General features: G+C 70.1%; 46 protein-coding genes and 2 tRNA genes (1 of these 48 running past the window's edge). 20 read left to right on the top strand and 28 right to left on the bottom strand.

Going from position 1 to position 57,671, the window contains the following annotated elements:
• Positions 1-661, top strand: partial view of a glycosyltransferase family 2 protein gene (locus tag ACTJJP_RS16050; protein WP_440775985.1) — the 3' portion only. Its footprint begins 152 nt before the window's first position; only the last 661 of its 813 coding nucleotides appear in the window; the start codon falls outside the window, past its left edge; the stop codon is at positions 659-661.
• A gap of 137 nt (positions 662-798) precedes the next feature.
• Here the strand turns inward: ACTJJP_RS16050 and ACTJJP_RS16045 are convergent, their stop codons facing one another.
• The 4 genes from ACTJJP_RS16045 to ACTJJP_RS16030 all read right to left on the bottom strand — a co-directional run bounded on the left by ACTJJP_RS16045 (position 799) and on the right by ACTJJP_RS16030 (position 5,656).
• Positions 799-2,481, bottom strand: coding sequence for a glycoside hydrolase family 13 protein (locus ACTJJP_RS16045; protein WP_440775984.1), 1,683 nt, complete (start codon positions 2,479-2,481; stop codon positions 799-801).
• Positions 2,482-2,508: 27 nt separating this feature from the next.
• Complete coding sequence (locus tag ACTJJP_RS16040; protein ID WP_440775992.1) at positions 2,509-3,330, bottom strand: carbohydrate ABC transporter permease; 822 nt, start codon at positions 3,328-3,330, stop codon at positions 2,509-2,511.
• 101 nt (positions 3,331-3,431) lie between these two features.
• Positions 3,432-4,346, bottom strand: a complete 915-nt coding sequence (locus ACTJJP_RS16035) for a carbohydrate ABC transporter permease (RefSeq protein ID WP_440775983.1) — start codon at positions 4,344-4,346, stop codon at positions 3,432-3,434.
• Positions 4,343-5,656: an ABC transporter substrate-binding protein gene (locus tag ACTJJP_RS16030; RefSeq protein ID WP_440775982.1), complete on the bottom strand. Its 1,314-nt coding sequence runs from the start codon at positions 5,654-5,656 to the stop codon at positions 4,343-4,345. The genes ACTJJP_RS16035 and ACTJJP_RS16030 overlap by 4 nt, the downstream gene beginning before the upstream one ends.
• A gap of 114 nt (positions 5,657-5,770) precedes the next feature.
• On the opposite strand from ACTJJP_RS16030, the gene ACTJJP_RS16025 reads away from it, so the two are divergent.
• Positions 5,771-6,997: an ROK family protein gene (locus tag ACTJJP_RS16025; protein ID WP_440775981.1), complete on the top strand. Its 1,227-nt coding sequence runs from the start codon at positions 5,771-5,773 to the stop codon at positions 6,995-6,997.
• A 139-nt stretch (positions 6,998-7,136) separates the two neighbouring features.
• Complete coding sequence (locus ACTJJP_RS16020; protein WP_440775980.1) at positions 7,137-8,420, top strand: alpha-amylase family glycosyl hydrolase; 1,284 nt, start codon at positions 7,137-7,139, stop codon at positions 8,418-8,420.
• A gap of 116 nt (positions 8,421-8,536) precedes the next feature.
• Here the strand turns inward: ACTJJP_RS16020 and ACTJJP_RS16015 are convergent, their stop codons facing one another.
• Both ACTJJP_RS16015 and ACTJJP_RS16010 read right to left on the bottom strand, forming a co-directional pair.
• Positions 8,537-9,187 carry a response regulator gene (locus tag ACTJJP_RS16015; RefSeq protein ID WP_440775979.1) on the bottom strand — a complete coding sequence of 217 codons (651 nt, stop codon included), beginning with the start codon at positions 9,185-9,187 and terminating at the stop codon, positions 8,537-8,539.
• Positions 9,184-10,827 carry an ATP-binding protein gene (locus ACTJJP_RS16010; protein WP_440775978.1) on the bottom strand — a complete coding sequence of 548 codons (1,644 nt, stop codon included), beginning with the start codon at positions 10,825-10,827 and terminating at the stop codon, positions 9,184-9,186. Before ACTJJP_RS16010 ends, ACTJJP_RS16015 begins: the two co-directional genes overlap by 4 nt.
• Before the next feature lie 157 nt (positions 10,828-10,984).
• Between ACTJJP_RS16010 and ACTJJP_RS16005 the strand changes: the two genes are divergently transcribed.
• The 3 genes from ACTJJP_RS16005 to ACTJJP_RS15995 all read left to right on the top strand — a co-directional run bounded on the left by ACTJJP_RS16005 (position 10,985) and on the right by ACTJJP_RS15995 (position 14,566).
• On the top strand, positions 10,985-12,511 hold the full coding sequence (locus ACTJJP_RS16005) for a CitMHS family transporter (protein WP_440775977.1): 1,527 nt from the start codon (positions 10,985-10,987) through the stop codon (positions 12,509-12,511).
• A gap of 149 nt (positions 12,512-12,660) precedes the next feature.
• On the top strand, positions 12,661-13,887 hold the full coding sequence (locus ACTJJP_RS16000; protein WP_440775976.1) for an acyltransferase family protein: 1,227 nt from the start codon (positions 12,661-12,663) through the stop codon (positions 13,885-13,887).
• A gap of 118 nt (positions 13,888-14,005) precedes the next feature.
• Positions 14,006-14,566, top strand: coding sequence for a flavin reductase family protein (locus ACTJJP_RS15995; RefSeq protein ID WP_440775975.1), 561 nt, complete (start codon positions 14,006-14,008; stop codon positions 14,564-14,566).
• Between the two features lie 121 nt (positions 14,567-14,687).
• Here ACTJJP_RS15995 and ACTJJP_RS15990 read toward each other — a convergent pair whose 3' ends face one another.
• Positions 14,688-15,575, bottom strand: coding sequence for a DUF808 domain-containing protein (locus ACTJJP_RS15990; RefSeq protein ID WP_440775974.1), 888 nt, complete (start codon positions 15,573-15,575; stop codon positions 14,688-14,690).
• Between the two features lie 221 nt (positions 15,576-15,796).
• Between ACTJJP_RS15990 and ACTJJP_RS15985 the strand changes: the two genes are divergently transcribed.
• From ACTJJP_RS15985 to ACTJJP_RS15960, 6 genes are all read left to right on the top strand, one after another.
• Positions 15,797-16,870 (top strand): hypothetical protein, encoded by a 1,074-nt coding sequence (locus tag ACTJJP_RS15985; RefSeq protein WP_440775973.1) that lies wholly within the window; start codon positions 15,797-15,799, stop codon positions 16,868-16,870.
• Positions 16,871-17,032: 162 nt separating this feature from the next.
• Positions 17,033-17,623 (top strand): molybdopterin-dependent oxidoreductase, encoded by a 591-nt coding sequence (locus tag ACTJJP_RS15980; RefSeq protein WP_440775972.1) that lies wholly within the window; start codon positions 17,033-17,035, stop codon positions 17,621-17,623.
• Complete coding sequence (locus tag ACTJJP_RS15975; RefSeq protein WP_440775971.1) at positions 17,620-18,351, top strand: FAD-binding oxidoreductase; 732 nt, start codon at positions 17,620-17,622, stop codon at positions 18,349-18,351. The genes ACTJJP_RS15980 and ACTJJP_RS15975 overlap by 4 nt, the downstream gene beginning before the upstream one ends.
• On the top strand, positions 18,351-18,611 hold the full coding sequence (locus ACTJJP_RS15970; protein ID WP_440775970.1) for a DUF6510 family protein: 261 nt from the start codon (positions 18,351-18,353) through the stop codon (positions 18,609-18,611). The genes ACTJJP_RS15975 and ACTJJP_RS15970 overlap by 1 nt, the downstream gene beginning before the upstream one ends.
• 32 nt (positions 18,612-18,643) lie before the next feature.
• Positions 18,644-19,372, top strand: coding sequence for a hypothetical protein (locus tag ACTJJP_RS15965; protein WP_440775969.1), 729 nt, complete (start codon positions 18,644-18,646; stop codon positions 19,370-19,372).
• On the top strand, positions 19,369-19,914 hold the full coding sequence (locus ACTJJP_RS15960) for a hypothetical protein (protein ID WP_440775968.1): 546 nt from the start codon (positions 19,369-19,371) through the stop codon (positions 19,912-19,914). The genes ACTJJP_RS15965 and ACTJJP_RS15960 overlap by 4 nt, the downstream gene beginning before the upstream one ends.
• A gap of 386 nt (positions 19,915-20,300) precedes the next feature.
• Here ACTJJP_RS15960 and ACTJJP_RS15955 read toward each other — a convergent pair whose 3' ends face one another.
• The 3 genes from ACTJJP_RS15955 to ACTJJP_RS15945 form a co-directional block, all read right to left on the bottom strand.
• Complete coding sequence (locus tag ACTJJP_RS15955) at positions 20,301-21,683, bottom strand: hypothetical protein (RefSeq protein ID WP_440775967.1); 1,383 nt, start codon at positions 21,681-21,683, stop codon at positions 20,301-20,303.
• Between the two features lie 78 nt (positions 21,684-21,761).
• Positions 21,762-21,850, bottom strand: a tRNA-Ser gene (locus ACTJJP_RS15950).
• A gap of 101 nt (positions 21,851-21,951) precedes the next feature.
• On the bottom strand, positions 21,952-23,241 hold the full coding sequence (locus ACTJJP_RS15945) for an LCP family glycopolymer transferase (protein WP_440775966.1): 1,290 nt from the start codon (positions 23,239-23,241) through the stop codon (positions 21,952-21,954).
• 285 nt (positions 23,242-23,526) lie between these two features.
• On the opposite strand from ACTJJP_RS15945, the gene ACTJJP_RS15940 reads away from it, so the two are divergent.
• Together ACTJJP_RS15940 and ACTJJP_RS15935 are read left to right on the top strand one after the other, a co-directional pair.
• Complete coding sequence (locus ACTJJP_RS15940) at positions 23,527-28,374, top strand: family 16 glycoside hydrolase (protein ID WP_440775965.1); 4,848 nt, start codon at positions 23,527-23,529, stop codon at positions 28,372-28,374.
• A 132-nt stretch (positions 28,375-28,506) separates the two neighbouring features.
• Positions 28,507-29,649 carry a substrate-binding domain-containing protein gene (locus tag ACTJJP_RS15935; RefSeq protein WP_440775964.1) on the top strand — a complete coding sequence of 381 codons (1,143 nt, stop codon included), beginning with the start codon at positions 28,507-28,509 and terminating at the stop codon, positions 29,647-29,649.
• Positions 29,650-29,658: 9 nt separating this feature from the next.
• On the opposite strand, the gene ACTJJP_RS15930 is transcribed toward ACTJJP_RS15935, so the two are convergent.
• The 12 genes from ACTJJP_RS15930 to ACTJJP_RS15875 form a co-directional block, all read right to left on the bottom strand.
• Positions 29,659-31,335: an acyltransferase gene (locus ACTJJP_RS15930; RefSeq protein ID WP_440775963.1), complete on the bottom strand. Its 1,677-nt coding sequence runs from the start codon at positions 31,333-31,335 to the stop codon at positions 29,659-29,661.
• A gap of 29 nt (positions 31,336-31,364) precedes the next feature.
• Complete coding sequence (locus ACTJJP_RS15925) at positions 31,365-31,994, bottom strand: bifunctional 4-hydroxy-2-oxoglutarate aldolase/2-dehydro-3-deoxy-phosphogluconate aldolase (RefSeq protein WP_440775962.1); 630 nt, start codon at positions 31,992-31,994, stop codon at positions 31,365-31,367.
• Positions 31,991-32,890, bottom strand: a complete 900-nt coding sequence (locus tag ACTJJP_RS15920) for a sugar kinase (RefSeq protein WP_440775961.1) — start codon at positions 32,888-32,890, stop codon at positions 31,991-31,993. Before ACTJJP_RS15920 ends, ACTJJP_RS15925 begins: the two co-directional genes overlap by 4 nt.
• Complete coding sequence (gene kduI, locus ACTJJP_RS15915) at positions 32,887-33,726, bottom strand: 5-dehydro-4-deoxy-D-glucuronate isomerase (protein WP_440775960.1); 840 nt, start codon at positions 33,724-33,726, stop codon at positions 32,887-32,889. Before kduI ends, ACTJJP_RS15920 begins: the two co-directional genes overlap by 4 nt.
• Positions 33,727-33,758: 32 nt before the next feature.
• Positions 33,759-34,523 (bottom strand): 2-dehydro-3-deoxy-D-gluconate 5-dehydrogenase KduD, encoded by a 765-nt coding sequence (kduD, locus tag ACTJJP_RS15910; RefSeq protein WP_440775959.1) that lies wholly within the window; start codon positions 34,521-34,523, stop codon positions 33,759-33,761.
• Positions 34,520-35,425, bottom strand: a complete 906-nt coding sequence (locus tag ACTJJP_RS15905; protein WP_440775958.1) for a fumarylacetoacetate hydrolase family protein — start codon at positions 35,423-35,425, stop codon at positions 34,520-34,522. Before ACTJJP_RS15905 ends, kduD begins: the two co-directional genes overlap by 4 nt.
• Positions 35,422-36,609 (bottom strand): glycoside hydrolase family 88 protein, encoded by a 1,188-nt coding sequence (locus ACTJJP_RS15900; protein WP_440775957.1) that lies wholly within the window; start codon positions 36,607-36,609, stop codon positions 35,422-35,424. The genes ACTJJP_RS15905 and ACTJJP_RS15900 overlap by 4 nt, the downstream gene beginning before the upstream one ends.
• Before the next feature lie 26 nt (positions 36,610-36,635).
• Entirely contained in the window at positions 36,636-37,310 is a 675-nt protein-coding gene (locus tag ACTJJP_RS15895) for a ferredoxin-NADPH reductase (protein WP_440775956.1), read from the bottom strand.
• Between the two features lie 2 nt (positions 37,311-37,312).
• Positions 37,313-38,266 carry a carbohydrate ABC transporter permease gene (locus ACTJJP_RS15890; RefSeq protein ID WP_440775955.1) on the bottom strand — a complete coding sequence of 318 codons (954 nt, stop codon included), beginning with the start codon at positions 38,264-38,266 and terminating at the stop codon, positions 37,313-37,315.
• Positions 38,266-39,210: a carbohydrate ABC transporter permease gene (locus ACTJJP_RS15885; RefSeq protein WP_440775954.1), complete on the bottom strand. Its 945-nt coding sequence runs from the start codon at positions 39,208-39,210 to the stop codon at positions 38,266-38,268. Before ACTJJP_RS15885 ends, ACTJJP_RS15890 begins: the two co-directional genes overlap by 1 nt.
• A gap of 55 nt (positions 39,211-39,265) precedes the next feature.
• Positions 39,266-40,567, bottom strand: coding sequence for an ABC transporter substrate-binding protein (locus tag ACTJJP_RS15880; protein ID WP_440775953.1), 1,302 nt, complete (start codon positions 40,565-40,567; stop codon positions 39,266-39,268).
• A gap of 53 nt (positions 40,568-40,620) precedes the next feature.
• On the bottom strand, positions 40,621-42,615 hold the full coding sequence (locus tag ACTJJP_RS15875; RefSeq protein WP_440775952.1) for a DUF2264 domain-containing protein: 1,995 nt from the start codon (positions 42,613-42,615) through the stop codon (positions 40,621-40,623).
• A 120-nt stretch (positions 42,616-42,735) separates the two neighbouring features.
• Here ACTJJP_RS15875 and ACTJJP_RS15870 point away from each other — a divergent pair, with 120 nt between their 5' ends.
• On the top strand, positions 42,736-44,697 hold the full coding sequence (locus ACTJJP_RS15870) for a heparinase II/III domain-containing protein (protein WP_440775951.1): 1,962 nt from the start codon (positions 42,736-42,738) through the stop codon (positions 44,695-44,697).
• On the top strand, positions 44,694-45,806 hold the full coding sequence (locus ACTJJP_RS15865; protein WP_440775950.1) for a substrate-binding domain-containing protein: 1,113 nt from the start codon (positions 44,694-44,696) through the stop codon (positions 45,804-45,806). The genes ACTJJP_RS15870 and ACTJJP_RS15865 overlap by 4 nt, the downstream gene beginning before the upstream one ends.
• A 155-nt stretch (positions 45,807-45,961) precedes the next feature.
• Here ACTJJP_RS15865 and ACTJJP_RS15860 read toward each other — a convergent pair.
• From ACTJJP_RS15860 to ACTJJP_RS15850, 3 genes are all read right to left on the bottom strand, one after another.
• Positions 45,962-46,046 (bottom strand) — tRNA-Ser (locus ACTJJP_RS15860).
• A gap of 76 nt (positions 46,047-46,122) precedes the next feature.
• Complete coding sequence (locus ACTJJP_RS15855) at positions 46,123-47,940, bottom strand: amidase family protein (RefSeq protein ID WP_440775949.1); 1,818 nt, start codon at positions 47,938-47,940, stop codon at positions 46,123-46,125.
• A gap of 41 nt (positions 47,941-47,981) precedes the next feature.
• Positions 47,982-48,788 carry a cohesin domain-containing protein gene (locus ACTJJP_RS15850; RefSeq protein WP_440775948.1) on the bottom strand — a complete coding sequence of 269 codons (807 nt, stop codon included), beginning with the start codon at positions 48,786-48,788 and terminating at the stop codon, positions 47,982-47,984.
• Between the two features lie 208 nt (positions 48,789-48,996).
• Between ACTJJP_RS15850 and ACTJJP_RS15845 the strand changes: the two genes are divergently transcribed.
• Positions 48,997-50,247 carry a DUF2254 domain-containing protein gene (locus tag ACTJJP_RS15845; RefSeq protein ID WP_440775947.1) on the top strand — a complete coding sequence of 417 codons (1,251 nt, stop codon included), beginning with the start codon at positions 48,997-48,999 and terminating at the stop codon, positions 50,245-50,247.
• Between the two features lie 105 nt (positions 50,248-50,352).
• Here the strand turns inward: ACTJJP_RS15845 and ACTJJP_RS15840 are convergent, their stop codons facing one another.
• Both ACTJJP_RS15840 and serS read right to left on the bottom strand, forming a co-directional pair.
• Positions 50,353-51,252, bottom strand: coding sequence for an HAD family hydrolase (locus ACTJJP_RS15840; RefSeq protein ID WP_440775946.1), 900 nt, complete (start codon positions 51,250-51,252; stop codon positions 50,353-50,355).
• Positions 51,249-52,517 (bottom strand): serine--tRNA ligase, encoded by a 1,269-nt coding sequence (gene serS / locus ACTJJP_RS15835; protein ID WP_440775945.1) that lies wholly within the window; start codon positions 52,515-52,517, stop codon positions 51,249-51,251. Before serS ends, ACTJJP_RS15840 begins: the two co-directional genes overlap by 4 nt.
• Before the next feature lie 175 nt (positions 52,518-52,692).
• On the opposite strand from serS, the gene ACTJJP_RS15830 reads away from it, so the two are divergent.
• Together ACTJJP_RS15830 and ACTJJP_RS15825 are read left to right on the top strand one after the other, a co-directional pair.
• Entirely contained in the window at positions 52,693-53,979 is a 1,287-nt protein-coding gene (locus tag ACTJJP_RS15830; RefSeq protein WP_440775944.1) for a diacylglycerol/lipid kinase family protein, read from the top strand.
• Positions 53,980-54,230: 251 nt separating this feature from the next.
• A complete protein-coding gene (locus ACTJJP_RS15825; protein ID WP_440775943.1) occupies positions 54,231-55,601 on the top strand; it encodes a cryptochrome/photolyase family protein in 1,371 nt (456 codons plus the stop codon).
• A 141-nt stretch (positions 55,602-55,742) separates the two neighbouring features.
• On the opposite strand, the gene ACTJJP_RS15820 is transcribed toward ACTJJP_RS15825, so the two are convergent.
• Entirely contained in the window at positions 55,743-56,168 is a 426-nt protein-coding gene (locus ACTJJP_RS15820; RefSeq protein ID WP_440775942.1) for an Asp23/Gls24 family envelope stress response protein, read from the bottom strand.
• A 170-nt stretch (positions 56,169-56,338) separates the two neighbouring features.
• Here ACTJJP_RS15820 and ACTJJP_RS15815 point away from each other — a divergent pair, with 170 nt between their 5' ends.
• Complete coding sequence (locus tag ACTJJP_RS15815) at positions 56,339-57,388, top strand: LLM class flavin-dependent oxidoreductase (RefSeq protein WP_440775941.1); 1,050 nt, start codon at positions 56,339-56,341, stop codon at positions 57,386-57,388.
• The last annotated feature ends 283 nt before the right edge of the window (positions 57,389-57,671 follow it).

Raw genomic sequence — 57,671 nt, 5'->3', positions numbered from 1 at the left:
ACGGACGCTGCACGTTCCTCCCGGGCCGCACGGGCTGCGGGTGGGCGGAGGACGCAACCGCGCGGCGGAGGTCGCGATGGAGGCGGGCGCGGACCTGCTGGTGTTCCTCGACGTGGACTGTCTGCCCGGACCCGAGCTGCTCCGCGCCTATCGCGCCGCGGCGACCGTGCACCCGGAAGCGCTGCTGGCGGGCGCGGTGACCTACCTCGCGAGCGTGCAACGCCCCGAGAGCGCCGATGACCTGCCCCCGCTCACCCGCCCGCACCGTGCGCGGCCGGCGCTCCCCGCCGGGGAGACGCGGGCGGCGACGGCTGCGGAGTACGACCTGTTCTGGTCGCTGTCGTTCGCCGTGACGCCCGCCACCTGGCACCGCATCGGGGGATTCCACCCCGGGTACGAGGGGTACGGCGCCGAGGACACCGACCTCGCCTGGACCGCCCGCGCGCGGGACATCGACCTGCGGTGGGTGGGCGGTGCGGACGCGTACCACCAGTGGCATCCGGTGTCTTCTCCCCCGTGGCAGCACCTCGACGACATCCTGCGCAACGGCGCCGCGTTCCACGCGAGGTGGGGCGTATGGCCCATGGGCGGATGGCTCGACGCGTTCGCCGCGGCCGGAGCGATCGAGCGCCGCGGCGAGGGGTGGGCGCGGGTACCCTGAGGCACCGTGCAGTGCCGGGCGAACGCCCCGGGCGCACCAGGACCTCCGCGGACAGCGCGTCTCGGACAGCGCCGAGGACGGGGCGCGCGAAAGCCCCGGCGCGCGCGGCACCGGGGCTGTCGCTGCGGGTCGGCGGGTCAGGCGCGACGGAGCCAGACCGTGGTCTCGCCGGGGAGGGCATCGCCCTCGAGCGGGGTGCTCGACAACAGCACCTCGCCGGCGGGGAGCGCGGCCGACTGGGTGCCGAAGTTCGTCACGACGGTCCACCCGTTCGGACGCGCGAAGGCCACCACGTCGTCGCGGTCGGTGTCGACCCACTGCAACTGCTCGTCGGTCTGCAGCTCGTGCCGCAGGTCGAGCGCGCGGCGATAGAGCGTCAGGGTCGACGACGCATCGCCCTCCTGGCGGTCGACGGCGTAGGCCCCGAACCACTCCGGCTGCGGGAGATGCGCACCGCTCGCGCCGAAGCCGAACGCGGGGCCCTCGGCGCTCCACGGCAGGGGCACGCGGCATCCGTCACGACCGAGGTCGATGCCGGGGCTGCGGAAGAACGTCGGGTCCTGACGCTGGTCGTCGGGGATCTCGGCGACCTCGTGCAGGCCGAGTTCCTCCCCCTGGTACAGGTAGGCCGAACCGGGCAGGCCCAGCACGAACAACGCCGCCGCCCGGGCACGCCGCTCACCCCGCGCGGCGTCGAGAGCCGGCGTCCGACCGCCGGAGAGCAACCACTCGTTGCCGTGCTTGCGCGTGGGACGCCCGTCTTCGCCGCGCTCGGCATCCGGAAGGCCGTACCGCGTCGCGTGACGCACGACGTCGTGGTTGGAGAGCACCCACGTGGTCGACGAGCCGGACTGCTCGGCCAGCACCAGGTTGTCCGCCACGATGCGACGGAACTGGCCCGCGTCGAAATCGGCCTCGAGAAGGTCGAAGTTGAACGCCTGTCCCAGGCTCTCGATGCTCGCGTACAGCGGCACGCGCGACGGATGCACCCACGCCTCGGCGACCGCCGTTCGCGGGGGGTCGTAGGAGTTGAACACCGCGCGCCACTCCGCGTAGACCTCGTGCACGTCGTCGCGGTCGATGAGGGGGTGGTTACCGTCCTGCGGCATCGCGTCGAGCTCCGCCTGCGAGGGCAGCGGCTCGCTCAGATCTTTCGTCAGCATGTGCGCGACGTCGATGCGGAACCCGTCGACGCCCCGGTCGCTCCAGAAACGCAGGGTCTTCACGAAGTCGGCGCGCACCTCGGGGTTGGTCCAGTCGAGATCGGGCTGCGACACGTCGAAGTTGTGGAAGTACCACTGCCCGTCGTCGACACGCTCCCAGCCCGCTCCCCCGAACACCGAGACCCAGTCGGTCGGCGGCTCGGCGCCGTCGGGGCCGGTGCCCTCGCGGAAGATGTAGCGCCCGCGGGCGGCGGAACCGCGACCGGCGGCCAGGGCCTCCTGGAACCAGGCGTGCTTGTCGGAGGTGTGGTTGGGGACGATGTCGACCACGACCCGGATGCCGTGGGCGTGCAGCTGCGCGATGAGCTCGTCCATGTCGGCCAGGGTCCCCAGCCGCGGATCGACGTCGCGGTAGTCGGCGACGTCGTAGCCGCCGTCGGCCAGGTCGGAGGGGTAGAAGGGGCTGAGCCAGACGGCATCCACCCCCAGCTCCGCCAGGTACGGCACGCGCGAGGTGATCCCGCGGATGTCTCCCAGACCGTCGCCGTCGGTGTCGGCGAAGCTGCGGGGATACACCTGGTAGACCACGGCTTGGCGCCACCAGTCGGGGGCTGCGGTGAGGTCGCGGGTCTGCACGGAGGGTGCGGCGGTGGTCACGTGTGTTCCTTTCGAGGGGATGGTTGCTCAGCCCTTGATGGCGCCCTGCGTGACGCCGGCCATCACCCATCGCTGGGTGAACAGGTAGGCGACGATCGCGGGGGCCATGGCCATGAGGTAGGAGGCGAAGGCGACGTTGTAGTTGTTGCTGAACTGCGTCTGGAAGAGGTTCTGGCGTACCGGAAGGGTCTGCAGCGCCGGGTCGCTGATGATGAGCGAGGGCATCATGAAGTCGTTCCACGCGTAGAGGAAGGCGAAGATGCCGACCGTCGCGCTCATCGGAGCCAGCAGCGGGAAGATCAGCTGCCAGAAGGTCTGCCAGGTGGTCGCGCCGTCGATGCGCGCACTCTCTTCGAGCTCGAGCGGGATCGAGCGCAGGAACGCGGTGAACAGCAGCACGCTGAAGCTCAGCTGGAACATCGTGGCCAGGATGATGACGCCCGCCGGGTTGTCGAGGCCCACCCGCCCGGTCAGCTGGATCTGCGGCAGGGCCACCACGGGGAACGGGATGAACATGGCCGCGAGCAGGTAGAAGAACGAGTAGCGGAAGAGCTTGCGCTCCCAGTTGCGGGCGATCGCGTAGGAGGCGAACGCCGCGAGGATGATGGTCGCTGCCACGGTGCCGGCGGTGACCAGCAGCGAGATCGCGAGGCCCACCGGGAACTTCGTCAGCGTCCACGCCTGAACGAAGCCGTCGAAGCTGATCGGCGACGGGAACGAGAAGGCGTTGCCGTCGACGACCTGCGTGCCGCTCTTGAGCGCCATCGAGACGGTGACGTACAGCGGCAGGAGCACCGTCAGGGAGCAGAGCACGAGGATGGTCGTCGTCGACCAGTTGACGCGTTCCATGCCGACGCGACGGAAGCGGCGGCGCGGGGGCTCGGTCCCCTGTCGTTCGGGGACGGCGAGTTCGGCCTGCTCGAACGCGAGCGCGGGCTGGTTGAGAGCGGTCATGACAGGGTGTTCCTTCCCCGGGTCAGGGAGAGCTGCAGGAGTGAGATGACGATGGCGACGATGAAGAACAGGGCCGCGTTCGCCATCTGGTAGGCGTAATCACCGCCGTTGAAGCCGAGGATGATCGACATCGCGACGCTGCGGGTCGCGGTGCCCGGGCCGCCGCCGGTGAGCCCGACGATGATGTCGTAGGCGTTGAGGAAGCCCTTGAAGCCCAGGATGATGTTGATGACCACGTACCCCGCCACGAGCGGCAGGGTGATGCGCAGCAGCTGCTGGGTCTTGCTGGCCCCGTCGAGGCCGGCCGCCTCGTAGACGTCACCGGGGACCGACAGCAGACCCGCGATGTAGATCAGGAGCGTGCCGGGGATCGCCTGCCACGCGGTGACGATGACGATCGCCACCCACGCGAGGTCGGGGTTGGCCAGCAGGCTCGTCTCGAGCCACGGGATGCCGATGGCGGCTCCGGCCTCGGGAACGGAGTTGCTGAAGAGGAAGTTGAAGACGTAGGCGATGATGATGCCCGAGATCACCATCGGGATGACGAAGACCGTGCGCAGCGCCTTCTTGAACCGGATCTGGGAGGTCAGGCCCACCGCGAGCAGGAAGGCCGCGACGTTGACGACGAGGACGGTCGCCACCGAGAAGCCGAACGTGAACAGGTAGGCCTGCAGGATCGCCGGGTCGCTGAAGATGGCGATGTAGTTCGTCAGGCCCGTGAAGTTCCACTCGCCGAGGCCGATGGAGTCGGTGAAGCTGAAGAAGATGCCGATGACGCCGGGCACCGTGATGGCCAGGGTGAACAGCACGAGCGTCGGCAGCAGGAACAGGTAGTAGATCGGCTCCACGCGGCGGGTGCTGCGACGCGCGGCCGCTTTCCCGCCCGTGACGATCGTGGTGGTGGTGCTCATCGCGCGTCCTCCTCGACGGCTGCGTCGGTGGTCGAGGCGGGCGGCTGGCGGAAGGCGAGCCGTGACCAGTCCTCGTCCATGGTGCGCAGCGTGCTCTCCGGCGAGGCGCCGAAGATCATCGCCTGCGCGTAATTGAACGTGGGGATCGTCTTGGGGACCAGCACCGAGGCGCCCTGGTAGATGCGTCCCTCGTCGTAGTAGGGGATCATCCCGGCGACACGGGGGTCGCTCGGCGAGGGCGCGTCCTTGGTCGGGGAGAAGCCGAGCTGCGACTCGTTGTAGGCCTCGATGATCTCGGGTGTGTACAGGTACTCGAGGAAGTCGCGCGCGGCATCCTTGTGCCGGGAGGCCTCGGGGATGATCGCCGCGAGGTCCATGTTCACGCGGACGGCGAGGTCGTCGGGGTCGTCGGTCATGGGCAGCGGGAAGGTCCCCACGGGCAGATCGGGCGCGGTCTTCGCGATCTCACCGAGTGCCCAGGGGCCCTGCAGGTACATCGCAGCCTCACCCTGGGCGAAGGCGAGGTTGCCGTCGCCGTAGGCCCGGCTCTCGGCATCCGCGTTCGTGTAGTTCTGCGCGAGCTGCAGCATCCGGTCCATGGGCTCGGTGAAGTCCTTCGCGAACGACACCGCGGAGTCGGCGCCGACCTGATCGCCTTCGGCGGCGAGCCCGTCGAAGAAGTCGAGCACGTCCAGCGAGCCGCCGACCGAGTAGTCGTACCAGCCCTGCGCCACGGTCCAGTCGTCCTTGAAGGTGCCGTAGAAGGGCGTCACGCCGTTCTGCTTCAGGGTGTCGGCGACCGTGAGCAGCTCGTCGTAGGTCGTCGGGACGGAGAGACCCAGCTGCTCGAAGATCTGCTTGTTGTAGATCACCGACGCGGCCATCACCGAGTACGGCAGCGCGCTCGTACGCCCCTCGCACGAACCGTACTGGTCGAGCAGCGGCTGCAGATCTTCGCGCACGGTGCCCGCCGCCTCGGTGCCGCTGAGGTCGCTCAACGCGCAGCGCTGCACGAAGCGGGCGACCTCGTAGTTGTAGTTCGCGAGCATGATGTCGGGCGGGTTGCCGCGCACGAAGCTCGCCGAGACCACGTCGACCCCCGAGCTGTCCATCTCGACGCGCACGCGATCCTGCGACGCGTTGTACTGCGCGACGACGTCGTTCATGAACGACAGCGCCTCGCGCTTGCTGAAGGTGAAGCGGATGGTCTCGCGTCCATCGGTCGAGCACCCGGCGAGCATCGCCGCCCCCAGCACGCCCACCGTGGTCACGGCGATCCATCGTCGCCCCGCCCTGATCTTCGTCGACACCTGCTGCCTCCTCCGCCGCACTGCGAATATGTTGTATCAGCCAGTAAATCTACTCGCCAAATCAATGTCGTGCAGGCAGTATTGCATCGGAGGCGAAAGGGGTCAAGAGTGACGATGGATGCCACCACGACGATGCCGTCGCTGCGCCGCCACAACCTCGACGCCGTGCTCGGCCACGCGTGGGACGCCGAGGCGTTCACCGCCAGTGACGTCATCGCCGCCGTGGGCCTGACCCGGTCGACGGCGATCGACGTGCTCGACGAGCTGTCCGCCCGCGGACTCCTGGCCGAGATGCCCAACGCCCGCGCGGTCGGCGAGTACTCCAAGGGCCGCCCGGCCCGCCGTTTCGCGTTCCGACCGGAGGCGGGGGTGGTGGTCGGCGTCGACGCCGGGCGCGGCCACCTCACCGCCACCGTCGCCGACTTGCGCGGCGAGACTCTGGCGACCTCGCGGCTCACGGTCGACCCCGAACTCGATTCCCCCGAACGCCGTCGCCGCGCCGCCGAGGCGACGGTCGAGGCCACCCTCAAACGCGCTCGCCGATCCCGCACCCAGCTGGTCGCGGTGTGCGTGGGTGTCCCCGCGCCCGTCGACCGGGCAGGACGCTCGCCCGTGCACCACGACGGCTTCTGGGCACGCATGAACCCCGACTTCGTCGACACGTTCGCCATGTGGGCGCCCCTGGTGCGCATCGAGAACGACGCCACCCTCGCCGCCGTCGCCGAGCGCGTGCACGGTGCCGCGGCGGGCTGTCTCGATTTCGTCGCCCTGCTGGCGGGCGAACGCTTCGGCGCGGGCATCAGCGTCGACGGACACCTGCTGCGCGGCGCGCACGGCGGCGCGGGCGAGACCGTGGCCTTCGACCGGGTCGAGGGTGTCGGCAGTGCCTGGGGACTCGCCCCGCGGTGCGTCGACGCGGCCCGTGCTGCGCTGGCATCCGGTTCGCTTCCGCTCGACAGCGCCCTGCGCGACGTCGATCCCGACACCCTCGAGGCCAAGACGGTGCTCGACCTCGCCGCCGCCGGCGACGCGGGGGCGCTCGGTGTCGCCCATGCGGTGGGGCCGGCGCTGGCCGGGGTGGCGGCGATGTTCGGCAGCCTGTTCGACGTCGAACGCGTGGTGGTGTCGGGCGCGATCGCCGCCGGCGCCGGGCCCATCATCGAGGCGGCGATGGACGCGATCCCCGACTCGCTGCACCTGCCGCCCCCGCAGATCGTCCCCTCGACGCTGGGCGCCGACATCGTCTCCATCGGGGCGGTCGCAGCCGCTGTCGAGTCCGCGCGGACGCACGCTCTCGACCTCGACGCCTTCGCGCTACCGGAGGACCGGGCGCGGGCGTGACGTCGTCCCGACGGCACGTGCCGGGACACCACGACGGCACGGACCGACGCGGCGCCCCCGCAACCCCGGCGGGACGGACGGTCGACACCGATAGCGTCGACCCGACCCGGCGCTCGCACCGCCGCCCGAAGGAGCACGCATGACCGATTGGCCCGCGCACGTCATCTGGTGGCACGTCTACCCGCTGGGATTCGTCGGCGCCCCCATCCGCGACGGCGTGGATCCGGATGCCGAACCCGTGCACCGCCTGGACCGCTTCGAGCCGTGGCTCGACCACGTCATCGAGCTGGGGCTCAACGGTCTGCTCCTCGGCCCGGTCTTCGCGTCCGAGACGCACGGCTACGACACCGTCGACCACTTCCGCATCGACCCGCGGCTGGGCGACGACGCCGACTTCGCGCGGTTGGTGGCCGCGGCGCGGGAGCGCGGCATCCGGATCCTGCTCGACGGGGTGTTCAACCACGTGGGGCGGGGTCACCCGGCCTTCCGCGAGCTGACGGAGGACGGACCGCACCTCTTCCGCGGACGATGGACCGACGGGCGGTTCGAGGCCGAGGTGTTCGAGGGCCACGACGCCCTCGTCGCGCTCGACCACTCCTCCCCCGCCGCGGTCGACCTCGTCGTGGACGTCATGTGCCACTGGCTCGACCGCGGGATCGACGGATGGAGGCTGGATGCCGCCTACGCGGTGCCGTCGTCGTTCTGGGCCGAGGTGCTGCCGCGGGTGCGCGAGCGCTTCCCCGACGCGTGGTTCCTCGGCGAGGTGATCCACGGGGACGCGGTCGGGATCGTGCGCTCGTCGAGCATGGACTCCCTCACGCAGTACGAGCTGTGGCAGGGCATCTGGCACGGTCTCAGCGACCGCAACCTCTTCGAACTGAGCCATGCGATCGAGCGGCATGACGCACTGCTCGCGACGTTCGTACCGCAGACCTTCGTCGGCAACCACGATGTCACCCGCATCGCCTCCGCCGTGGGCACGGACCTCGTACCGCACGCTCTCGCGGTGCTGTTCGCCGTGGCCGGCACGCCCTCGGTGTACGCCGGCGACGAGTTCGGATGGACGGGGGTGAAGGAGGAGCGACTCGGCGGCGACGACGCGGTGCGACCGGCCTTCCCCGCGCACCCCGGCGACGTCGAACCCGACCAGCGCATCCTGCAGGCCCATCAGGCGCTGATCGCGCTGCGACGACGGAAGCCGTGGCTCTGGCGCGCGCACACCGATGTCGTCGAGGTGTCGAACACCGCGGTGGTGCTGCGGACGGCCGTGGGCGACGATGCGGTGGTCGTGGCGCTGAACATCGGCGAGGAGCCGGTGTCACTGCCCGTCGCGGACGGTCGCGTTCTCGCCGCGGGCGGCGGATCGCCGGTCGACGGGCGCGTCGAGCTGGGCCCGCGAGGGTGGGTGGTGCTGGAGGCCTGAGCGCGGCGGCGAGCGAATTCCCACCGCGTCCCACTTCTGGTCGATGCGCGTCCCACATTCGGTCGGCTGAGAGGCCGTCAGACCGCCAGAAGTGGGACGAGGCTCGGGGGCGGCGGTCAGGCGCCGGCGCGGAAGCGGTGCTCGGGGCGGCCGGTCGAGCCGTAGCGCAGACTCACCTGCACCAGACCCCGCTCCGCCAGCGTCGTCAGGTGACGCTGCGCGGTCGCGCGAGAGACGCCGATGCGCTCGGCCACCTCCGACGCCGACGCCTCCTCGTCGCCGAGGGCCGCCAGCACCGTCTGTTCGGTGGCCGAGCGGGCGAGCGACGGCCCCTCGCGCTCCCCGCGCATGACGGATGCCGCACGGTCGATGTCATCCTGCGACAGCGGTCGCGCGCTGGCGAGCAGATTCCGATACCGGGCGTAACGGTCGAGCCGCTCCGCCAGCACGCGCGTGTCGAACGGCTTCACGAGGTAGGCGAGGGCACCGGCGGTGAACGCACGGCGGACGGTCGCGGCATCCGTCGCCGCCGACAGCACGAACGCGTCGATGCCCGCCGAGCGAACGAGCTCCACTCCGTCGCCGTCGGGCAGGTACACATCAGCGAGCAGCAGGTCGGGGCTGTGCGCGGCGAGGGCTGCGCGGGCCTCGCCGACGGTGCGCGCGGGCTCGAGGGCGGCGAAGCCGGGGCGGCTCGCGACGGCGTCCCGGTGCAATCCCGCGACGCGGAAGTCGTCGTCGACGACGAGAACGCGGATGTCGGTCATTCGTCGCCTTCCTCTCTCGCCGCGTCGGTCCCCCCGGCGGGGAGCAGGACGCCGGGCAGTCGCGCGGCGACGACGGCACCGTGTCCGTCGCCGCCCGGATCGACGATCCAGACATCGCCGCCGCGGCGCCGCGCGAACTCGCGCGAGAGCGGCAGGCCGATGCCGAGACCGTGGACCGCGGCGGGGTCGTCGGCGCGGTCGCGTGCGACGAAGACGGCGTCCACGTCGGCGATGCCCGTGCCGGTGTCGGCCACGGTCAACACGACGGCGTCACCGTCGCCGAGCACCGCCACCTCGACCTCGCGCGGCTCGGGAGCGGATGCCGTGGCGGTGACGGCGTTGTCGACCAGGTTGCCGAGCACCGCGACCACGTCTTCGACGTCGTCGACGGTGCCACGGAGGAACGTGTCGTCGGAGATGCGCAGTGCCACTCCCCGCTCGCGGGACGCGAGCGCCTTCGCCCCCAGGAACGATTGGAGCATCGCATCGCCGACGAGCTCGATGCCGGGGACCGCCCAGTCGACCGACCCGCGATCGACGAGGTCGGCGAGGAAGGCCCGGGCCTCGTCGGTGCGGTCGGCGTCGAGAAGGCCCACCGCCGCGTGCAGCCGGTTCGCGTTCTCGTGCCGCTGCACCCGCAGCGCGTCGCCCATCGCCCGCACGCTGTCGAGGCGTCCCGACAGTGCGGCCACGTCGGTGCGGTCGCGCAGCACCGCCACGCGGCCGAGCGTGAGGGAGCCCCGACGCACCGGGCGGACGTCGATGAACACCACGCGGTCGCCCACCGGCAGCCCCGTGCTCGCCCCGGCCCCGGCGAGCGCCGCGGTCACAGCCGGTGCGAGACCGAGGTCGGCGAGGGGGCGGCCGACGGCATCCGTGACCCGGAGCAGACGCTCGGCGGCGGCGGTGCACACGCGGACGACCCCCGCGTCGTCGAGCGCGAGCACGCCCTCGTCGGCGCTCTCGAGCACGGCGGTCTGGGTCTGCACGAGGGCGGCGAGCTCCTCGGGCTGCACCCCCAGGGTGAGGCGCTCGAGTCGGCGACGCATCAGCAGCGCGACGAGCGCGCCGATGGCGACGGCCAGGAGCACCGCGACGGCGATCCCCGCGATCAGAGCGGGTAGGTCGTCGAAGACGCTCGCCCGCTCGAAGCCGACGCTCACCTCGCCCACGGGCGCGCCTCCGTCGGGCGGGTAGACCGGAACCTTCGCCCGGGCCGACTCCCCCAGGGTTCCGACCTCCCACGTCACGACCTCCCGGCCCGCGAGGGCGTCGGCGAAGCTCGTGCTGACGACCTGGCCGAGGCGGTCGGGATCGGGGTGGGCGAGACGGATGCCGTGATCGTCGGTGATGACCACGAACAGACCCTGTGTGCGGTCGGTGACGTCGGCGGCGTAGCGCTGGAGCACGCCGTCGCGCAGGGTCGTGGCATCCGGGGTGCCGGGGTCGGCGGAGTACTCCGCGACGAGGTCGCGCACCTGGGGCGACTCCGCGACCGAGCGCGCGATGTTCAATGCCGACGAATCGGCCTCGGCCTTGAGCTGCTGCACGCCGAGCCCGGCGAAGACGGCGGTGCACACCGCGACGACCGCCACCTGGGTCGCGACCTGGACCACGAGCATCCGGGTGGCGAATCGCATACGCCCCTCCAGGCTCTCGCTGCGCGAAATGCGCAGAACCTACGGTACGCGCATAACCCCACGCAATGCGAGCAAGCGCGCGGCGGGACGGGCGGCATCCGTAATGTCACCGCATCGAGAGCGCGAGAGCCGCGCCCGTCCCGACGAAGGAGTCGCGATGACCCCCCTGATCCTTGCGGCCGAAACGGCCGAGTACCCGGTGGCCTACACGCCCGCCGACGGGGTGCTCGTGGCCCTCGGCTTCCTCATGGTCCTGTCGTTCATGGCCCTCATCATGACGCGGCGCATGACGCCCATGGTCGCCCTCATCGTCGTCCCGACGGTCTTCGGCCTCATCGCCGGCGCGGGCTTCGGCCTGGGCGACATGGTGATCGACGCGATCGGCAAGATGGCGCCGACCGCCGCACTGCTGCTCTTCGCGATCATGTACTTCGGCATCATGATCGACGTCGGCCTCTTCGACCCGCTCATCCGCGTGATCACGCGCTTCCTGGGCGACGACCCGGCCAAGATCGTGCTGGGTACGGCGATCCTCGCGGGCGCCGTGTCGCTCGACGGTGACGGCTCCACCACCTTCATCATCACCACCTCGGCCATGCTGCCGCTCTACTTGCGTCTGGGGATGAGCCCCGTCGTGCTCACCTGCGTCGCGGGCCTGATGAACGGCACGCTCAACATCGTGCCGTGGGGCGGCCCGACCATCCGCGCCGCGACAGCACTGGGCCTGCAGCCCACCGACGTGTTCGTGCCGATGATCCCCTCGCTGCTCGCCGGGCTCGTCGTCTCGCTCGCCTTCGCCTGGTTCCTCGGCCTGTCCGAGCGCAAGCGCCTCGCCGGCTCGATCGACACCTCGAAGCTCGGCACCCCCGGCGTCTTCGGTCGTCTCGGCGGCCCCGCCCTCGTTCGCGGTGCGGAGCCCAAGCCCGGCGCCGTCGCGTCGCTGCGCACCGGCAACGTCGTCACGGTCCGCGGCGGTCGCGATGCCGTCGCCGCCCCGCAGCTGGTCGACGTGGTCGACACCGCGATGGCCGACACCATGCTCGACCCCAACCGCGCGACGCTGCGACCCAAGCTCATCTGGTTCAACCTGGCGCTCACGCTTGCGGTGATGGTGCTGCTGGTGATGGACATCTTCCCGCTGGCGTTCGTGTTCATGGTCGGCGCGGCCCTCGCCCTGATCGTGAACTTCCCGAAGCTGCGCGGCCAGGCCGACGAGATCGTCGCCCATGCCCCCAGCATCGTCGGCGTCGTGTCGATGGTGCTCGCCGCCGGCGTCCTCGTCGGCGTGCTCAACGGCACCGGCATGGTCACCGCGATGGCGGCGTGGATCACCGAGGTCATCCCGTCGTCGATGGGCCCGTTCCTCGCCGTCATCACCGGCGTGCTGTCGATCCCGTTCACGTTCTTCATGTCGAACGACGCGTTCTACTTCGGCATCCTGCCCGTGCTCGCCGAGAGTGCCGCGAACTACGGCATCGCGCCGGTCGAGATGGCCCGCGCCTCGATCACCGGACAGCCCGTGCACCTGCAGAGCCCGCTGGTGCCCGCGATCCTGCTGCTCGTCTCGCTCGCCGGCGTCAACCTCGGCGATCACCACAAGAAGGTGCTCTGGCGGGCGACGGTCGTCTCGCTCGTCATGCTCGCCGTCGGCGTGCTGGTGGGGGCTGTGCCGCTGCTCGGCTGAGCCCGACGGAGAAGGACCCGGATGCCATGGCATCCGGGTCCTTCTCGTTGGACGTGAGCCGTACGACCCGCGCGGCCACCCGCGCGTTACATGTCCGTGATACCGAGTCCCTATGCTGACGCCGGGGCAACAGCCGGGGGGAAGACCAGATGAACAGCGACGCCATGAAGACCGAGCCGCCGTCGGCGGCAGGTTCGCGCAGGATCGAGGGTCTCGACGGACTGCGCGGTGTCGCTGCGATGGTGGTCGTCCTCCTGCATTCGCTGCTGTTGTCGGACTCCTTCGTGACCCCGTTCGCCGACCCGCGTCCCACGACCTCGCCCGGCGAGGCGATGTGGTGGCTGACCCACACTCCCCTCCACCTGCCGTGGGAGGGGTCGGTCGCCGTCTTCGTGTTCTTCGTGCTCAGTGGCTTCGTGCTCTGCCTTCCCGCCCGCCACACGCGGATGAACTGGCGCGCCTACTACCCGAGCCGTCTCGTCCGCCTGTACATCCCCGTCTGGGCCTCGGTGGGCGTGGCGCTGATCTGGATCTACGCACTCCCCGACCTCGTCGAGGGCAGCCGGTTCCTGCAGATCCACATGGATCCGGTGCCGCTCGGCATCCTGCGCGACCTCATCCTCATCGTGCCCGCGCAGCCGGGGATGACGAACACCGTGCTGTGGTCGCTGAAGTGGGAGATCATCTTCTCGCTCCTGCTTCCGCTGTTCATCCTGTTCGCTGCGAAGTGGCGCCGCGGCCTCGCGCTCAAGGTCGTCTTCGTCCTGGCGCTCCTGGTCGTCGGCGCGTACGAGGGGCCGATCGAGCGCCCCTACGCCCTCGGCGTCCTCTTCCAGCTGCCGATCTTCGCGCTCGGCTGCCTCATCGCCTTCGAATGGGACCGTCTGACGGCGCTGCGGGACCGCCTCCGCAACCCCACACCGGTCTTCGCCTGGCTGGGCGTCGTGACCGTGCTGTTCATCTCCAGCTACTGGATGGTGTTCGCGCTCCCGCTCAGCGAGGGCGTCCTCGACCTCGTCGCGCCGGCGACCCGCGTGCTGCAGGTGATCGGGGCCGCACTCCTCGTCATCCTCGTCATCCTCTCGCCGGGCCTGGGCGCCGCCCTCAGCGTCCGCCCGCTGCGCTGGCTGGGCACGCGGTCGTTCAGCCTCTACCTCGTGCACGAGCCGATGATCGTGGCGTTCGGCCGCCTGCTGCCCGAGTCCATCAACCCCCTGTTCCTCTCGCCCATCGTGATCGTGGTCGCGCTCGGGCTGGCGGAGGTCTTCTTCCGTCTCGTCGAACGGCCCAGCCACCATCTCGCACGACGGGTCGCCCGCCGGTTCGCTGCGCGCAAGACGCCCCGGCCGAAGGTCGCCGAGGTCGAGTCGGCCTGATCCAGGCCGTCCCCGCGACCGCGATCGACCCGAACCCCGGGCCGCACGACCCGCAGAGCGTTTCATCGTGTTGCGCCGTTCCGCGCCGTTTCCGCCGGGAGCGCCTACCGTCGTAGGTATGAGCTCGCTTCCGCACGGCATCCCTGAGAGCGCCCCCGCCATCGGCACCTCGGTGTCGGCCGACGATTTCAAGCGCGCGTTCCGCGGTCACCCGGGTGGCATCGCCGTCATCACGGCGTATGGCGAGAACGGCCCCGTGGCCCTCACCGCCTCGTCGGTGTCATCGGTGAGCGCCGACCCGCCGCTGCTGATCTTCTCGGTGTCTGCGCTGTCGTCGGCCACCCCCACGATCATCGCGGCCGACACGATCGTCGTGCACCTGCTCGACGCCGAAGACATCGCGCTCGCCCGCGCGGGGGCGACCAGCGGCCTCGACCGCTTCGCCGACACCTCGGCGTGGTCGCGCCTGGCCACCGGAGAACCGGTCTACCACGGTGTCCGCGCGTGGTTGCGATGCAAGGTCGTCAGCCGCATGGATGCCGGAGGCTCCACGGTCATCGCCGCTCAAGCCCTGCAGGTCGACGTCGAACGCGACCTCGAACCCGGCGAGGCGGGCGCGGCGCTGGTGTACTACAACCGCGCGTGGCACCGCCTCGGCGAGCACTCGCTGCTCGACTGAGCCCGCCGCTCGTGCCGCGAGCCGCCCGCGTGCGCTGCGGCCGTGGCGGTCGCACCGCACGCTTCCCCGGGGCCGACCTCCCGGACGCGCCCCGCGGCGCCCTCGGTGGGCTGCGGCGCCCTCAGTGGGCCGCGGCGCCCCGCCGGGTCAGCCGAGACACGCCCATGACGACCGCGACGATGACGAGGCCGAGGCCGAGGCCGAACACCGCCGAGATCGCCGTGTCGACGATCCACACCAGCACCGGTCCCGCCGCCTCGATCGCGTGCGTGACCACGTGCACCAGGTCGTACGGGCCCGACCACAGGGTCTCGGCGAGGTTCTGCACCACGAGGTGACCGCCCACCCACAGCATGGCCACGGTGCCGACGATGCTGATGACGCGGAAGACCGCGGGCATGGATGCCACGATCCGCACGCCGAAACGGCGGACCCCGCGCGACGGGCTCTTCATCAGCCGCAGACCCATGTCGTCGAGCTTGACCAGCAACGCGACCGCGCCGTAGACGACCACCGTCATCGCGAGGCCGATCACGAGCAGCGCGCCCAGTGTCATCCAGATACCGAATCCGGGGTCCAGGCTCGACAGGGCGATCAGCATGATCTCGGTGCTGAGGATGAGATCGGTGCGCACGGCCCCCAACACGAGCTTCTTCTCGTCGCGCGGTTCGTCGGCGTCGCCCGCACTGTGGTGCACCCCGAACCACTCGAGCACCTTCTCGGCTCCCTCGAAGCAGAGGAAGCCGCCGCCGATGATCAGCAGGTAGGGCAGCACCCAAGGTGCGAAGGCGGTGAGCAGCAACGCGATGGGGATGATGATGACGAACTTGTTGACGATGCTGCCGAGCGCGATCTTCCACACCACCGGCAACTCGCGGGCGGGCGTCAGGCCCTGCACGTACTGCGGGGTGACGGCGGCATCGTCGATGACCACACCCGCCGTCTTGGCGCTGGCCTTCATGGCGGCGCTGAGGATGTCATCGACGACGGCGAGCAATCCGACCGACATGTGCGTATCTCCCGGAGATGCGAAGGGATGCGGCCGGCCGGAGCCCACCGCGGACGAACGTCCTGATGCGAGGCTATCGGTCGATCTCCACGATGAGATCCTGCCGACGCACGCCCGGAGCCTTCCAGGGGCGCATCGGTGCGTGGATCATTCGCGCGGAATCGTCGGCCGGTGAGGAGCGCTGGTCTCATCGACCGGATGCGCCTCACTACGATCGAGCGGTGGAAGACGAGGCAGACCTCCCCAACATGTTCCCTGCGGAGGTGATGGCCGAACTCGAGGCTGAGCGGATGCGGGTGCTCACCTCGCTCGGGTACGAGCCCCCTCCTCATGCCCTCGATGACGAGCGGGCGCGCCGATTGGTCAATCCTCCGGGTTGGCATGATCTCGTCGCCAGAGAGGTCAGTCCATACGAAGCGGCGTCCATCCGCGAGGCGGCCGACGACCTCGTCCGGCAGCTCGCACACCTCGAGCCCGACGACCTTTCCCTCGATCCCTTCCTCGGCGAGCGTGACACGTCGCCGCAGAACCTGGAGAGCATCCGCACCGTCGTCCGGGCGGAGGAGTTCGTGTCGACCGTCTCTGACGAAGCTCGACGGGTGGGGGAGCAGATCCGAGCCCTGAGACCGGATCTCCTCGCGGCGCGCGGCCTGATCGCCGGTCGCCAGGAGGAACTGGCGACCATGCGGGCAGCGGCGGCTGAGAACCTCGAGCACGTGCACGCCCGGCAGGAGAACCTCTCCATGGAGGGCGGCGCGCAACGAGACCTCCTCGAAGCCGCGTATCGTTTCGACGCACTGCAGGCGAGCCAGGTGGTCAGGGTTTCCGACTTCGGGGGGACGGTCCACGATCTCGATGCGGTGGTCGCGGCACTCCTGGAGAACTCCGGGGCCGCCGCCGACGCGGCCCACGACGACTACGCGGCGAGTATCCGGCAGCGGCGACGCACGCGCCGCTTCCGGCGAACGGCGATACGACTATGTTTCGCCGCGGCAATCGCTCTCGCGACTGTCCTCTTGGACCAGGTGCTTCAGAGCATCTGGAACCCCGCCGGCTCGTTCGTCCTCGCCGCGGTGGTCTTCCTCGTGGATCCGAGGGTGCAGCGCGCCCTCGATCGCCGGACTCGACTCGCGCAGGTGGAGGATCTCTCCTCGGCGGTCGCCCGCACCGAACGTCTGCTGAGATCGCTGCTCGAGCGCGAGGTCAGCGTGAATGTCCTGCGCGCGGTGCTCGGTCTCCCACCGATCAAGATCGTCGGAAGACCGGTCGTGTCGTTCTTCCCCCGGGCCGGGTGAATCCCGACCCCACCACGGCGGCTGCCGCGGCGAGAGGAGGAGATTCGGCCGGGGGAGGAAGGATCCGAACCCGTCCGCCCTCCGGCGCACGGATCTCCTCCCCCTGTCGACGTCCCGCCGCGCTGACTAGGGTGATGCTCACGCGATCGGCAGGGGGAGTACATGGCATTCATCACCCGCGGCTTCGGAGGCCGACGCCGCGAACGCGACCCGCGGCTCCCTCCCGGCCAGAGTCTGGTGTCCGACTGGCCCGTGCTCTCCGCCGGTCCGACGCCCACGGTCGCATCCGACTCGTGGGAGTTCGCCATCGGCACCGAGAACGGCGTGCACCGGTGGGATCGCCCGCAGCTGGAGGCCCTCGGAGTGGAGGACGTCACCGTCGACATCCACTGCGTCACGCACTGGACGAAGCTCGACATGTCCTGGCGCGGGGTGTCGCTGGACCGGATCTTCGCGCAGGTCGACACCGCCCACCGCTTCGCGATGGTGCACTCGTTCGGGGGGTACACCACCAATCTGGCCCTCGACGACCTGCTCGGCGGCAAGAGCTGGATCGCGTTCGAAGCTGACGGGGAACCGCTGAGCGCCGAGCACGGCGGCCCCGCCCGCCTGCTCGTGCCGCACCTGTACTTCTGGAAGAGCGCCAAGTGGGTGCAGGGGCTCATCACGATGCCGCACGACAAGCCCGGGTTCTGGGAGCAGAACGGCTACCACCCGCGCGGCGACCCCTGGCGCGAGGAGCGGTACGGGTGAGTCGCCGCGCGGCATCCTGGCACGTCGCGAATGTCGTCCGCGCCCGCGCCGAGACCGCGACCGCTCGGCGCATCGAGCTCGACGTTCCCACCTGGCCGGGTAACGACGCGGGGTCCCACCTCGACGTCCGCCTCACCGCGCCCGACGGCTATCAGGCCAGCCGCTCGTACTCGGTCGCGTCGTCGGGTGCGGGCACCCGCATCGTGCTCGCCGTCGACGAGGTGCCCGACGGCGAGGTCTCGCCGTTCCTCGTGCACGACCTGCGCGAGGGCGATCGTCTCGAGGTGCACGGGCCCCTGGGCGCGTATTTCGTGTGGACGCCGTCGGATGACCCCGCTCCCGTGCAGCTCATCGCGGGCGGGTCCGGAGTCGTCCCGCTGTACGCGATGGCCTCCGCGCATTCCGCGAGCGGCGATCCGACACCGTTCCGGTTGCTGTACTCGGTGCGCTCGCCCGGCGACGTGTTCTTCGGCGACGAGTTGCGGGCACTCGAGGGCGATCGCCTGCGCCTCGACCTCGTCTACACCCGAACCGCTCCCCCCGAATCGACGACCGCCCCCGGCCGACTGACCGCGGAGACCCTGCGCGCCGCCGTCATCCCCGCCGACCTCGAACCCCGGGTGTTCGTGTGCGGGCCGACCCCGTTCGTCGAGGCCGTATCGCGATGGCTGCTCGAGGCGGGTCACGCCGCTGCGCGCGTGCGCACGGAGAGATTCGGAGGCTCCTGATGACCCTTCTCGACGGCAACGCCCTGGCCGGACGACTCGACGACCTCCTCGGGTGGGATGCCACGGCATCCGAGGTCCGCTGCACGCAGTGCGGCCTGCGGGACCTGCTCGCGACGGCCGCGGTCTACGCCTCCGCGATGGGGACGGTCGTTCGCTGCCACGCCTGCGACGCGGTCCTGCTCACCGTGGTCGACAGCCCCGACGGTCGTTCGTGGCTCGGGATGCCGGGGCTCAGCGCGTTGGAGATGCGGCGACCCTGACGCCGGTCCGGTGCTCCCTCTACACTGTGGCCGTGAGCGCCTCTCCCCCGGATGACGCCGCCGGTCGTCGTGATCGGTCTCGGCGCGCGGCACGCACCCGCGTGCTGGCGCTCACCGACCGTGTACCGACGGGGTGGTTCGCCGGCATCCTGACGGTGCTGTTCCTCACCGTCACAGCCGCATTCGGGGGCCTGTCGGCCGTGGCCGTCGCACCCGTGCCCGACATCGCCGCGGGCACGGAGCACCGCAACGACCAGTTCGCCCTCACCGTGGAACGGGCCGTGCTCATCGACGAGCTGCGCGGTTCGGGGACGTCGGTGTCGGACGGACAGCGGGTGCTGGCGCTCGTGGTGAGTGTCGAGAACGTGTGGGACCACCCCATCGCGGCCTCGGCCGATGCCGGCGTGGCCGACGCGGTGAGCGTGGCCGAGCTCGACGGTGCGACGGCGAACGCGGTCGCCCGGCTCGACGATGCCACCGTCGCACCGTACCTGCAGCCCGGCGTCCCCGCCGAGCTCGTGCTCACGTGGGTGGTCGACAGCGCGACCTTCGCCGCGGGCGACGTGCTGCACGTGGACCTTCTGGACTTCACCCTGTACACGGGCCAGCTCATCACGTACGGCGAGTCCTGGATCGACCCGGTGGTCGGCGCCCGCACCACGGTCGAGATCAGCGATGTGGGAGCCGGGGCGGACTCTGCCGCAGGTTCTGACGCCCCGACCGACTCCGACTCCGCGCCGAGCGGAGAGTCGCGCGGATGAGGCAGTGGGCGGTATGGGCGACGGGTGCGACGCTCCTCGCCCTCGCGTGGGGCGTCGTGCAGATCACCCCCGACGAGGACGCGGCCACGGAGCCGTTCATCGTGCCGGCCGCGGTGGGCGAGAGCGCCGTGGCGCGCACGTTCGAGGCCGCGGTGACCGATCCGCGACTCGGCACGCGCGCCACAGCCGGATCGTGGTCCGCCGAGGGGACGTGGCTGGTCGTCGACGTCACCGTCACCGCTCGGGGCGACGAAAAGGGCGCGCTTCTGCTCCACGCGGAGCTGATGGTGGACGGAGTCGTCTACCGGGCGAGCGAGCGCCCCTCCTCGATCTACCGGCAACCATTGGCCGTCGGCATCCCCCGCTCGGGCAGCCTCGCGTTCGAGCTACCCGCTGCCGTCACCGGCCGTACGGGGTCTCTCACGCTGGGCCTCAGTGACGAGACGAGGCTGGACTCGCTGGTGGAGGTCCCGATCGACCTGGGTGCGCTGACACGAGAGCCCGACGTCGAACTGACCCGCACCGGATGGACGAACCCGTGACGGCGCGATGGTGGCGGCGCAACGCCGTGGCCTTAGCTGCGGTGGCAGTCCTGCTGCCAACCACCGCCGTCGTGGTCGGTGGCAACGAGTGGTGGAACGCGAATCAGGCCGAACCGGTCTTCCCCACGACGGTCGACCCCGGCACGACCGTCGAGTTCGGCGGCGCGACCTGGGGTCCCGCGCGCTGGGGCAGCGTTGCGGCGGACACCGCGTCCGACGCCCCCGCGGGTGCCCGCACGGTGGTGATCGAGGTACCCGTCGATCCCCACGGGAGGATCTTGTCGTGCCGCATTCCGATGCTGCGCGAGGCGGGTGGGGAGAACCGACGATGGGGCGACGCCCTGGCCGACGTCGACTGGAGCTACGACACCCAGAGCTCGTGCCCGTCAGACGAGTCCGCGCCCTTCACGATCGAAGTCCCCTACCTCGTCCCCGACGACGCCGCCGGACCGTTCGATCTCGAGCTCGCGCTCACCGACCAGCTCCCGGGCTACCTCATCCTCCGCCTTCCCTGACGGCCCCTGAGCGCCCGACGACGGCAGACCGGATGCCACCACGGGTGCTCCGATCAGCGCTCCTATCGTGGCGTCGTAAGCGCCGGCCACGAGCACGGTGCGAACGGGCTCGACGACCAACGGCACGAGCATCAGCGGAAGCGGGCCGAGAACGAGCCAGAACGTGTGGAAATCGTTCGGGCCCACCATTCGCGTGATCGCGATGCGCAGCCACCCTTCTCCGAGGAGGAGGAGCGCGTACAAGAGCACGTACCCCCCGATGAGGATCGGCCCGCTCCGCCACATCAGGACGATGGCCCGCCAGATCGGCCGGAATCGACTGCCCAGACCCGCTCCGATGTCGTTGAGCCGTCGCCGCAGGCGCTCGGGCACGACCCCGTAGCGCGTGCGGGCGCGCGCCACGACCTGACCGCGCCACTGCACGCCCTGCGGCGACACCGCTTGGCCGTAGATCACGCCGGCGATGGTGAGCCACGCCACGGGCACGAGCATGATCGTCCCCACCTGCCCCGCGAGCCAGAGCACGGCATCCCACACCCAGCCCAGAGGCGCGAACCAGCCGCCGACCCACTCCCGCGCGTCGGCGAGCCAGGCGATCGCCTGCCGGCTGTCGATCCAGCCCGTCACCTGTCCGAGCGCCTCGCCGATGAAATACGCCGCGAGGAACACCCACAGCGCCTCGAGATAGGTCGCGGGAACCGAGGTCCACGACGGGAGCGACGCCTGCCACCGCCTCCACGCCCCACGCCCCGCGAACGCGACGATCACCACCGCGATCGTCCACGGTTCCCACGACAACTGATCGACGGCTCCCGAGGTGTCGACGACTGTGCCCGTGACGATCGCCGTGAAGTCCCGGCCGATCTTCACGCTGAGCGCGGCGTCGAGGTAGGCCGCCACGTCGTCGCGCAGGAACCCGAGAGCTGCGTACACCGCCATGAAGGGCAAGATCGCCGAGAGGAGTGCGTCCCGGAACGCCGCGCGGCGCGCCGGGCGATCCACCGGCGGGGGCGCGATCGCGCCGAGGCGCGGCATCCCGTCTCGGAGCACGAGGAACATCGCCACGACGCTCACGAGCTTCGCGAGGATCGCCAGGGGCAGCAGCAGGATGCCGCCGATCGCCGTGTACCCGCCGACGAAACCCGCCACCTCGATGCCGATGTACCGACCGAGCGTGCCGACGAGGTACCAGGCGATCAGCGCCGGCCAGTGCGCCACGAGGAGCCGACCCGTCATCGAGATCACCGCGCGCACGCACCCACGGTAGTGGCGCATCAGCGGAGCGTCCACGGCGGAGACGCGAAAAGCCCCGGCGAACCGGGGCTTTTTCGGCGGAGACGGAGGGATTTGAACCCTCGGTCCCCGTGAGGGGACTCCACCTTAGCAGGGTGGTGCACTAGGCCGAACTATGCGACGTCTCCAGGCGATCGAAGCCTGACGGCTCGAACACACCGGTCCATACTAACCGGTCGTCGCCCGGCATCCGAACCACGATCCGGATGCCGGGCGATGCGGGTGCGGATCACTCGCGGACGTTGCCGTTGGAGCAGGTCGCCTGCGCCGCGGTCTGCCCGGCGATGCCGTCGGGCAGGACGATCGCGTCGGAACTCGGCGCCGGGGTGGGCGAAGCGCTGTCGGTGGGCTCAGGGCTCGCGGTATCGACCGGGGCGGGTGTCTGAGCGGGCGTCGGAGCGGCGTTCTCGTCGACCACGACGCCGTCGCCGTCGCTCAGGTTGCCCGACAGCTCGAGGGGCTGGTTCGCAGCGAGTGCGGCCCAGAGGGTGTCGGCGTCGTCGTAGTCGGGCACGACGCGATTCGCGTCATAGGGGTCGGTGTAGGTCGGGTACTGGATGAAGACGATGTCGCTGAACGGCACGTCCTTCACCGCCGAGGCGATCTGCACCAGCGTCAGCGGGTTCGTCAGCGACGTCGACGGGTCGACGTTGCGCAGCGCCGTCGAGGCGAGCTTGTACAGCGTCGCCGGGTTCGAGAGCACCTCTTGGCTCTTCAGCTTGTTCGCCAGACGCGACATGTACTGCTGCTGGTTCGAGATGCGCCCCAGGTCGCCGCCGTCTCCGACGCCGTGACGGGTCCTCAGGAACTGCAAGGCGTCGAGGCCCTTCACTTGGCGCATGCCGGCGGGCCAGTCGATCCCGGTGTAGGGGTCTTTGATGCCGTTGGCGATGCACACGTCGACGCCGCCGATGGCATCCGTGATGTTGATGACGCCGCCGAAACTCACCTTCGCGGCGAAGGGGATCTCGACGCCGCTGAGCTCGGAGACGGTCGCGGCGACGCATGACAGACCGCCGTAGAGGTACGCGCTGTTGATCTGCTGCTTGCTCATCGCCGAATTGACGTTGCCGTCCTGATCGGTGCAGGACGGGATCGGCACCATGAGGTCGCGCGGGAACGAGACCACCGTGACGCGGCGAGGGGCGTCGGAGATGTGAACGAGCATGTTGACGTCGTTGAGGTTGCCCTCGGCGTCATCCCCCGTGCAGCGGTCGCCGAACAGCTGGGCGAAGTCGGGTTCGCACTCGTCGGTGCCGACGAGCAGCAGGTTCACCCCGCCCTTCAGCTCGCCGAGGTCGGGGGGCACGGCGGGCTGACCCTTGAGGTCGACGGCGTCGGCGGTGAAGCTGCGGGTCAGGTCGACCGCGGCGTAGGCGAACACGGCGCCGCCCGAGACCAGGAGCACGGCCAGCACGATGGCGAGTCCGCGGAACAGCTGGGCGAAGGGGCCCGGCGACGACAGTCGCCCGTGGCGGGCTGCGGTGCGTTGCCCACGCGGTGTGGTCGTCTTGCTCACTCGGGTCCTTTCGAGACGGATGCCACCGGCCCGGCAGCACGTCGACCTCGACGCGGCAGCCGGAGATCGCAGTAATACTAGGGACGCTCGGCTGTGAACGGCGTGAGGGCCGGTTCCGCATCGCGGCGGTGTCACCGGCCGATGCGGGCCTCGATGAGGTGCGGCGGATTGTTCGACTGGGTTCGATTCTGCTCGGGAGTGTTCGCTTCGCTATCGGATACCGCTCACATGTGGTCTGCTACCGACGACCCCCGAATGGGCTTCCTTCAACGACGAGGATCTCCAATGACGAAAGCGTCATCCGCCCGGTTCGCCTGCGCCCTCACCGCCGCCGCAGCGGTGGTGATGGGACTGCTCGTGGCACCCACCTCCACCGCCGTCGCGGCAGGCGCCGACACTGTCTCCGTCACCATCGACGGCGCCGACGTCGCCGCGGCCGCACAGAATCGCAACGGCCTCACGTTCAAGGGCTTCGGCGTCCTGACCGCCAACTCGACCAGCGCCCTGCTGCTGGACTACAAGGCGCAGCACCCCGACAAGTACTGGGAGATGATCGAGACGCTGTTCGGCGGGGATCACCCCATCATGAACACGGTCAAGATCGAGATGGGCAACGACCGCAACACCTCGACGGGCCCGAACCCCGCGACGATGCGCTCCCGGGACGAGTACCCCAACGTCCTGCGCGAACCCGGGTTCCAGCTCGCGGCAGACGCGAAACTGGTCGCCCACAGCGACGTGCACGTCAGCATCCTCCGCTGGCAACGCCCGACGTGGGTGACCAATCACCAGGAGCAGTACGTCTGGTTCAAGAACACCGTCCTCGCCGCCTACCGCGAGTTCGGCTTCATGGTCGATTCCATCAACCCCGACACCAACGAGACCACCAGCCCGGAGGTCCAGCTGTACAAGGACTTCTCGGGGTGGTTGCGCAACGACACCACCGGGTTCCAGGGCGCGAGCTCCTCCGACCCGAACAACGGCTTCGCGTCCGAGCAGGAGCGCGCGCTCTATACGGCCATCGAGACCGTCGCCGCCGACACCGTCGGCACCCCTCCCGTCTCGTTCGGCAACGCGATGACCGCTCCCTCCGACCCCTCGCTCCGCGACGCCGTGGATGTGGTCGGCTTCCACTACTCCAGCGCCGATGACAGCGCCGGCAACATGAAGAAGGTCGCCGAGCAGCTGGACAAGGAGGTCTGGAACTCGGAGGGGCAGTCGACGTTCTCCAACTCGGCCGACCGCCCGAACAACACCAACAGCGACGAGCAGGGCGGGGTCGGCACGCAGTTCGGAGGAACGAACAGCGCTCTCGAGATGGGCAACTGGGTGACCACCGGGTTCACGGCATCCCGCCGCACGCTGAACATCTTCCAGCCCGTGATCGGGTCGTTCTACGACGGCTTCCAGTACTCCTCCAAGGAGCTGGTCAACGCCCGCGAGCCGTGGTCGGGGTGGATGTACTACGACGGCGGCCTGTCGGTCATCGAGCACTTCACCCAGTTCGCCACGCTCGGATGGGAGAACGAGGACAACACCGCGGGCATCTGGCGTGCCATCCCGAAGGCCTCCGGCAGTGAGTTGGGAACCGGCAACCCGCCGAGCGGCGCCCGAGCAGGCGGGGCGTCGTACACCACGCTCGCCGCACCCGATGCGTCGGACTTCTCCACCGTCATCATCAACGACAGCAAATTCACCAAGACGTACCGCGTCACCGCCAAGGACCTCGCCCTCGGTGCGGACAAGACCGCCGAGGTGTGGGAGACGCGCGCGGCCGACACCGGCGACGCCTACGACGCCAACTACCTGATCCCGGTCGCCGAGCTGCAGCCCGACGGGAACTCGACCTACACCGTGGAGGTGAAGCCCTTCTCCGCCGCGACGGTCACCACCCTGGACCACGCGACGACCACGAGCGCGGGATCCATCGTGGCGAAGGACGGGTACGGCAGCTCGCTCCCGTCCAGCCCGGAGTACACCGACCCCGACGGCGGTCGGGACGTGCTCGACACGGACGCGAGCGGTGCCACCAACGGAGTCGCGAACGATGACGTTCTGTACGCCGACGATTTCGAGTACGCCGAACAGGGCGACATCAAGGGCTACGACCCCGCGACCGGCCGGCTCGTCGACACGGGCGAAAGCTTCCTGGAGAGCCGCGGAGCACGCTCGAAGCCGGAGGGAACACCCGCCACGCAGCCGGAGGACTTGGGCGTGACACCGCGCTACACGAACGACACGAACGGCGCGTTCGAGTCCGTCACGACGACCGACCCGGCGCACCGCCGTGTGCTCCGCCAGCAGGTCGGTCCCGGCATGAACGGCGGCGCGTGGAACGGTGGAGACCCCAAAACGACCATCGGCGACGCGCGATGGGCCAACTACACCGTCTCGACGGATGTGCTGTTCGAGGCCGGCGGTACCCCGTACGCCACGGTGGGCGCACGTCAGCAGGGCGGCACCGCCAACGGCCAGAACGTCTCGGCGGCTGAACTGCGAGTGGACCCGACAGGGGCGTGGACGTTCCTGCGGTTCGGTGCGACCCTCGCCAGCGGCACGGTCGCCAACACACCCGCCGTCGCCTTCAAAACGGGCACCGGCACGTGGAACAACATCTCCGTCACGGTGGCGGGAGCGGTGTACACGGCCAAGGTGAACGGGGTCGAAGTCTCGACCTTCACCGACACCGCGCCGCAGGCGGCCGGGCGGATCCAGCTCGGGTCGAGCTTCACCTTCGTCCAGTTCGACAACCTGAAGGTGGAGACCGTCCCCGGCTACACCCCGTACTACAGCTCGATCATCGACGGCATGCACCAGACCAGCTGGGACGACACCTCGGTTCCCGTGCTCGACTTCGACGCGAACTGGAGCCACGTGAACGGGCAGGGCATGTACGAGTGGCAGCGCACGGCATCCAAGAGCACCGCCAAGGGCGCGACGATGTCGTACGCGTTCCGCGGTACAGGACTGGACATCATCGGCACCAACCCCGGCTCCGCGACGCTGAACGTGACCGTCGACGGCGTTCCCGTCGCCGTCGCCGCACCCACGTGGTCGGCCGGAAGCGAGCGCACGACCTTCCAGCTGCGCGGACTCCGCGACGGTGCGCACACCGTCGCATTGTCCACGGCGAACGACAGCTCCCTCAACGTCGACGCGGTCGGAGTGATCCAGGCGACCGCCGCCTCGGCGAAGGTGGATACGACCGCGCTGGCGAAAGCCGTCGACACCGTCGACGACGCGGTCGAGGCCGAGTACACGCCCGAGTCGTGGAGCGTCTTCTCCACGGCGCTGGCCGACGCCCGCGCCGCCCTGGCCGACCCGGCCGCCTTCGGGCTCGATGCGGAGGGGGCATCGGCCATCTCGGCGCGCCTGATGGTCGCCAGCGATCAGCTCACGCCCAAGGACGTCAGTCCCGAGGTTCTCGATGTGGGCACCCTGAGCATCACCTCGAAGGAGCGCACCCTCCCGAGGACGCTGCCGCTGAACGGCGCCGACGTCCCGGTCACGTGGACGCAGACCTCCCTCGCGGGTGCCGCGGGAACGGCTGAGCTGGGGAGCTTCGTCGCCACCGGGCGTTCCACCCAGAAGGTGTCGACGGGTGTCTACCAGCGGTTCACCGCACGCGTCCTGGTCGTTCCCTCCGACCTGGAGTACTTCATCGACTCCGGATCGAGCGGTAGCGCGACGGGTTCGGCGTACTCCGCGGTGGCGGGTCGCGACGCTCTGCGCAACGACAGCGCCGACCAGAAGTGGGATGGCCGGACCGCCGGCAAGACGTGGGGGTACGCCACGACGGCGACCGCGGCCAGCGCCGGCACCCCACAGGACTGGGGATCGTCATGGGTGGGGGCGGACTTCAACAAGCCCGTCACGTACTACCTGACGCTGCCCGCTGGCTCCTACAACATCGGCGCCGTCCAAGCACCGCGGGCCGGACTGACGACCAACATCTACGCCCAGGTCACCGCCGGGTCGTCCTCGACCACGAAGTCCGCCGTCTCGCAGGGCTCGGCGACGACCGTCTCGCACTCCGTCACCGTCGACACCGACACCGTGGTCGCAGTGGAGTTCGGCACGACGGGCACCTCCGGGTACAACGCCCGTCTGGCGCTGCTCTTCGTGCAGAGCGTGCCGCGTGATGTGGGCATGCAGGGTGCGTTCGGGGTGAACGACGCCCTGCCCACGTCGGTCGAGATCGCCGGCGCCCAGAAGGCGGTGCAGTGGGATGCCGCGTCCGCCGCGCAGCCGCGAAGGGAGTACACGAAGCTCGTCCTGTCCGGACGCCTCTCCGACGGCGACCAGAGCGTCGTCGCCTCCTACGAGATCGTCCCGTCCGGCCTGGTCTACTACATCGACTCGGGTACCGGCGGGGCCGACTCCCCGCAGTACACGGCGGTGAAGAAGGCGGTCCCGGGCGTGATCAACGACAAGGTCGACCAGGTTTCGACCGCGCCCACCCAGTGGGGGTACGTCGCCGACGGGATGAAGGTCAAGGGCAGCACCGACATCAACGACAAGTTCTCGACGGGGCTCTACCAGGACACGACCAGACTGACGTACCGGCTGCCCCTCGCGGCGGGCACCTACGCGCTGACCGGCGGCTTCACCGAGTGGTGGGGCATGAACCGCACGATGAATCACACCGTGTCCGCGCAGGGCGTGGAACTGGCGAAGGGGAACGTCCCCCTGTCGGCGACGAGCACGCCGTTGTCTTCGACGCTCACCTTCACCCTCGACGAGGACGCGACCGTCGAGTACGTCGTGACCAACGAAGGGGCCGGAGGGGAGAAGCCCGTCATCTCGTGGCTCGCCGTGGCCGACGTGACCCCGCCCGAGCCCGAGCTGGACGTCACCGTGGTCATGAGCACGCGGTGCGTCGCGGGGAAGGTCGTCGTCACGGCGACGGTCGCCAACAACGAGTCCGTGCCGGCGGCCGTGACGGTGACCACTCCGTGGGGCAAGAAGGACTTCGGTTCCCTCGACCCCGCCAAGAAGGCATCGGCCGCCTTCAGCACGCGAGCCACGTCCATCCCCGCGCAGGAGGTCACGATGACCGCCGGCGCAGAGATCGACGGACAGAAGGTGCAGATCGCGAAAGAGGTCGATGTGGCCGCGGCGAGCTGCCGCTGAGGACGAGCTCGAGGCCCTGCCGGCGTCGTCGGCAGGGCCTCGACGGGTCCCGACCTCCGGTGCGATCCGCTCCGAACACTCTCGAACGTCCCTGCCTAGAATCGATACGACGTGGGTGGACGAGGAGGTCCGATGGACACGCAGAAGCCCGCCTCACCGGCGTTCGGACTCTCTCGTCAAGAGCGCATCCTCGATGAGCTCCGACGGTCCGGTTCGGTTCGCGTGTCCGAACTGAGCAAGCTGTTCGGCGTCGCCGAATTGACCGTCCGCCGCGACATCTCCTCCCTGGCCGACCGAGGGCTGCTCACCCGCGTCCACGGCGGCGCCACACTGCGCAGCCGATTGGATGCCACGGTGCCGCGCGCGGGCGCCGTCGCCGAGACGCCGCTGTTCCGCATCGGGATGGTGGTGCCGTCGCTGACCTACTACTGGCCCCAGATCATCATCGGGGCGCGCGCGGCGGCCACCACCAGCGGATCGCAGCTGATCCTTCGCGCGGCGAGCTACTCACCCGGCGACCAGCGCCGCCAGATCACGTCCTTGATCGAGTCGGGCTATCTGCACGGGCTGATCGTCGCACCGGACACCTCGGGGCCCGACGGCATCGCATTGCTGCACTGGCTGGCCTCGCTCCCGATACCGGTCGTCCTCGCCGAGCGGCGAGCTCCGTCCTCCTTGGCGCTGACGTCGCTGGAGTGGGCCACGACGGACCACACCCACGGCGGCATCCTGGCGGGCGAGTATCTGGCATCCCTCGGACACCGGCGTGTGGGGATCGTGACCTCGATCGACTCCCCCACGTCCGCGCCGCTGCGTCGAGGGTGGGAGCGCGCCGTGAAGGACCTCGGTCTGACCAGCACGGTGGATCAGGATCTCGCGCTGGAGGCGATGGAGGGCCACGACCGCGACGACGTCATCCAGCTGCTGCTCTCCCAGTGCCGATCCACCGAGACGACGGCGCTGTTGATCCACTCCGACCGCCAGGCGGTCCTCGTGCAGCAGTACGCGCGGGACAACGGGTGGGACGTGCCGGATCGACTCGCCATCATGGCCTACGACGACGAAGTGGCGGAGAGTGCGGAGCCCCCGATTACGGCGCTGCGGCCCCCCAAGCAGGATGTCGGGCGCGTGGCCGTCGAGCTGATGCTCGGGCGACTGACCGGCGGGCCGACACGACCACGACAGCGCACGTTCCTGCTGCCGGAGCTGAGGCCGCGCGGCTCCAGCGCGACGCGCAGCCCTGGAGACCCCTCCGGTTCCGCCGCACCGGTGTGACGGCGGCGGTCACCACCCCATGATGTGCACTCCCGAGGGGGTGATCCGCACGGCCGGCTCGGGCCGGTGCACGCCTCTCGGACGGTAGCCGAGAGGTGCGGACTCTCCGAGGATGTCGGCGAGGTACCAGATGATGGCGAGCCACATCTCCGTCCCCTGCAGCCCGCATCGTCCCGGCTCCGCGGAGTCCTGGAGACGGAAGGCGAACCCTCGTGTCGGCGCCCACATCGTGAGGGCGTGCTCCAGCATCCGCCTCGCCACGACCTGTATCTCACCGGATCGGTGGCCCGTCTCCCGGGTGAGCCACAGCGGGTGGACGACATCCAGCACGTTGCAGGCGTCGTAGGTCTCGGCGGCGAAGTACTCCTCGTTGGCGGAATGTTCGAGGACGGTGTCGACGGTGGCGTTCGGATGCGGCAGCGGGACGCCGAACTGGGCGTAGGTTCCGCGAGTCGTCCGATAGGCGCCGTTCACGAGCAGCAGGAGGTCCCCTCCGGATGCCGCATCGCCCCACATCCCGGTTCGGGGATCCGCGCGGGTGGTGAGCCAACCGAGGAGGCTCTCCACGGCGCCGGGAGGGACGGGGTGACCCGAGCGAAGCGCCCAGTGCAGCGCCGTCCCCAGAGCATCCACGCGGTGGCCCGCGGCCCAGGGGTCCGTTCGCCAGGGAAGCGACTCGCAGAAGCTCGAGATGTCCGCCGCGGTCATCCTCGTCGCCTCGCCGATCGCGTGCGGCAGCTGGCCCCGGAGCAGGTCGAGCGCGTAGCCGACGCTCAGCACGTGATAGGCCGCGTCGGCGTCGTCGAACGGCTCGACGGAAGCGGAACGCACGCCCGGAGACGGCATCCGCCCATCGGGGCGCTGCGTCGCCGCCAGCCGAGCTCGATGCTGGTGGGAGGTCAGCTGCGGCGGGGCGCCGGGAAGCAGCAGTCGCGCCACCTCGACCGCGTCGCAGTGAGCGCGCAACGGGGGTTGCACCCCGGGGCGATCGGAGTACACGCCCGCCTCCGCGTCCCAGGCGCGAGCGAGGATCGTCTCCGCGTCGGCGCGGGCGCGGTCGGCGAACTCACGCAACCGCACTGCCAGGTCCCGGGGCCGAGGGATCGCAGCCTCGGCCGGCGCCACTCTCCATCGGATGAACGCAGCGGGGTTTCCCCCCACGATGGCGCCGGTGGGGACGTCTTTCGTGACCACCGCGCCGGCCGCGAGCACGGAGTGGGCGCCGACCGTGACGCCGTCGAGGATGACCACGTGCGAGCCGATCCACACGTCGTCGTCGACGACGATGCCTTTCGAGGTGAGTGGTTGCCGGAAGACCGGGGTGCCCGGTTCCATCGAGTGATTGAACCCGAGGAGGGAGGTGTGCGCCCCGATGCGGACGCCCGCCCCCAGGCGAACGCGTCCGCGGATCACGGTGTACGGGTTGATGCTGCAGTCGTCGCCGGCGATGAGTTCGCCCGTCAGGTAGGCGCCCGCGGCGATGTAGGAGCGTTCGCCGAGGTGGAGGACGTCGTTGTCCACCGCCGCGGTGTCCGCGACGAACACGTCATCCGCGAAGGTGCGGTCACCCCGCTCGGCGAGGGCGATCAGTCGTTCCCTCTGGGACTGCTTCGCCTCGTCGGAGGCCGACTCCCAGAAGGACCACGGAGAGAACTCGAGCGTTTCGACGCCGTCCCGTCCAGCCATATGCGATCCTCCCGAATCGTGCGTCCCGGCTATCGCGCGAGCGACGCCCGGGAGCGGAGGACATCCGCGAGTCGTTCCAACTGCGCGGCGTCCTCCAGTGCCGATCCGACGGCGGCGACGCGAACGCCGGCGTCGAGGAACTCCGTGACGTTCGCGGCGTCGAGGCCGCCGGTCGCGACGAACTGCACGTCGGGGAAGGGACCGCGGATATGACGGAACCACCCAGACCCGAGCCACGTCGCCGGGAACGCCTTCACCCACACCAAGCCCAGCGAGACGGCGAGCTGGACCTCGCTGGGCGTCGCCACCCCCGGAAGGATCGGCAGGTCCGCCGCCCGCGCGGCATCCACGATGCGCGGATCGAGTCCCGGGGACACCAGGTAGGCGGCCCCCGCCCGGCGGGCGACATCGACCTGCTCCGGACGGAGGATCGTCCCCGCTCCCACGCTCCGGCCGTTCGCCGCGGCCCGCGCCGACAGCTCGCGGAGCACCCGCTCGTCTTCTTCGGTCTGCAGGGGGACCTCGACGGCCTCGAGCCCCAGCTCCCACGCCGTCTCGGCCAGGCGGAGGGAACGTTGCATCCCCATCCCCCGCAGGATGGCCATCAGCGGGGATCCCGCGAAGAGGTCTTCGAGTCGATCAGCTTCCGCAGCACTCATGCGTAGCTTCCTTCCACGGTATCGGTGAGAGACATCAGGGTGCGCGCGGCGAAGGCGTGCCCGGCCGCGAGCCGGTCCGGCGTCGACGCGTCCGACAGGAGCGCGGCCAGATACCCCCCGGCGAAGGCGTCACCCGCCCCGACCGGTTCCACCACGTCGACGACGAGCGCGGGCACGAACACACGCCCCTCTCCGGTGAACGCCGTAGCGCCGACGTCGCCGTCCTTCACGACCAGTTCGTCGACGTCGGCAAGGAGGGCACGGACGTCGTCGGCGGTCGCCGTCGCCCACAGGGTCTCCGCCTCGTCGCGCCCGGTGAAGACCGTGTCCGCCTGCCGCGCGAGCGCCAGCAGCACCGGCGCGGCGGTGGCGGCGTCCCACAGGGGAAGGCGGTGATTGACGTCGAACGAGACGCGAACACCGGCTTCCCGCGCGCGTCGCATCAGCTGCTCGAGGAACGCCCGCGCCGTGCCGGAGATCGCGGCGGTGATTCCGGACACGTGGAGCACGTCGACGCCGACGAGGTCGATGTCGTCCGCGTCGGAGCGGGAGAGGGCGGATGCCGCGGACCCCCGCCGGTAGTAGGTGACCCCGGCGCCCGGGTTCTTCACGTAGACGCCCGTGGGCCGCGCGTCGTCCCAGCTGACCGTGCTGACGTCCACCCCGCGAGACCTGAGCTGCTGCGCGACCCGGTGACCGAGGGGGTCGCCGCCGAGTCGGCTGAACCAGACCGCCCGGTGCCCCGTGCTCGCCACATGCGTCGCGACATTGGACTCCGCTCCCCCGGGCTCGACCAGGAAGGTCGCCGCGTCCACGACCGAGGTGAACTCGCTCGGCACGATCATCGCCATGGTCTCTCCGACCGCGAGGAGCGTGCGGGCTTCGGGGGCGTTCATCGCAGATCGGTGATCGGGGCGGCATCCATGTCGTCGAATGCCTGGTTCTCGCCGGCCATCGCCCACACGAACGAGTAGGCGGCCGAGCCGACGCCGGAGTGCAGCGACCAGCTGGGAGAGATGACCGCCTGTCGATCAGCGACGAGCAGATGCCGGGTCTCTTCGCGCTCCCCCATCAGGTGCACCACGCGCGCGTCCTCGGGCACGTCGAAGTAGAGGTAGCACTCGGTCCGGCGATCGTGGGTGTGCGCGGGCATGGTGTTCCACATCGAGCCCGGATGCAGCTCGGTCACCCCCATGACGATCTGACAGCTCCGGATGCCGTTCTCGTGGATGTACTGGTTCAGCGTCCGACGATTCGAGGTCAGCTGGTCGCCGAGCTCCCGCACGGTTCCCTCGCCGGGCGACACCAGTGCCGTGGGGTACGTCGTGTGGGCCGGCGCGGAGAAGAGGTAGAACTGCGCGCCTCCGTCGCCGTCGCGGAATCGCACGTCCTCGACGCCGCGACCCAGGTAGAGGCAGGCACCTGTGACGAGGGTGTGCTCCTCGCCGTCCGCGATGACGACGCCCTGACCGCCGACGTTGACGATGCCGAGCTCGCGGTGCTCGAGGAAGGTCTCACTGCGGATCTCGGGGTACCCGGTCAGCCGCAGTTCCGCGCCCGCGGGTACCGCCCCGCCGAGGACCACCCGGTCGTGGTGCGTGTACGTCAGCCGGATCTCACCCGGCACGAAGACCTCCGGGATGAGGTAGGTGTCGCGCAGCTGCTGAGTGGTCATTCCCGGGATCTGGGCGGGGTTGGTCGCGTAACGCTGGGGGATGTGCGTCTCTGTCACGAGGGTCTCCTGGTGTGGTGGATGCGAGCGGATCATCGGACGAGCCAGCCGCCGTCGACGGGGATGACGGCGCCCGTCACGTAGGAGGCGGCGTCGGAGGCGAGGAACACGAACGCGCCCTGGAGGTCGGAGGCGTCCCCCCACCGGCCGGCGGGGATCCGGGAGAGGATCGACGCCGCGCGGTCCTCATCGGCGCGCAGGGGTGCGGTGTTGTCCGTGGCCATGTAGCCGGGGGCGATGGCATTGACGGTGACGCCCGCGGCGGCCCACTCGTTCGCGAGCGCCTTGGTCAGGCCCGCGACGGCGTGCTTGGACGCGGTGTACCCGGGCACGAGGATGCCGCCCTGGAACGACAGCATGGATGCCACGTTGATGATGCGACCTCGCCCCGCCGCGATCATGTGCCGCCCCGCGGCCTGCGACAGGTGGAACACGGAATCGAGGTTGATGGCCAGGACCTCGTCCCAGTCGGTCGCCGAGTGCTCCGCGGCGGGCGCGCGGCGGATGGTACCGGCGTTGTTGACGAGGATGTCGAGACCGCCCAGTTCCGCGAGCGTCTCGTCGACGGCGTCGGCGAGCTGTTCCGGGGTGGCGCTGACGAGGTCTCGACGGAGGAGGTGGGCACGCCGACCGGTGGCGCGGACGAGTCCGGCGGTGTCGCTCGCGTCGCCGCGGTCGAGGAGTGCGACGTCGGCGCCCGCTTCGGCGAGCGCGACGGCGGCTCCCTGGCCCAGGCCGCGGGTCGACCCCGTCACCAGCGCGACCTTGCCATCGAGGCGGAACGTGTCGAGGATCATGCGGTGCCCTCCGGGAGCGGTTCGGCGACCGGGCTCTCCGGCGGCGCGATGAAGGTGGTGGTCAGTTCGCCGAGGCCGGAGATGCGCACCGTGACGGCGTCTCCCGGCGCGAGCGGGCGGTGATCCGCCTGGGCGTGGGCGAGCTTCTGGGGTGTCCCCGTCGAGACGATGTCGCCCGGTTCGAGCGTCATGACGCGGCTGAGGTGCGAGATGACGAAGGCGACGCTGAAGATGGTGGTCGAGGTGGACTGCGAGACGGTGACCACGCCGTCCCGGACGACTTCGACCAGCACGTCCTGAGGGTCGGGGGCTTCGTCGGCCGTGACGATCCACGGTCCGATGGGGGCGAACCCGTCGGAGCACTTTCCGAGCGCCCACTGGCTCTGCCGACGCTGCCAGGCGCGGTCGGACACGTCGTTGAGGATGGTGAACCCGGCGACGTGGGACAGGGCGTCGTCGACCGAGACGTTCTGCACCCGCGTGCCGATGACGACGGCGAGCTCTCCCTCGTAGTCGACGTCGTCCGCTCCCTCGGGGATGACGACGGGGTCGTTCGGCCCCGCGAAGGTGTTGGGGGTCTTCACGAACACATCGGGGTGCTCCGGGTCGTTCGCGGTCGGGTCGACGCCATCGGGCGTGTGGCCGCGGTAGTTGTAGCCCAGGCACAGCATCTTGCCGGGGACGAGGGGGGCGTCCAGGTCACCGAGGACCAGAACGGGGAGGTCCGCGTCGACCGCGCTCGCACAGCGCGCTCGAGCCGCACGCAGGAGTTCGGCGTCGGCGATGAGCGCGGAAACGCCGTCGGCGACGTCGCCCAGGTCGACCAGCCGGTCTCCGTCTGCCGTGCGCACGACCGCCCCCGGCCGCGCCCCCGACGACGTTCGGTGCGTGACGAGCCTCACCAGTACTTCTTCCACTCCGGACGGGTCACGCGCATGAGCGCCTCGAGGTAGAAGTAGTCGCCCCACAGGGTCGCTTCGTCGACACCGACGTCCTTCGGCAGGTCGTAGACGCTGTGCAGGATGAGCCCGTCCGCGTCGTCGGGCGTCGCCGGCGTGTAGTTCTCGATGAGCGAGGCGAGGATGGTGTGCGCGCGGGCGGTCCACTCGGCTGCCCGCGCGGCGTCGGTCTCGACCCGGGCGAGTTCGAGCAGGCCGCAGACCACGATGGCGGCGGATGAACTGTCCCGGGGGGCGTCGCTGCCGTCGGTGTAGACGAGGTCCCAGAACGGCACGGCGTCGGCCGGCAGGTGGCGCAGGAAGTACTCGGCGCACCGCCGGGCGGCGGCGAGGAGCCGCTCGTCGCCCGTGACGGCGTAGTTCATCGCGAACCCGTAGACGCCCCACGCCTGGCCTCGGGCCCAGCACGACTCGTCGAAAGCGCCCTGTTCGGTGGCCCCGCGGAGGGGCGCACCCGTCTCGGCATCCCAGTAGAACGTGTGGAAGGTGGAATCGTCGGGCCGCAGGATGTTCTGCTCGAGCTGCGCGCAGTGGCGCCGAACCGCGTCGGAGTAGCGCTCGTCACCGGTCTCCTCCGCCGCCCAGGTGAGCAGCGGCATATTCATGAGACTGTCGATGATCGTCCGGCCGCGCTGGACGGGGTCGGAGAGGTCTCCCCACGCCTGGATGACGCCCGCCGGTTCGAGGAATCGCCGCATGAGGTGGTCCGCGGCGAGAAGCGCGTCCGCGCGCGCGGATTCGTCACCGGTGAGGCGGTGAGCGGCGACCGAAGAGAGGGTGTACAGGAAGCCGAGGTCGTGCGTGTCCAGGTCGATCTCGTTGCGGACACGGTGTCCGAAGTCGGCGACGTCGGCTTCGGCGGCGCGCCGGTAGACGTCACTGCCCGTGAGCTCCCACGCCAGCCACAGCTGTCCGGTACGGAAGCTCGTCGTCCACCCGCGGTTGCCCCCTTCGGGGACGGATCCCTGGGCCGGCCGCAGGTGGTAGCGGTTGTCCGTGGTGGTGTCGTCCGGGTAGGCGGCCCCCAGGGCCGTGGCGTTGCGCCCGACGGTGGCCACAGCGGCGGCGATGGCCGTCTCGGTCGACACGGCCGGGGAGGTCCGGGTCGTGGGTGAGGTGAAGGTCATCAGCGTCTTTCTCGGAGTCGGGGGGATCAGCGTGCGGGAACGGGTGCCGGGTCCAGGACCGGGCGAAGGGTGTAGCGGGCGTTGGTCCAGGCGAGGTAGAACGCCGCGGATGCCGTGATGCCGATGCCGATCGCCGGCGCGACGGTGAACACGCCGGCCTGCAAGATCAGCGCCACCAACGAGATCGCGCTGAGGTACCAGCGTCGGAGTCCCAGATAGAGCGCGGCCTTGAGGAGGTCGCGCAGCCGCGCCTCGGGCACCTCCGCCAGGGCGACGAGCGAGATCACGACCGTGTTCACGGTGAGGATCGCGACCACCGCCAGCAGAGGCACGGTGTACACCGCCACGGCCGAGTCGGAGAGGAATCGAACGTCGACGAGGACGATGACGAGGATGACGGAGGCCAGCGCACCGAGTGCCAGTGCCCGTCGCCACGTGTCCCTCAGGCCTGCCAGGAACGCGCGGATCGGGCCGACTCCGACACTCGAGTGCTCGCGGAACGCGCGGAACACGGCCGCGACCACGGGGGCGGTGAGGGGCATCGTCAGCGCGAGCATCGGCCAGGAGAGCGCGGGATCGGTCGTCATCAGGAGGATGAGGAACGGTACGCTTCCGACGGCCAGCAGCACGTTGGAGATCAGGCCGAGGTACAGCATCCCGATGATGCCGGCCCACGTGTCGTGGGAGACGAGATTCTTCATGGTCAGCCCTTGAGCCCGCTGGTCGCGATGCCCTCGACGAAGTACTTCTGGCCGAGCAGGAAGATGATGGCGATCGGGATCACCGAGATGGTGAGACCGGCGAACAGCAGCGCGTAGTTGGTGTCATAGAGGTTGCTGACGAAGCTGCGCAGACCCAGCTGGATGGTCCAGAGGTCGGGGTTGCGCAGGTAGATCAACGGCCCGAGGTAGTCGTTCCAGGTGTTGACGAAGGTGAGCAGGGTCAGGCTCGCCAGCGCCGGGACCGACAGCGGGAGCATGATCTTGCGCCAGATCGCGTACTCGCTGAGTCCGTCGATGCGCGCCGCCTCGGAGAGTTCCTCGGGGATCGTCTCGTAGTACTGCTTCATGAGGAACACACCGAAGGCACCGAACGCCTGCAGGAGCACGACGGCCCACAGGGTGTTGGTGACGTTGAAGTTCGTCAGCAGGATGAACTGCGGGATCATGTACGACTGCCACGGCACGGCGATGGTGCCGATGTAGAGCAGGAAGAGCACGTCGCGTCCGGGGAATCGGATGCGAGCGAACCCGTACGCGGCGAACGAACCCGTCAACACCTGCAGCGCGGTGACGACGACCGACAGGAACAGCGTATTGCGGATCCACGTGAGGATGTTCGACTGCGACCAGATGTCGACGTAGTTCTGCCAGACGAAGGTCTCCGGAATCCAGGTCAGCGGGATGGAGAAGACCTCGTTCGCGGACTTCAGCGAGCTCATGACCATCCAGAAGAACGGCATGAGCAGCGCCGCGGCGAAGACGAGGAGGGCGACGTAGCCGGCGATCCGAGCCGCACGACGCGCCGGAGTCAGGGGCGGGGCGTCGACGGGACGCTGACCGCCGCCGGCGAGCTTGAAGAGGCCGCGGCGCGGAGGGGGCGGCGCGACGATGCTCACCGTCTTGAGGTCCTGGGTGGGGGTGGCTGTACCGACCATCAGGTGCTCCGCTTCTTGTTCCACACGAACTGCACGACAGTGACGATGATGCAGAGGAAGAACAGGGCGACCGACGCCGCGGAGGCGTAGCCGTACTGGCTCTCCTCGAATCCCTTGCGGAAGATGAACTGCGACAGCACGAGCGTCGATTGCCCGGGGCCGCCCTCCGTCATCACGAGGATGAGATCGAAGATCTTGAACGAGTTGATGGTCAGCATCACGGTGACGAAGAACATCGTGGGGCGGAGGCAGGGGATGGTGACGTTCACGAACCGCTGCCACACGTTGGCCCCGTCCATGCGGGCCGCTTCGTGCAGCTCGCGGGGGACGGTCTGCAGCCCTGCCAGGAAGAGGATCATGTAGTAGCCCATGTCGCGCCAGGTGCTGACGACGACGACGGCGGGCATGGCCCATTCGGGCGAGGTGAGCCAGCCCGGGGGGTTCTGGATGCCGAGGAAGCGCAGGCTCTCGTTGATGGGGCCGTACTCCGGGCTGAACAGCAGGTTCCAGACCACGGCGATCGCGACGATGGATGTGATGTAGGGGAAGAACGCGGCGGTGCGGAAGAACGCGACGCCGCGCAGCTTGTTGTTCAGCAGCAGCGCCAGCCCCAGCGACACGATGATCGTCAGGGGGATGTGCAGCACGGAGTAGTACAGGGTGTTGATGACCGAGATCTGGAAGCTTCCGTCACCGATCAGTCGCTGGTAGTTGGTGAAGCCGATCCAGTCGGCCTTGCCGAACACGTTCCAGTTCGTGAACGACATGTAGAACAGCACGACGATGGGGACCAGCGTCAGCAGGCCGAAGCCGAGGAAGTTCGGGAGGATGAAGCTCCACCCGACGAGGGTGTTGCGCATCTTCAGCCGCGACCGTCGACGGCGGTCGGGCGCGACCGGCGGCTGCGGGGCAGTTCCGTGGTCAGTGGCGGCGATGCTCGCCATGAGTGCCTCCAGGCAGGTAGGGGGGAGGTGGTGGCCGGCTNGGCCACGGGGAGGGTCAGCCCAGGCCGACCTCGTTGGCGACGCGGTTCTGCGCGTCGGTGATGGCGGCATCCACGGAGGTCGATCCGGAGAGGATCGCCGAGTGCATGTCGAGAAGGATGTTCTGGATGGCGGCAGCCTTGTTCGACGTCGGGTTCTCGGGGTGCGTGTCGTGCTCGGCGAAGGCGAAGCGGGACAACTCGTCCTGCGGTGCACCCTCATTGCTGAAGTAGGTCTCGACGACCCCGTCCGTCAGCAGCGCGGGGGTGATGCCGATACCGGCGAGCAGCTGCGCGGCCTCTTCGCTCGAGGCGAAGGCGAGGAAGTCCTTGGCCGCCTGCACCTTCTCGTCGGCGATCCCGGCGTTGATGCCGAAGCCGGTCGGGTCGCCGAAGGTGACGGGGGTATTGGTGGTGCCGGTGGTGGAGGCGTCGGCCTGCGGGATCGGCGCGATGCCCCACTCGAAGGTGTTGGCGTCACCCGATGCCTGCTGGGCGATGAGGGTCGCGACGTACCAGGTGCCCATGGGGAGCATGGCGGCGTTCTGGGTGCCGAACTCGCCCTGGTAGGTCAGCTGGTTGGCGGTGCTGGTGTTGAAGGCGACCTGGTCGCCGTCGTCCTGCAGGCCGAGCACGCGCTCGTAGTACGGAGCCATGTAGTCGTACTCGCCGCTGAGGATGTCGCCGTCCTGCTGCGCGTTGGCGAAGCCCTGGACGGTGGACTGCCAGCGGTGCTGGTAGGTGCCCTTCGCGGTACCGCCCGCCGCGGCGATGCCGTCGGTCAGCTGCGCGGCGGCCGCGTCGTAGTCGGCCCACGTCCAGCTCCCGTCGGGCTCGGCGACGCCGGCCTGGGCGAAGAGGGCCTTGTTGTAGAACAGGACCCAGGAGTCCTGACGGTACGGCACGGCGTACTGCGTGCCGTCGACCTGGTACGACGATGCACCGCCGATCTCGTCCGACAGCGCGACGTCGGAGACGTCGAGCAGCTGGCCCCCTTCGACCAGGGTCGGGAGGTACTTCACCTCTTTCTGCGTGATGATGTCCGGACCCGACCCGGCGGCGAGGTCGGTGGTGAGAAGGGTGTTGTAGTCGGCGGCGTCGTAGCCGGTGACCTCGACGGTGACGTCGGGGTTCTTCTCCGAGAACGCGTCGGCGAGCAGCTGGAACTCGGGCGTGGTGTCCAGGGCCCACCCCGAGAGGGTGAGGGTGACCGGACCGCCGGGCTCTGCGGCATCGCCGGTGGATCCGCCGCTGCACGCGGTGAGCGAGAGCGTTGCAACAGTGATGACGCCGGCTGCGGCAGCGTACGTGCGCTTCATTCTTGGTTACTCCTTCGTAAGGTCGGGCGCCCCACCTTCGGGGACCCTCGGGATTATCGACTCGCGACCGCGGTGATGCCGGTCTGCGCGAGACGACTGGTGGTGACCGTGGCATCCGGCCAAGTGATGGTGACGAGACGCGTCCCGTCGTGTTCCACCGACCCGGACAGCGCCCTCGGCGCGTCGTCGTCGGCGGCGAGCCCGATGAGGGCGTGCAGCCACTCCCCGACGAGCAGGGGGTACTCGGCGACGGGGACGGCGGACCGGGGACCCAGGGGGCTGGCATCCACGCGGTGTTCGATTCGCGCCCGGGCCTCGGCGTGGAGGGCGACGAGAGAGCTGCGCACGGCACCGGAGCGGGCGAGCGCCTGAGCGCCGTCGACGTCGGAGTCCGTGTCATCCCCCGAGACAGCCCAGCCGCCGACTCGCATGCGGAGCTCCCGCGCGTCCAGATGCGGTTCGAGCGAGACGACGCGGGTGAGACGCATCTCCCACGGTCCGCGCAGGAGCGAATGCACTTCGACCACCCCGGCCACCTCCACCTCGCCGACCAGGCCGGAGCCGTGTCGGTGAACACTGGGAGCCGCGGTGATCCAGTGCGCGGCGGAAACGGATGCGGCGATGGCGACGTGTCCGCCGGCGTCGTGCTGCACGCGTGTGTCGATGAGCCGCATGGCGGCGCGGTGGGTGGCGCGGCCGTGCCCGTCGACGATGCTCACGCTCTGCTCGAGGGGCTCCTCCCACGCTCGCTCGTTCGCCAGGGGCGCCGCGGCCGTGGAGTATCCGATCCGGGCGTACAGCGGGGAATCCCCGACCAGCGCCCCTTCGACGGCGTGGTCGGTTCCGTGGTTGGCGATGCGGACGATGCCGTCGGCATCCGTCCCCGAGACGACCCATCCGGGCGCCGCGATCGCGCGCAGGTAGTCGCCGCGCTCGATGGGAAGCGGCTCCGCCTCGGCGACCCACACCGGGTGGTCAGCCGGGAGCATCACCCCGAGCAATCCTTTGACGGCCCAGTACGGCGACCCGGGTCCGGAGTAGGACTGCGCGAGGTCGCGCCATTCGCCGTGCCATCCGAGCGTCAGGATGTCGCGCTCGTCCGGCGCACCGGCGTCGTCGAAGTGGCGCACGACCTTCTCGGCCGCGTGGCGGAGAGTCCCGAGGGACATCGAGCGGACACCGGCGAGCACCCCTGCCCAGAACGGAGCGGCGGCGGCGAAGCGGTAGACGAGGCTGCGTCCTTGCATCAGGGGGGATCCGTCGGCGCCGACCAGGCGGACGGCGTCCTCGAGGTACCGGTCGAGCCCGGCGACATCGGCGATGCGCCCGGCCGCGAGATCCGCAGCCCCCCGCATGCGGGGCCAGAGGATGGGGTAGACGTGCAGCGCCCACCCGACGTAGTGGTCGTAGGAGCGCTCGAACCCGTCGGAGATCCACCCGTCGACTCGGGTCAGCTCGTCGTGGAGCGCGAGGTCTGCGGCGATGTCGTCCGTCGACCACGGCCCCCCGACGGAACGGAGGAAGGTCTGGACGACGACGCGGAACCACAGCCAGTTGGTCTTCGGGTAGGTGTCGTCTCCGACGACCGGAGCCAGGTAGTCGATGACGCGCTGCCGGGTGACATCGTCCAACCGGTCCCAGATCCACGGCCGGGTCATGTCGAGCGCCACGGCGAGGGATGCGGCCTCGACCTTGGCCTGGGGGTGCTCGTCCATGCGCACCCACCGGTCCGCAGCGGCCGGGTCGACCCCGTTCTCGACGCCGCGACGATAGAACTCCGCGAGATCCTCGAGGCCGTGACCGTCGTCGCCGGCGAGCCGGAACGCGGCCAACAGGAAGGTGCGGGCGAACCCCTCGAGTCCGTCGACCGCACGACCGTATCCGCCCTCGGCACCCGGGAATGTGATGCGAGCGTTGTTCTCGGATGCGTGATCTCGCGCGGCTGCGAGGAGGCGATCGGCGAAGTCCGTCCAGTCGCGGCGCGCCCAGCCCGAAGCGGACGACGAGACCGTCGTGCTCTGGGATGAAGGGTGCGATGTAACGGACACGGGATCTCCTTTGAACTCGCCTCAAGCGACCGTTTCAGGAGCGTATCAACGCGAATCGTTCATTGCAACGTCGTTTTAATTTTGTTATGATCGCTTCTGATCGTTTCAAGGATGGGACCGATGACGCTCACCCCTTTTCCGCACACCGAGTTCTCCGGCGCTCTCGCTGCGCACTGGCACGCTCAGGATGCCGTCGGCGTCAGCGAGAGACTCGCGGACACCTTGCGCCGGACCCTGCGCCGACCCGAGGACGCCCTCCCCGTCGCGCCCGCGAGCGATCGCGACGTGTGGGGCGCAGAGGGAAGCGTCGATAGGTCCGCCGTGGCGGCGGTGCTCGCGCGGGCTTCGCACGATGTCGGGACCGCGTGGCAGGTCGCTCTCGCGAGCGCAGCGGCGCGCGTGCACGGCGACGGGGATCGGGACAGCTGGGAGTCGGTCGTCTTCGAACGTCAGCGACGGCTCAGCCGTGCGGTCGTCGCCGCGGCGGTCACGGCGGAACGACGTTGGCTCGACGAGGTGCTGGACGGCGTGTGGCTCCTCTGCGAGCAGACCTCGTGGTGCTGGCCGGCACACGACGACGCCCTCGCCTCAGGCTCCGTTCTCGCCCTCCCGGAGAAGCCGTTCCTCGATCTCGGCGCCGGAGAGGTGGCAGCGCAGCTCGCCTGGGTCGACCACGTGCTGGGCGAGGCACTGGAGGCGGCGTACCCCGGAGTCCGCGCACGCATCCGCCATGAGGTTCGCCGACGCGTCCTCGACCCGTTCCAGACGCGCAGGGACTGGCACTGGATCGGTCTCGACGGCGACGTCCACAACTGGAACCCCTGGATCCACGGCAACGTGATCACGGCGGCGCTCCGCCTGCTCGACGCCCCGGAGGAGAGCGAACGGCGCTGCGGCATCATCGCCCTCGCCCTCGAGGGCATGGACAGGTACGTCACCGCCCTCCCCCTCGACGGCGCCATCGACGAGGGGTACGGATACTGGTGGAACGGCGCATGCCGGGCACTGGAAGCGCTCGAGATGGTGTCCTTCGCCACGGAGGGCCACCTCGATGCAGCCCACGTACCGGCGCTGGCGGCGACCGTCGCCTTCCCGCACCGCTCGCACCTCGGCGGCGATTGGTACCTCAATCTCGCGGACGGACAGGCCAAGCCGCCGAGCGACCAGCCCTGGCACGCGCTGCACCGCAGCGCGCGGGCCGCCGGGGATCGGGATGCCGTCGCGCACGCAGCAAGCCACCGCGGCCGCGGGATACCCGCCGCGACCGAGACCTTCGGGCTGGGCCGGCTTCTCCGCGGTATCACGGACACCGACTGGATCGAGGCGACCGCCGCGCCGGCGCCGCTCGTCGGCCGCGTGTGGCTACCGTCCACCGAAGTGCTTCTCGCGCGCGGGCGGAGCGGCTCGACCGCCGGTCTCACCGTGGCGGTGAAGGGCGGCCACAACGGCGAGCACCACAATCACAACGACGTCGGCAGCTTCGTCATCGCCTCCGACGGCGTTCCCGTCGTCGTCGACGTCGGGAGGCCGACGTACACGAAGCAGACCTTCGGACCGGATCGATACGACATCTGGACGATGCAGAGCGCCTGGCACAACGCACCCGTGATCGCCGGACGGCAGCAGAGTCCCGGTTCCGACTACCGAGCCCGCGATGTCACCGTCACCCTCGACGAGGCGATCGTCGAGTGGTCCGCCGACCTGGCCGGGGCCTACCCCGACGGAACGGCCGCGTCCTGGCGGCGTCACGTCTCGTTCGCCGACGGCCGCGTCCTGGTTCGCGACAAATGGCGCAGCGCCGTCGGAGCGGCTCACCGATGGCACCTCGTGCTCGCTGGCAAAGTGGACGTCGACGCCACCGGCGCGAAAGCGCACGTCGAGCCGCTCGCCGGCGCGTTCCCCGTCGTCATCCGCTGGCCTGCGGGCGTGAGGAGCACCGTGACGCGACGCGACCTGGTGGACCCCCTGCTCACCGAGGTGTGGGGCGCACGCCTCACCCGTCTCGAGCTCGACGTCTCCGACCGCCCCGACGTGGTCGTAACCTTCGAAACATACCCTGCAACCACCGAGGAAACCCGATGACGAATCAGGCTGCGGCCCCTCTCGCCGCCGAACGACGCACCCACGTTCTAGCCATCCTCCATCGCGAAGGCGCCGTACGTGTGTCCCAGCTCGTCGACGAGTTGGGGGTCGCTCCCGTCACGTTGCGGCGCGATCTGGCGCAGATGGAATCCGAGGGCCTGCTGGAGCGCGTGCACGGGGGCGCCGTCGCACCCGCGGCCGGTCTCTCGGCTCCGGCCTCGGACGCAGCCCCGCCGGTATCCGTCGCACCGACGGCATCCGTCGCCATGCTGGTGCCGTCGCTGAACTACTACTGGCCCGGGGTCGTGCGCGGCGCGGAGGCCGCCGCCGCCCGTCTCGGCCTGGGTGTCGTCTTGCGCGGAGCCTCGTACGAGCTGCAGGACGAGCGGCCCGTGCTCGAGCGTCTCGTCCACACCGATGGCGTGCGCGGCCTGATCGTGGCCCCGAACACCGACACCGCGCACGCCCAGGACGTCGTGCAGTGGCTCATCGACACGGGCGTACCCAGCGTGCTCGTCGAACGGGAGGCGACGGCCTTGCCCGGTGGCGCACCCGTGGAGTCTGTCACCACCGACCACGCCCTCGGCGCCGTCCTGGCCGCGCGACACCTCGCCGCGCTGGGCCACCGTCGCGTGGGCCTCATCATCTCGCGCGACTCCCCCACCTCGCGCAAGATCACGGCGGGGTGGCATGCCGCCTGCATCGAGCTGGACCTGACCCCGAGCGACCATTTCGAATCGATGCTGCCTCCCCGCACCAGCCCCGAATTCTCCGCGGTCGTCGACGCGACCCTCGACGCGGCACTCACCAACGGCGTCACGGCCCTGGTGGTGCACTCCGACCCCGAGGCCATGGCCTTCGTGGACCTCGCCCTCAACCGCGGCATCTCGGTGCCGGGCGACCTGTCGATCGTCGCGTACGACGACGAGATCGCCGAGCTCTTCTCACCCGCGCTGACCGCCGTGGCCCCGCCCCGGCGCGCCGTCGGCGAAGCGGCCATCGACCTCGTCGCGCGTCGGATGGAAGACCCGGACCGGCCGATCCACCGCGTGATCCTCAGCCCGCGCCTGAACGTGCGGGGCTCGACCGCTTCGCCGCTGCAGCGCTAATCCGGCGGAGGGTGTGGGATTCTCCCCACCGCCCCTCCACGCGTCGCTCCGCGACGCGCGGAGCCTCCGGCGGCGTGGGCCCAACGACGTTCTCATCCCGCTCAGCCGGTCTTAACGACGGAAGCGGCCCCCTGCGGGAGCCGCTTCCGTCGTTGCGGAGGGTGTGGGATTCGAACCCACGGGACATTGCTGCCCACTGGTTTTCAAGACCAGGTCCATCGGCCGCTCGGACAACCCTCCCGGACGCCCCGAGTCTACCGAGGAGCGAGCTCGGGTCGCACGCGGCCGCGTGCCCGGCGGNGAGCCGCCGCACGGGTCAGCCGAGCGGACCGTACGCCGCCGGCGTCGTCCGGGCGTGCGTCGCCTGCTCGAACGAGTAGGCGAGACCGAGGAGCGGACCCTCGGCGAAGTCGCGCCCGAGGAACTCGAGGTTCACTCCCCCGGTCGAGGCCTCCCCCGCCATACCCTGGCCCATCGGCACGGTCACCGCGGGGAGCCCGGTGTTGGGGCTCAGACGCATGTTCGTGCCGATCGTGGAGTAGGGGTTGCCGCTCGGGTAGATCACGGCATCCAGGTCCTGGTCATCCATCAGCGCGGTCATGATCTGCTTGCCGCGCGCCAGCTGCAGGGTGTGCGTCCCCTCGGGGCCCGCCCAGGCCTGGTAGGTCTCCTCGGTGATGGCGGCGCGTGCGCCGTAGGGGCTCTCGGCGCGGCCGGGCACGATGTTCGGCGACTGCGAGATCTCGAGCAGGCTCCGGGTCGTCACCGCGGGGTTGAGGTACGCGGCGATGTAGTCGTTCAGGTCGTGGTTGAATTCCGGACCGCTGCCGCTGCCCTCGCCCACGATCGCGGCGAAGCCCTCGGGCGCGGTCACCTCGACCACCGTGGCGCCCCGCGCTTCGAGCGAGGCCCGCGCCTGGGTGAACAGGCGCTGCGTGATCGGGTCGGTGCCGAGCATCGACGCGATGTAGCCGATCTTCTTTCCCGCGAGCGCGTCCGCGTCGAGGTACGACGTGTAGGTGTCGGGGACCTTGCCCTCCTGCCGGGCCGTGACGGGGTCGCCGGCGTCCTGGCCCACGACGGCGTCGAGGGCGACCGTCGCGTCGAGCACCGAGCGGGCCATCGGTCCTCCGGTGTCCTGCGACAGCGCGAGGGGCACGATGCCGTCGCGGCTGGCGAGGCCGACCGTGGGACGCACGCCCACGAGCTGGTTGTACGTCGACGGGATGCGGATCGAGCCGCCCGTGTCGGTGCCGAAGCCGAGCCCCGCGAGGTTGGCGGCGATCGCGGCGCCGGTGCCGCCGCTGGAGCCGCCCGAGGTCTTCGTGGTGTCGTATGGGCTCGACACGGTCAGCGCCGTGCCCGCCGGCTGGAGGGCCGACCACTGCGACGACAGGTTGATGGCGAACTCGTCCATCGAGGCCTTCGCCACGATGACGGCGCCGTCGGCGCGCAGACCCTCGACCATGGTCGCATCCGTGGTCGTCTGGTTCGCGTTCCAGCATCCGCAGCCGGCCGTGGTCGGCATGTCGACGGTGTTGTAGTTGTCTTTGAGGGCGACCGGGATGCCGAGGAGCATGCTCGTCATCCCCTTCTCGGCGCGCACGGCGTCGGCCTCGGCCGCAGCCTGCAGCGCCACCGTGCTCGTGGTGATGATGGAGTTCAGCGGACGCCCTCCGTCCTGCCGTACCACCTTGTCGTAGGCCGCGATGCGGTCGAGGTACTGCTGCGTGAGCGACACCGAGGTGACCACGCCCGCGTTCATGGCGGCCTGCATCGACACGGTGTCGGCCTCCACGAGCTCGAACGGACCGTCGTCGTAGATCACGCGCTGCGAGAGCAGAGCGAGATCGGATGCCGTGACGGCACCGTCGTCGTCCAGGTCGGCGGCCGCGGCATCCGACCATCCGGCATCGTCGGACGTGAGCCCGATCCCCGCGGCGAGCATGCCGAGATCGGCCTCGGTCACCTGGTCGTCGCCGGTGAGGTCGAGCTCCGTGTAGTACGGCGCGAGGAACGGTGCCGCCGTGGGCGCCGGTGCCGCGGTGGCGGCGGCGGGAGCGACGAGAGCACCGGCTGCGACGACGCCGAGAGCGGTCGCGACCGCGAGGGCACGTCGGGACAGGGGGGTCATGACGGATCCTTCACGAGACGGGGCGGACGAAGGGCGGGCGCTCACTCGCGCACCCCCTGACGGCGACGGGCGACCAGCAGACCTCCGGCGGCGAGGAGCACGACACCGACCGCGCCGGATGTCAGCCAGGCGGCAGCGTCGGCACCGGTCGTCGCGAGGGCGGACCCTCCGGACCCCGCGGCGGCCGACCCGGTCGGCGGCGGCGACGCGGATGCCGTCGGTGCGGGGGTCGCCGTCGCGGTCGGGGTCGGGGTCGGGGTCGGGGTCGGCGTCGCGGTGGCGGTCGGCGACGGTGTCGCGGTCGGCGACGGTGTCGGCGCGGGGACCGCGGTGAGGGAGAGCGTCGCCGACGCCCCGGCGGCGCTGGTCGACACCTCACCCGTCGACGAGACCAGACGCGCGGCCGAGAGTTCGATGCGCGCCGTGCCGACGGCGAGCACGCGCACCGGCACGCTCGCGAGAACGATCCGGCCGGTGCTCGACAGTCCGGGCGATGTGCCGAGGCGCGTGTGGGTGATCGTCACCTCTCCCGGCGCGGCGACGGCGGAGGTGAAGCCCCCGTCCGGTCCGGTCGGGTCGTCGCCCGTCGGCTCGAGAAGGAGATCGTCGGCGGACAGCACGAGGTCGTACGCGTACAGGTCGCTGACGCCCGATCCGCTGACGGTCACGACGACGGTGTCGCCCACCGCGGCGGTCGGGGACGCGACGTCCACGGTGAGGACGGCGGCCGGCGGGGCGGCGTGCGCCGCGGGCGCGACGCAGAGCGGCCCGAAGAGGGCGAAGGCCGCCACGAGGACGACGCCGAATCGGCGCATCCTCGATCGGCGGGGAGATGTGGTCGTGGACATGCGTGCGCAGGCTCCTCGAGTGAGACGGGAACGATCGTCAACCACGGGGGACTTTCGGCATCCGATCGAAGGGGATGCTCAGACCCTGACACCGACACATGTCCGACAAGTTGCGGGACGTTTCGCCAACGTGTCGGGCGGGAGATGCTGCGCGTCCTGGCCGTCCAGCCCCGAACCGCCCGGCACCCGACGGGATATCGTCAGCGGAATGGCCACATCGACGCGCAGCTCCCTGGCATCCTTCTTCCTCCGCCTCGGGAGACAGGTGTGGGTGCGGGCGGCGTCGTTCACCCTCATCGCCGTCGTGGTCGCCCTGGCGGCCAACTATCTCGGCCCCCTCCTGCCGTTCGAGTTCGGGATCGATCTCGCCCAGAACTCCGTGGGCTCGCTGCTGCAGATCATCGCCACGGCGATGCTCACCGTCAGCACCTTCTCGGTGACGGCGATGGTCACCGCGTTCTCGGCGGCCACGACCACCGCGACCCCGCGTTCGACTCCGCTGCTCATCGCCGACCCCACGTCGCAGAACGCCGTTTCGACCTTCATCGGGGCGTTCACCTTCTCGCTCGTCGGAATCGTCGCCCTCTCGACCGGCTACTACGAGCCGCAGGGGCGCACCATCCTGTTCGTCGCGACCCTGGTGGTCATCGCGCTCGTGGTCTTCACTCTGCTGAGATGGATCTCGCACCTGTCGACGTTCGGGCGCATGGCGGATGTCATCGATCGCGTCGAGAAGGCCGCGACCATCTCGCTTGAGCTGCACGCGGAGTCGCCGACTCTCGGCGCACGTCCGGCCGTCATCGAGCCCGCGGATGCCGCCGCCGTGCACGCCGAGAAGGTCGGATACGTCACGCACATCGACGTCGCCGGCCTCGACCGCCTCGCGAAGCAGCACGAGATCGAGGTGCACGTGCGAGCGACCCCCGGGCGCATCGCCGATGCCCGCGTGCCCCTCGCCGTCGTCGCCGGGGACGTCGACGATGCCGTCCGTGCCGGCATCCGTCGAGCCTTCCGCATCGAGCACCACCGCACGTTCGAGCAGGATCCGCGGTTCGGTGTCATCGCCCTGACCGAGATCGGCAGCCGCGCCCTGTCCGCCGCGACCAACGACCCGGGGACCGCGATCGACGTGATGGCCGCGCTGCAGCGGGTCTTCACCCGCGGTCTGACCACTCCGACCTCCACGGGGGTCGAGTACGACCGGGTCTTCGTCCGCGCGCCGTCACTCGCCGACCTGGTCGACGACGCCTTCCGCCCCCTGGCGCGCGACGGCGCGGCCGACGTCGAGGTGCAGGTGAGGCTGCAGAAGTGCCTCGCCTCGCTCGCGGCGACCGCCCCCGCTCGCGCCGGGGTGTTCCAGGATGCCGCGCGCGCGGCATACGAACGCAGTCGGCGCGAACTCCACCGGGCGGACGGGCGGACGCTGCGCGCGGCGGTGCGCGAGGCGTGGGGGCGCTGAGGACGATCGGGGTCGGGCCCCACCGCGACCGGCTCGGCGGCCGACGCGAGGATCAGGGGTGGCGAGTCGGGACCGGGAACAGAGTGCCGACGCGCACGCCTCGTGTCAGAGCGAGCGGAGCGCGGCGGCGACACCGCCCTCGCTGACCGACAGTCCCACTTCGCCGGCCGCGGCATGCACCTCGGGCGGACCCTGGTGCATCGCGATCGCCCGGCCGCCGTTGCGCACGGCCCAGTGCATCATCTCGATGTCGTTGCGCCCGTCACCCATGACGAGCACCCGTTCGGGCGCGATGTCGAGCCAGGCGCGCACCCGCTCGAGCGCGGTCGACTTGTCGACGCCCTGCGGGGCGATGTCGAGCCAGGCCGTCCACCCGATCGCGTAAGAGACCTGGCTGAGGCCGATGCGCTCGACGAGCTGCAGGAAGTCCTGGTCGGTCTGCTCGGGAGCGACCACCACGACACGGCAGACCGCCTGATCCGACAGGCGCTCGAACGGCACCCGGTTGGCGCCGACGAGGTTCCAGTCGTCGAGGTAGTCGGTGAACAGTCGTGTGCCATCGGGCAACTCGACCAGGAAGTGCGCGCCGGCAAGGTGCTCGCCCAGCAACGCCAGCACCTCGGTGGGGTCGAACGTCTCGACGTGGGCCCGTTCGTACGAATCGGAGTCCTCGTCGCTGACGCGTCGCATGATCACCGCACCGTTGGAGCACACCGCGTACTCGGGACGGATGCCGAGACGGTCCATGATCGTGTGCGTGCTGTCCCAGCTGCGCCCGGTGGCGAGCATGACCTCGTGGCCCGCCTCGGCGGCATCCGTCACCGCTTCGACGACACCGGGGCTGAGGGTGTCGTCTTCGAGGAGCACGGTGCCGTCGATGTCGAGGGCGATGAGCATCCGTCCGACAGGGGCGTCGTCTGCCAGGGCGGCGACGACGTCGGCCGCCTCCTGCTTCGGCGCGCTGTCGACGGCGCCGGTGTCGGGGAGAGCGGCCTCGTCGGTCACGCGATCGGCTCCATGACCTCGAGCCCGCCGAGGTACGGCCGCAGCACCTCGGGCACCGCGACCGATCCGTCTTCGCGCTGGTGCGTCTCGAGCAGGGCGACGATCCAGCGGGTGGTCGCGAGCGTGCCGTTCAGCGTCGCGACGGGTTGGGTCTTGCCCCCGCCCTCGGGCCGGAACCGGGTCTCGAGGCGACGCGCCTGGTAGGTCGTGCAGTTGGACGTGCTGGTGAGCTCGCGGTAGGCGTCTTGCGTGGGCACCCACGCCTCGATGTCGAACTTTCGCGCGGCACTGGAGCCCAGGTCACCGGCGGCGACATCGATCACGCGGTAGGCGAGGCCGAGGTCCTGCAGCATGGCTTCCTGCATCGCGACCAGGCGGTCGTGCTCGGACTCGGCATCGGCCGGGTCGATGTAGACGAACATCTCGAGCTTGTTGAACTGGTGCACCCGGATGATGCCGCGGGTGTCTTTGCCGTACGAGCCCGCCTCGCTGCGATAGCAGGTGGACCAGCCCGCGTAGCGCTTCGGCCCCCGCTCGAAGTCGAGGATCTCGTCCATGTGGTAGCCGGCGAGCGGAACCTCGCTGGTGCCCACCAGGTAGAGGTCTTCCTTCGGCAGGTGGTACACCTCGTCGGCGTGCTGGCCGAGGAAGCCGGTGCCGCGCATGACCTCGGGACGCACGAGCGTCGGGGGGATCATCGGGGTGAACCCGGCCTGCAGCGCGCGGTCCAGCGCCAGGGTCATCAACGCGAGCTCGAGGCGCGCACCGATGCCGGTGAGGAAATAGAAGCGGCTGCCCGACACCTTGGTGCCGCGCTCCATGTCGATCGCGCCGAGCTTCTCGCCGAGGGCGAGGTGGTCGAGCGGTTCGAAGTCGTACGCGGGGATCTCGCCGTGGGTGCGGAGCGTGACGAAGTTCTCTTCGCCGCCCGCGGGCACGCCCTCGATGACGATGTTCTCGATCTTCGCCAGCGCCGCGTCGGCGGCGGCCTCGGCCTCGCCGACCGCGTGCTGCGCCGACTTGACCTGTTCACTCAGCTGCTTCGCCTCGGCCACGAGGGCGGCCTTCTCTTCTTTCGGCGCCTGCGCGACACGCTTGCCGTGCGCGTTCTGCGCGGCGCGCAACTCTTCGAAGGCGGTGATGGCGGAGCGGCGGTCGCGGTCGGCGGCGAGGGCGGCGTCCACCGAATCCGGCGACTCGCCGCGGGCGATCTGGGAGCGCTTCACGAGCTCGGGATCTTCACGCAGCAGAGTCAGGTCGATCACGCGTCCATACTATGGTCGGCATCCGACATCGCTTCGTCGTGCGCAGCCTCAACCGGTCGGGCGCGACCGCGGCACGACGGCCCGGTCGACGCGGTGCATGCGGCTCCGGCATCCCCCCGTCAAGCCCGCCCGTCCGGCCGGTCCCGCCGCGGGCGTCGGTCCTAGGGTGGATGCCATGGCCGCCTCTGACGAGCCGCGTGACGACGCGGAATCCCCCCTGATCCCTGCCGACGCTCCCGCCGAGGTGAAGGCGGATGCCGCTGCAGCCGGGGGTTCGGACGAGCACTTCCACTCCGCCCGGCTCGGCGACGACATCGACGACCACCCGCGCAAGAACGTTCCCGACCCCAAGGATGCCGCCGAGCCCGACGACGTCATCCATCAGCCCGACGACATCGCGCCCGATTCGTCGGAAGAGCTGCCCGGCAAGACGCAGCGCGTCGACGTCGACGGCGATGACGCGCCCATGGATGCCGAGGAGGCGCAGAAGAAGCGCGCCGCCCTCGTCTACAACCCCACGAAGGTCGAGCCCGAGGCGCTCCGAGCGCGCGTCGCCGAGCTGGCCGCCGAGGCCGGCTGGGCCGAGCCCCTCTTCTACGAGACGACCGTCGACGACCTCGGCGACGACGCCACCCGCGCCGCCCTCGACGAGAAGGTGGATGCCGTGCTCGTGGCGGGTGGTGACGGCACCGTCCGCGCCGTAGCGGAGGCGCTCACCTCCACCGGCGTGCCCCTGACCATCGTGCCCAGCGGCACGGGCAACCTGCTCGCGCGCAACCTCAACCTCCCGCTCGATGACGGCGACGCGATGATCCGCGCGACCTTCGACGGCTTCGTGCAGAAGACCGACTCCGGCATCGCGCGCATCCGTCGCGCCAACGGCGACGTCGAGGAGCACGGTTTCGTCGTGATGGCCGGGATGGGCCTCGACGCCGCGATGATCCAGAACACCCGCCCCGAGCTGAAGAAGCAGGTGGGCTGGGTGGCATACGTCGACGGCGCCGCCCGCTCTCTTGTCGGCGCGAAGCCGTTCCGGGTGATGTACCAGCTGAACGGTCACCGCCTGCACTCCGCGAAGGTGCACAGCGTGCTCTTCGCCAACTGCGGTGCCCTGCAGGGCGGCGTGGCGCTGATCCCCGACGCCTCCATCGTCGACGGTCGCCTCGACGTGGCCGTTCTTCAGCCGACCGGCATGTGGGGCTGGCTCGGCGTCTGGCGGAAGATCGTGTGGGACAACTCGGTGCTGCGCAAGTTCCGCGCCGGCCGCCGTGTGCTCGAGCGCCGCAAGGACTCGTCGGTGCGCTACCTCCGCGGCACGGGTATCGAGCTGGCGACGGCCCCCGCGCAGCCGATCGAGCTGGACGGCGACGAGTTCGGCGAGGCGACGCGCATCTACACGCGCATCGTCGCCGGCGGTCTCGCCGTGGCGCTGCCTAAGGGGCACGACGTCTCGAATCTCTGACGCGCAGCGGACTCTTCCCGGCCGCTTCGCCTCCGCCCGGCATCCGGCAGTCGGCGAGATCACACGATCGGCTCGAGAGCGCACGATCCGGTCACCCCACGTCGGGTGACCTCGGCACGGGCGTGTGATCTCGCGACCAAGTCGGCGCGGCCGGCGGGGCCCGGCCGGCGGTCGCGGGGCAGGCGCGGCGCGGGTGGCGCTGACGGTGTCAAGCCCGAAAACGGGGATGCCGCGGCGGATAGCGTCGAGGGATGTCTTCGCCCTCGATCGTCTGGTTCCGCGACGACCTCCGGCTCTCCGACAACCCGGCGTTGCGTGCGGCGCTCGACCGCGACGAACCGATCGTGGCGCTGTACATCCTCGACGAGGAGTCCGACGGCGTCCGCCTCATCGGCGGGGCTGCGCGCTGGTGGTTGCACGGGTCGTTGGCATCCCTCGGCGAGCGCCTGAGCGAACGCGGCTCCTCGCTCGTGCTGCGCAGAGGGGAGGCGGCGAAGGTGCTTCCGGCGTTGGTCGACGAGCTCGGCGCCGGCGCCGTGTTCTGGAACCGGCGCTACGGCGGGGTCGAGCGCGACATCGACGCCGGCATCAAGGAGAAACTGCGCGACGACGGCGTGACCGTGGCGTCGTTCGCGGCCAACCTGCTGTACGAGCCCTGGACCGTGCGCACGCAGTCCGACAAGCCCTACGGCGTGTACAGCCCCTTCTCCCGCGCGGTGCAGAAGCTGCCCGCGCCGCGTCCGCCCATGCCGGAAGCCCGCAAGGTACCCGGGGTGTCGGCATCCATCGACTCCGACGACCTGTCGTCGTGGGGCCTCTTGCCGACGAAGCCCGATTGGGCCGGAGGCCTGCGCGAGACGTGGGAGCCGGGCGAGCCCGCGGCCAAGGCGCGCCTGAAGGAGTTCCTCGACGAGGATCTCGGCGACTACTCGAAGTACCGCGACGAATTCGCCGGTGGCGCGACCTCGAACCTCTCCCCGCGTCTGCGATGGGGTGAGCTCAGCCCGTACCAGGTCTGGCACGACACCCTCGAGCACCGCGGTTCGGGCGAGCACGCGAAGAGTGCGGGCGGGTTCCTCTCGGAGGTCGTCTGGCGGGAGTTCGCGTGGCACGTGACATACCACTCACCCGACATCGCCACCGTGAACTGGCGACGCAATTTCGACGCCTTCCCCTGGCCGAAGCTGAACCGTTCGCACCTCGACGCCTGGCAGCGGGGCAAGACCGGCGTCGCCGTCGTGGATGCGGGGATGCGCCAGCTCTGGAAGACCGGCGTCATGCACAACCGGGTGCGCATGGTGACGGCATCCTTCCTCATCAAGAACCTGCTGATCGATTGGCGTCACGGCGAGCAGTGGTTCTGGGACTGCCTCGTCGACGCGGATGCCGCGAGCAATCCGTTCAACTGGCAGTGGGTCGCGGGATCCGGCGCGGACGCCGCCCCGTACTTCCGTGTCTTCAACCCGGAGACGCAGCGCAAGAAGTTCGATTCGCACGATCGATACGTGCGCGAGTGGGCTCCCGAATATCTCGACGAGAACCCCCCGGAGCCGATGGTCGACCTCGGCGAGACGCGTAGGCGCGCACTCGACGCCTACGACCACGTGCGCCACGGCGGCTGACGCCGCTCCCCTCCCGCGGCGGCGGGCTCGCGCCGGGCGGCTCGTGCGCATCGCGTGATCGGCGGTATCCGATCGGCGTCACGGCATCCGGGCACGCAAAAGGGGCGCCACCTCGCGGTGACGCCCCTCTCGGAACGGATGTCAGTTGACGCGCTGCTCGTCGGCATCGTCCTCGTCGTCGTCGCCCGGGATGAAGACGTCGACCACGGTCACGTTGATCTCGGCGACCTTCATGCCCACGAGCTCGGTGATGGCCTGGTGCACGGCCGAGCGGACGTTGGACGCCACGCGCTGCAGCTGCTCGGGGTAGTCCACCTGGATCGCGATGTCGGCGGCGACCTCGGTCTCGCCGACCTCGACGCTCACGCCCTGGGCGTGGTCCTTGGCGCCCACGGCCTGACGGATGTTGCCGATGACGCGAGCGGCGCCGCCACCGAGGGCGTGCACACCGGGGACCTCGGCCGCAGCGATGCCGGCGACCTTGGCGACGACGGCGTCGACGATGACGGTCGAGCCGCCGTCCTTCGTGGCGGGCGTGGGGGTGGCGGTGGTGATGTTCTCGGCCATGTTCGCTTCCTTCCGTCGTTTCCGGAACCGTGTGTTCCGCGATGTCATAGATGAGACGCGGTGAGGAGCGCATTCGTCACGGGATTTTCCTGAGAGAAACCTGGGGACGGATGCCGAGTGGTGACGCACCCGAGAGGAATAGGCCTCACCGCCGCGCCGTTGCATCCGGTGTGTCTGACGTTTCCCCCGCTCTCTCCGTGCTCGACCTCGTCCCCGTCCGCAGCGGGCAGACCAGCGCGCAGGCGGTGAGCGCCGCCCTCGACCTGGTCGAGGTCGCCGATCGGCTCGGCTATCGCCGCTACTGGTTCGCCGAGCACCACAACATGCCCTCGGTGGCCTCCACCACTCCCCCCGTGCTCATCGCCGCGGCGGCCGCCCGCACGAACCGCATCCGCGTGGGCTCCGGCGGTGTCATGCTGCCGAACCATTCCCCGCTCATCGTGGCCGAGCAGTTCGCGGCCCTCGAGGCGATCGCGCCCGGACGCATCGACCTCGGCATCGGGCGCGCCCCCGGCAGCGACCCGGTCATCACGCAGCTTCTGAACCGCTCGGGCACGACCAGCGACGTCTCGCGCTTCCCCGACCACGTGACCGACATCATGGCGCTCACCTCGCCCGAGGGCGCGACGGTGCGTTTCACCTCGGGCACCGAGTATCAGGTGAGGGCGACGCCCGCTGCATCAGGGATGCCGCAGGTGTGGCTGCTCGGATCGAGCGACTACTCCGCGCAGCTGGCGGCGAGCTTCGGTCTGCCCTATGTGTTCGCGAACCATTTCTCGGGCGAGGGGCTCGACCACGCCCTGCGGCTGTATCGCGACCAGTTCGTGCCGAACGAGTCGGGCGAGGGCCCGCGCACCTTCGTCACGGCGAACGTCGTGGCCGCCCCCAACGCCGACGAGGCCGAGGAGCGCGCCCTGCCGCAGCTGCGCATGATGGCGCGCCTGCGCACGAACCGGCCGATGGTGCCGCTCGAGACGATCGAGCAGGCCAAGGCCGACCCCTTCGACGCGATGGCGGAGTCGCTCATGGCCTCGACGCGGCAGAAGTGGTTCGTCGGCACGGGCATCGACGTGCAGGGCCAGCTCGCCGCCTTCGCCGCGCAGCACGGCGTGGACGAGATCATGGTGTCGCCCGTGGCGGGCGCCTACGACGGCGAGGGCTTCGAGGGGCGCGTGCAGACGCTCGAACTCCTCGCGGCACGCGCGGCCGTCGCTGCCTGACGCGCCGCGGGTCGGGTGGCTGAGCTTGTCGAAGCCGCCGGATGCCCGCGGGTCCCCGGCCCTTCGACAAGCTCAGGGACCTCGCGAAGCGCGGGACCCGGCCCTTCGACAAGCTCAGGGACCCGAGATGCGAGGTGGCTCAGCCTGTCGAAGCCACCGAACCCCCCGCGGGCCCCCGGCCCTTCGACAAGCTCAGGGACCTCGCGAAGCGCGGGACCCGGGCCCTTCGACAAGCTCAGGGACCCGAGATGCGAGGTGGCTGAGCCTGTCGAAGCCACCGAAC

The organism is Microbacterium sp. 22296 (assembly GCF_052045385.1).
Lineage (GTDB): Bacteria > Actinomycetota > Actinomycetes > Actinomycetales > Microbacteriaceae > Microbacterium.
Note: the sequence above shows the minus strand (reverse complement) of the source record. Positions and strands in the feature narration are given on the sequence as shown.

Excerpts from the sequence above, each read along its gene's own strand:
- ACTJJP_RS16040 (WP_440775992.1), bottom strand. The coding sequence starts at position 3,330 with ATGGAACGCGTCAACTGGTCGACGACGACCATCCTCGTGCTCTGCTCC.
- ACTJJP_RS16035 (WP_440775983.1), bottom strand. The coding sequence starts at position 4,346 with ATGAGCACCACCACCACGATCGTCACGGGCGGGAAAGCGGCCGCGCGT.
- ACTJJP_RS16025 (WP_440775981.1), top strand. The coding sequence starts at position 5,771 with ATGGATGCCACCACGACGATGCCGTCGCTGCGCCGCCACAACCTCGAC.
- ACTJJP_RS16020 (WP_440775980.1), top strand. The coding sequence starts at position 7,137 with ATGACCGATTGGCCCGCGCACGTCATCTGGTGGCACGTCTACCCGCTG.
- ACTJJP_RS16015 (WP_440775979.1), bottom strand. The coding sequence starts at position 9,187 with ATGACCGACATCCGCGTTCTCGTCGTCGACGACGACTTCCGCGTCGCG.
- ACTJJP_RS16010 (WP_440775978.1), bottom strand. The coding sequence starts at position 10,827 with ATGCGATTCGCCACCCGGATGCTCGTGGTCCAGGTCGCGACCCAGGTG.
- ACTJJP_RS16005 (WP_440775977.1), top strand. The coding sequence starts at position 10,985 with ATGACCCCCCTGATCCTTGCGGCCGAAACGGCCGAGTACCCGGTGGCC.
- ACTJJP_RS16000 (WP_440775976.1), top strand. The coding sequence starts at position 12,661 with ATGAACAGCGACGCCATGAAGACCGAGCCGCCGTCGGCGGCAGGTTCG.
- ACTJJP_RS15995 (WP_440775975.1), top strand. The coding sequence starts at position 14,006 with ATGAGCTCGCTTCCGCACGGCATCCCTGAGAGCGCCCCCGCCATCGGC.
- ACTJJP_RS15990 (WP_440775974.1), bottom strand. The coding sequence starts at position 15,575 with ATGTCGGTCGGATTGCTCGCCGTCGTCGATGACATCCTCAGCGCCGCC.
- ACTJJP_RS15980 (WP_440775972.1), top strand. The coding sequence starts at position 17,033 with ATGGCATTCATCACCCGCGGCTTCGGAGGCCGACGCCGCGAACGCGAC.
- ACTJJP_RS15970 (WP_440775970.1), top strand. The coding sequence starts at position 18,351 with ATGACCCTTCTCGACGGCAACGCCCTGGCCGGACGACTCGACGACCTC.
- ACTJJP_RS15960 (WP_440775968.1), top strand. The coding sequence starts at position 19,369 with ATGAGGCAGTGGGCGGTATGGGCGACGGGTGCGACGCTCCTCGCCCTC.
- ACTJJP_RS15940 (WP_440775965.1), top strand. The coding sequence starts at position 23,527 with ATGACGAAAGCGTCATCCGCCCGGTTCGCCTGCGCCCTCACCGCCGCC.
- ACTJJP_RS15935 (WP_440775964.1), top strand. The coding sequence starts at position 28,507 with ATGGACACGCAGAAGCCCGCCTCACCGGCGTTCGGACTCTCTCGTCAA.
- ACTJJP_RS15930 (WP_440775963.1), bottom strand. The coding sequence starts at position 31,335 with ATGGCTGGACGGGACGGCGTCGAAACGCTCGAGTTCTCTCCGTGGTCC.
- ACTJJP_RS15925 (WP_440775962.1), bottom strand. The coding sequence starts at position 31,994 with ATGAGTGCTGCGGAAGCTGATCGACTCGAAGACCTCTTCGCGGGATCC.
- ACTJJP_RS15920 (WP_440775961.1), bottom strand. The coding sequence starts at position 32,890 with ATGAACGCCCCCGAAGCCCGCACGCTCCTCGCGGTCGGAGAGACCATG.
- kduD (WP_440775959.1), bottom strand. The coding sequence starts at position 34,523 with ATGATCCTCGACACGTTCCGCCTCGATGGCAAGGTCGCGCTGGTGACG.
- ACTJJP_RS15900 (WP_440775957.1), bottom strand. The coding sequence starts at position 36,609 with ATGACCTTCACCTCACCCACGACCCGGACCTCCCCGGCCGTGTCGACC.
- ACTJJP_RS15895 (WP_440775956.1), bottom strand. The coding sequence starts at position 37,310 with ATGAAGAATCTCGTCTCCCACGACACGTGGGCCGGCATCATCGGGATG.
- ACTJJP_RS15890 (WP_440775955.1), bottom strand. The coding sequence starts at position 38,266 with ATGGTCGGTACAGCCACCCCCACCCAGGACCTCAAGACGGTGAGCATC.
- ACTJJP_RS15885 (WP_440775954.1), bottom strand. The coding sequence starts at position 39,210 with ATGGCGAGCATCGCCGCCACTGACCACGGAACTGCCCCGCAGCCGCCG.
- ACTJJP_RS15880 (WP_440775953.1), bottom strand. The coding sequence starts at position 40,567 with ATGAAGCGCACGTACGCTGCCGCAGCCGGCGTCATCACTGTTGCAACG.
- ACTJJP_RS15870 (WP_440775951.1), top strand. The coding sequence starts at position 42,736 with ATGACGCTCACCCCTTTTCCGCACACCGAGTTCTCCGGCGCTCTCGCT.
- ACTJJP_RS15865 (WP_440775950.1), top strand. The coding sequence starts at position 44,694 with ATGACGAATCAGGCTGCGGCCCCTCTCGCCGCCGAACGACGCACCCAC.
- ACTJJP_RS15855 (WP_440775949.1), bottom strand. The coding sequence starts at position 47,940 with ATGACCCCCCTGTCCCGACGTGCCCTCGCGGTCGCGACCGCTCTCGGC.
- ACTJJP_RS15850 (WP_440775948.1), bottom strand. The coding sequence starts at position 48,788 with ATGTCCACGACCACATCTCCCCGCCGATCGAGGATGCGCCGATTCGGC.
- ACTJJP_RS15845 (WP_440775947.1), top strand. The coding sequence starts at position 48,997 with ATGGCCACATCGACGCGCAGCTCCCTGGCATCCTTCTTCCTCCGCCTC.
- ACTJJP_RS15830 (WP_440775944.1), top strand. The coding sequence starts at position 52,693 with ATGGCCGCCTCTGACGAGCCGCGTGACGACGCGGAATCCCCCCTGATC.
- ACTJJP_RS15825 (WP_440775943.1), top strand. The coding sequence starts at position 54,231 with ATGTCTTCGCCCTCGATCGTCTGGTTCCGCGACGACCTCCGGCTCTCC.
- ACTJJP_RS15820 (WP_440775942.1), bottom strand. The coding sequence starts at position 56,168 with ATGGCCGAGAACATCACCACCGCCACCCCCACGCCCGCCACGAAGGAC.